The organism is Paenirhodobacter populi (genome assembly GCF_004022215.1).
In the GTDB taxonomy this organism is placed as follows: Bacteria; Pseudomonadota; Alphaproteobacteria; order Rhodobacterales; family Rhodobacteraceae; genus Rhodobacter; species Rhodobacter populi.
Map to the genome: position 1 here is coordinate 1 of NZ_SAUZ01000014.1, position 56105 is coordinate 56105.

A 56105-nucleotide genomic window follows, 5' to 3' on the forward strand; every position below is an offset into this window, starting at 1 on the left:
GTAGGCCTTGAATTCGCCGAAATACTTCGTGATCGCAGCCGTCAGCGTCGTCTTGCCGTGGTCAACGTGGCCGATCGTGCCGATGTTGACGTGCGGTTTCGTCCGTTCAAACTTTGCCTTTGCCATTATGGCCTCCTGGTGTTCCTGAAACGTGCCGGGCGGCGCCGGGTTGCCCCGGCGCCGTCACGATCACGCGTATTTCTTCTGGATCTCGTCCGAGATGTTCTGCGGCACGGCTTCGTAGTGATCAAAGATCATGGTGAAGACCGCACGGCCCGAGGACATCGAACGCAGGTTGTTGATATAGCCGAACATGTTCGCGAGCGGCACGAAGGCGTTGATCACGTTCGCGTTGCCGCGCGTGTCCTGCCCCTGCACCATGCCCCGGCGCGAGGTCAGGTCGCCGATGATGCCGCCGGTGTATTCCTCCGGGGTCACCACTTCGACCTTCATGATCGGTTCGAGCAGCTTCGCGCCGGCCTTCTTCAGGCCTTCACGCATCGCCGCACGGGTCGCGATTTCGAACGCCAGCACCGAGGAGTCGACGTCGTGGAACGCACCGTCAACCAGCGCGACCTTGAAGTCGATCACCGGGAAGCCCGCCAGCGGACCGGAGTCCATGACCGACTTGATGCCCTTTTCGACACCCGGGATGTATTCCTTCGGAACCGCGCCACCGACGATCTTCGATTCGAACGAATAGCCTTCGCCCGGCTCGGTCGGCGTGATGATCAGCTTGATCCGGGCGAACTGGCCCGTGCCGCCGGTCTGCTTCTTGTGCGTGTAGTCGATTTCGGCTTCGCGCGAGATCGTTTCGCGATAGGCCACCTGCGGAGCACCGATATTCGCCTCGACCTTGAACTCGCGACGCATACGGTCGACGAGGATGTCGAGGTGAAGTTCGCCCATGCCCTTCATGATGGTCTGACCGGATTCGAAGTTGGTCTCGACGCGGAAGGACGGGTCTTCGGCCGCCAGACGCGCCAGCGCGAGGCCCATCTTTTCCTGGTCGGCCTTCGACTTCGGTTCCACGGCGATCTCGATCACCGGCTCCGGGAAGGTCATGGTTTCCAGAACCACCGGCTTCGAGGCGTCGCAGAGCGTGTCGCCCGTGGTGGTTTCCTTCAGACCCGCCAGCGCGATGATGTCGCCCGCGAAGGCTTCTTCGATTTCCTCGCGGTTGATGGCGTGCATCATCATCATGCGGCCGATGCGCTCTTTCTTGCCCTTGGTCGCGTTGAGGATCGAATCGCCCTTCTTCAGCTGGCCCGAGTAGACACGGGTGAAGGTCAGCGAACCGACGAAGGGGTCGTTCATGATCTTGAACGCGAGGGCCGAGAAGGGCTCGGTATCCGACGGATGCCGCTCGATGTTGCGGGTTTCCGTTTCGTCGCCCGGAGCGAAGCCGACATAGGCCGGCACGTCGAGCGGGCTCGGCAGATAGTCGATGACCGAGTTCAGGACCGGCTGCACGCCCTTGTTCTTGAACGCCGAACCGGCGGTGACCGGAACGAAGGCCATGGACAGGGTGCCCTTGCGGATCAGCTTGCGCAGTTCCGCGGCTTCCGGCTCGGTGCCTTCGAGATAGGCTTCCATCGCCGCGTCGTCCTGCTCGACCGCAAGTTCGACCAGCTTGGAACGCCATTCGTCGGCTTCGGCCTTCAGGCTGTCACGGATCTCGCGGATTTCCCACGAGGCGCCCAGATCTTCGCCCTGATAGACCCATTCCTTCATCGTCACGAGGTCGATGATGCCTTCCAGCTGATCCTCGGCGCCGATCGGCAGGGCGATCGGGGCGGGGGTCGCGCCGGTGCGGTCCTTGATCATCTGGACGCATTTGAAGAAATCGGCACCGATCTTGTCCATCTTGTTGACGAACACGATGCGCGGAACCTTGTAGCGGTCCGCCTGACGCCAGACGGTTTCCGTCTGCGGTTCGACACCGGCGTTGGCGTCGAGCAGGCAGACAGCACCATCGAGCACCGCCAGCGAACGTTCGACTTCGATGGTGAAGTCGACGTGGCCGGGGGTGTCGATGATGTTGAAGCGGTATTTGGGACCCTCATGGGTACCGTCTTCGGTGCGCTGCCACATGGTGGTGGTCGCAGCCGAGGTGATGGTGATCCCGCGCTCCTGTTCCTGTTCCATCCAGTCCATCGTCGCGGCGCCGTCGTGGACTTCGCCGATCTTGTGGGACTTCCCGGTGTAGTACAGGATCCGCTCCGTCGTGGTGGTCTTGCCCGCGTCGATGTGGGCCATGATCCCGAAGTTGCGGTAGAGATCGAGGGGATATTCGCGTGCCATGAGGGCTTCCTCTCTTACCAGCGGTAGTGGCTGAACGCCTTGTTCGCGTCGGCCATCTTGTGGGTGTCTTCGCGCTTCTTGACGGCCGAACCACGTGCGTTCATCGCGTCGAGCAGTTCACCCGCCAGACGTTCTTCCATCGTGTGTTCGTTGCGGTTCTTCGCAGCGTTGATCAGCCAGCGGATCGCCAGGGCTTCGCGGCGCGTCGGACGCACTTCGACCGGGACCTGGTAGGTGGCACCACCAACCCGGCGCGAACGGACTTCGACGGCCGGTTTGACGTTGTCGAGCGCTTCGTGGAACACTTCCACCGGCTCGCGCTTCGCCTTGGCCTCGATGCGGTCAAGAGCGTTGTAGACGATACGTTCGGCGACAGATTTCTTGCCGTCGATCATCAGGTTGTTCATGAACTTGGTCAGAACCCGGTCACCATACTTGGCGTCGGGCAGGACTTCGCGCTTCTCAGCGGCGTGACGACGAGACATGTTCTACACTCCTCACTTCGGCCGCTTCGCGCCGTATTTCGAACGGCGTTGACGACGGTCCTTGACGCCCTGGGTATCCAGCACACCGCGCAGGATGTGGTAACGGACACCCGGAAGGTCCTTCACACGGCCGCCGCGGATCAGAACAACCGAGTGTTCCTGCAGGTTGTGCTTTTCGCCCGGGATGTAGGAGATGACCTCGAAGCCGTTCGTCAGGCGCACCTTGGCGACCTTACGCATAGCCGAGTTCGGTTTCTTCGGCGTCGTGGTGTAGACGCGCGTGCAGACGCCGCGTTTTTGCGGGCACTGCTGAAGGTGCTGCGACTTGGATCGCACCACCTTGGGCTGCCGCGGCTTGCGGATCAGCTGCTGGATGGTAGGCATTCGGTTCCCCGTTTTGCTCTGTCAATACTCGCATCAGGACCCGGTTGCCCACGTTCCGATGCGCCACTTCTCGACGACATTCCATGCGGATCATGAAACGCCAAATTGCACCGCCTGCCCGAGGGCCGACGAATGCGCCGAAATCCCAGAGGATCTGGGCTTTCGGCCCGGACCGTACCAGAAATGTCCGCGACGGGCAGACTGCACCCGTCATCAGGTGTCGGGGCTATAGGCGGAGTCGGGGGGCTTGTCAACTGCGCCCCTCTCCCCCGCGCCGCCACGGCCGTTGGCCCGAGAACAGCGCATAGAGCGCCCATGCCGCCGTCAGGGTCAGCAGCGCCCCGAACACCGCGTCCGAGGCGAAATGCCGCCCCGCCGAAATCCGCTGCAGGGTGACGAAAACCGGGATCAGCACCGCGACGACGCGGATATAGCTGCGCTGCCAGCCTTCGAGCCCGCGCCACATCGTGGACGCCAGCCACAACGTGACCGAGAGCGCCACGGCCGAGGATACCTCGCCCGAGACGAAGGAACAGTTGCGCTGGCACTGGTCGGTGATCTCGCCCGCGCGGGTAAAGAGGCTGTCGCCGCCGAACTCGACGATATTCGCAGGACGCGCCCGGCCGGAATAGGCCTTGAGCACGCCATTCGCCATCAGCACCGGGGCGATCAGGAACACCGACCAGATATAGGCCCAGGCCCGCGCCGGCATCCCCAGAACCGGCCTGCGCCGCGCCAGAGACCGCAGACAGGCCACCAGCGCGATCACGAAAACCACGATCTCGATGTCCCACAGCAGGTTGCGCAGGAGATCCCACAGCTCGCGGTTACCCAGCGGAAAGCCGGTTCCGCTCCGCCAGAACGCCGCGCTGATCCACAGGTCGATCGAGGGCACGCCCACGAACAGCGCCACCGATGCGATCCACGCCGCCAGCAGCCAGCGCCCCGTCCGCTCGAAATCAAGGCCGGGCAGCAAGGCACCCTCCGTCCACCACATAGGGGATGATCTGCCGGTCGGACCAGACGCCCGAGGTGGCAAGGATCCCGGCGGGCGGTATCGCCCCCGCGCCGCAATCCAGAGGCTCGCGGCGGAGCACCAGAATGCGGCCGTCGAACCCCTCGGGCAGCGGGAAGGTCTGTTCGTAATAGTTGCGCGGGCGTCCCTCGTTCCGCGGAGCATAGATCGTCACACCGGAATCGCGCCCGGTGTAGAACAGATCGGCCAGAATATCGCGGTCGTCGGCATAGACCGGCACGCCGTCGGCCTGTGCCAACGCGAGGATGCGGGTGCTCAGCTCCTCCCGTCCCAGATAGCGGTTCAGGAGCGGCTTGCCGTTCACCACCGGCCAAGGCGCCAGCACCGTCAGCACAGGGATCGTCACCGTGACGATCAGGTTGAACGCGAGCGCCAGCCACCGCCCCCACCGCGGCAACACCAGCACCGCCAGCACCGTCCCGGCGAAGTAGGCGGCCACCGCCCAGTTGGCATAGGCCTTGCCAAGGGCCGCCTGCACCGTCACCGCGATCAGTGGCGGCACCGACAGCAGCGCCAGCGCCCGGGCATCCGCGCCCTTGCGGAAATAGCCCACCAGCAGCGCGACCATCGCCACCGGGCCGAAGACGCCGAACTGGCTGCCGAAAAATTCCGCCATCCGGCCGAAATTCAGCCCCGCGCCGCCGCGCACCCAGCCCACATTGTCCATCGTATGTTCAACGGTGGCCAGCTTGTGCGTCAGGTTCCACACCACATTGGGCGAGATGACGACCGCGAAGGCCAGCACCATCAGCGCCGCATTGCCCCATCCGATCCGCCGCCCGGGCACGGCGATCATCGCCAGCCCCGCCCCGATCAGGAAATAGATCGCCGCATATTTCGCCATGAAGGCCGCGCCGATCGCCGCCCCGGCGGCAAGGGCAAAGACCGGTCGACGATCCTCGCCGCAGCGCCAGAAGAACAGGAGGGCGAGCGCGAAGAACGGCGCCATGATCGTGTCGGTCGAGATCATCACCGTGCCGACGCCGACGAAAGGCAGCGTCACATAGAGCGCCGCCGTCCAGATCGCCGCCGAACGCCCCGCGATCCGCGCCGCCAGCGCCGCAAGGATCAGCGCGGTCGCCGCATGGAACAGCGTCCCCGGCATCCGCACCCAGAACGGCGCATCCGACGCCAGCCGGGTCACCAGACCGATCACCCAGCCGATCAGCGGCGGCTTGGAATAATAGCCGAAATCGAGCCGCTGCCCCCAGAGCCAGTATTGCGTCTCGTCGACGAACAGATCCGTCCGGTCGAACGCCAGCATCACCAGCCGGAAGACGGTGACCGCCAGCACGACGAGCAGCGCTGGCCTCAGCCAGCCGGTGTCACTTGCGTCGTTTCGCATGGATCAGCCAAAGGTTACGCATGTAGATGATCACCCCAAGCCCCTGCCCAAGGATAAAGACCGGATCGGCGCGATAGATCGCATAGCTCAGCAGCATCACCCCGCCCGCGAGCGAGAAATACCAGAAGGCCACCGGCATCACCGAATCCCGCGCCCGTTCCGAGGCGATCCATTGCACCAGAAACCGCGCGGTGAACATCAGTTGCGCCGCCAGCCCGAAAAGGACCCACATCAGCTCGCCCGCCGAGTTGACGTGGAGAACGCGCTCAAGCCATTCGGTCATTTCGTCACCTCGGTCGGGCGGGATTTCTTGCGCCGCCGGATCAGCCACGCAACGCCCATCAGGTCGCTGATGCTGACAAGCCCGCGTTGCAGGTTGGAATAATGCGACCGGCCGCCGCCCCGCGCCCGGTGGCTGACATCGACATGCGCCACCTGCCAGCCGTCGCGCGCGAACAGCGCCGGCAGATAGCGGTGCATATGGTCGAAATAGGGAAGCGCCAGAAACGGTTCGCGCCGGAACGCCTTCAGCCCGCAGCCGGTATCGCGGGTGCCGTCATGCAACACGCGCGCCCGTATCCAGTTGGCGAATTTCGAGGCGAGCTTCTTCGACAGCGTGTCCTGCCGCCCGACCCGCTGCCCCGCGACCAGAGCCACCGCCTCGGATCCCGGCGCGAACAGCGGCGCCACCAGCTTCGGCAGTTCCTCGGGCGGGTTCTGCCCGTCGCCATCGAGCGTCGCGCAGATCGGCGACCGCGCCGCCTGCACCCCCGAATGGACCGCCGCCGACTGCCCGCCGGACCGGTCGTTGCGCAGCACCCGCAGCCGCGGTGCCCGCGCAAGCCGCGCCTTGAGGATCGCCTCCATCCCGTCGTCCGAGGCGTCATCGACCACGATCACCTCGTAATTGAACGACGGCGCAAGCGCCGCGTCGATGCCGTCGAGCAAGGCTTCTATGTTCTCCGCCTCGTTCTTGGCAGGGATCACGATGGAAAGATCGGTCATCAGGAAAGGCCCTTTCGCCCGGGGTCGCGAGCGGCCTTCTCTTACCCGCTGTCCGGTTCAATGTAAACGCGGCTGTCCGGGTTCCACAGGAACGTCATCCGGCTGACATAACCCCCCGGAAGAGCAGGGTTCAAAGCCCCCGCCGCGGACCGGAAAGACGGTGTTTCCGGCCCTGAGACGCATATGAAAAAGCCCCGCGCGATCGCTCGCACGGGGCCGATGTCAGGGAATCCGCAGGGATCAGAGATGGCTTTCCGGCGTATCGACCGGGCCCTGATCCACATCCGTCTCGATCGGCGCGGCAAGCGCAGCGGCAGCGGCGGCCTCGGCGCGACGCGCCTCGATCACCACGTTGTCGCGGTCGCTTGCGATCTTGCGCACGCGGGTGGTCGCGCCACCCGTGCCCGCCGGGATCAGACGGCCGACGATGACGTTTTCCTTCAGCCCGACAAGCTTGTCGCGCTTGCCCTGGGTCGAGGCTTCGGTCAGCACGCGGGTCGTTTCCTGGAACGAGGCCGCCGAGATGAAGGAACGGGTCTGGAGCGAGGCCTTGGTGATACCGAGCAGGACGGGTTCCCCCTGCGCCGGACGACCACCGCGGTTCTCGACCTTCTTGTTCTCTTCCTCGAACTCCTGCTTGTCGACGTTCTCGCCCTTCAGCAGCGTCGTATCGCCCGAGTCGGTGATCTCGATCTTCTGCAGCATCTGGCGAACGATCACCTCGATGTGCTTGTCGTTGATCTTCACACCTTGCAGCCGGTAGACGTCCTGCACCTCGTTGATGAGGTATTCGGCCAGAGCCTCGATCCCCATGATGCGCAGGATGTCGTGCGGCGCCGGGTTGCCGTCCATGATGTAGTCACCCTTCTGCACGAAGTCACCTTCCTGCACCGGGATGTGCTTGCCTTTCGGCACCATGTACTCGACGGGATCCAGCCCCTCTTGCGTCGGCTCGATCGAGATGCGGCGCTTGTTCTTGTAGTCCTTGCCGAAGTGCACGTAGCCGTCGACTTCCGCGATGATCGCGTGGTCTTTCGGGCGACGGGCCTCGAAGAGTTCGGCCACACGCGGCAGACCGCCGGTGATGTCCTTCGTCTTCGCACCTTCGCGCGGAATACGGGCAACCGTTTCGCCGGCCTTCACGTCCTGCCCGTCCTCGATCGACAGAATCGCGTCGACCGACATCGGATAGGTGATCGGGTGGCCCGCATCGTTGCGCATGGGTTCGCCATCCGCCCCGACGAGGATCAGTTCCGGCTTCAGATCGCTGCCCTTCGGCGCCGAACGCCAGTCGGTCACGATCTTCTGGGTCATGCCCGTGGCCTCGTCGGTCTCTTCGCGCACCGAGATGCCCGAGACGAGGTCGACGAACTTCATGTGACCGGCCTTTTCCGCGATGATCGGCAGGGTATAGGGGTCCCATTCGAACAGCTTGGTGCCGCGCTTGACCGTGTCGCCTTCGTTCACATGCAGCTTCGAGCCGTAGGTGAGCTTGTAGGCCACCCGCTCGACGCCGTGATCGTCCACGATGGCGATCTGCATCGAACGACCCATCACGATCTGGTCGCCGTTGTCGGCTACCAGCAGCGAGGGGTTGCGGAACTCGATCTTGCCCTCTTGCGAGGCTTCCTGGAACGACTGCGAGCCGCCCTGTGCGATGCCGCCGATGTGGAAGGTCCGCATCGTCAGCTGCGTGCCGGGTTCACCGATCGACTGGGCGGCGATGATGCCGACCGCTTCGCCGATATTCACCAGCGTGCCGCGCGCAAGGTCACGACCGTAGCAGAGCGCGCAGACGCCCTCTTCGGCCTCGCAGGTCAGCGCCGAACGGATCCGGATCGACTGCACGGCGGCCTGTTCGATCAGGTCGGCCTTGCGTTCGTCGATCAGTTCGTTCTTGCGCACGATCACGTCGTCGGTGCCCGGAACCAGCACGTCCTCGGCCGCGACACGTCCCAGAACCCGCTCGGACAGCGGCGCGACCACCTCACCGTCATTGACCGCCGCGGTCGCGGTGATCGAATGTTCGGTGCCGCAGTCGTGCGAACGCACGATGCAGTCCTGCGCCACGTCGACCAGACGACGGGTCAGGTACCCCGAGTTAGCGGTCTTCAGCGCGGTATCGGCCAGACCCTTGCGGGCGCCGTGGGTCGAGTTGAAGTATTCAAGAACGGTCAGACCTTCCTTGAAGTTCGAGATGATCGGCGTCTCGATGATCTCGCCCGAGGGCTTGGCCATCAGACCGCGCATCCCGCCCAACTGCTTCATCTGCGCAGGCGAACCACGAGCCCCCGAGTGGGACATCATGTAGACCGAGTTCGGTTCCATCTCGGCCCCCGCGTCATCGACGCGAACGGCGGAGATTTCCTTCATCATCTCGGCCGCGACGGCATCCGAGCACTTCGACCAGGCATCGACAACCTTGTTGTACTTTTCGCCCTGGGTAATCAGGCCGTCCATGTACTGCTGTTCGAATTCCTTCACCTGATCGCGGGTCTTGTTCACGATGTCCCACTTGGTATGCGGAACCACCATGTCGTCCTTGCCGAAGGACACGCCGGCCTTGAACGCCTCGCGGAAGCCCATGCCCATGATCTGGTCGCAGAAGATCACCGATTCCTTCTGGCCGCAGTAGCGGTAGACGGTGTCGATGACGTTCTGGACGTCCTTCTTGCGCAGCAGGCGGTTCACCAGATCGAAGGGCGCCTTGGCGTTCAGCGGCAGAAGCGCGCCAAGCCGCAGACGGCCGGGCGTGGTTTCAAAGCGCTTGTAGACCTCGTTGCCTTCTTCATCGATCTGCTTCACGCGCGACACGATTTTCGAGTGCAGATGCACCACGCCGTTATACAGCGCGTGTTCCACTTCCTCGTTCGAGGCGAAGATCATGCCTTCGCCCGGCATGCCTTCACGTTCCATCGTCGTGTAGTAGAGGCCCAGAATCATGTCCTGCGACGGAACGATGATCGGCGAGCCGTTGGCGGGCGACAGGACGTTGTTCGTCGACATCATCAGGACGCGCGCTTCCAGCTGCGCTTCCAGCGACAGCGGAACGTGAACGGCCATCTGGTCGCCGTCGAAGTCGGCGTTGAAGGCCGAGCAGACCAGCGGGTGAAGCTGGATCGCCTTGCCCTCGATCAGCGTCGGCTCGAACGCCTGGAAGCCCAGACGGTGCAGCGTCGGCGCCCGGTTCAGGAACACCGGATGTTCGCGGATCACCTCGTCGAGGATGTCCCAGACCTCGGGACGTTCCTTTTCGACAAGCTTCTTCGCCTGCTTCACGGTGCTGGACAGGCCCTTGGCCTCAAGCCGCGAATAGATGAACGGCTTGAACAGTTCGAGCGCCATCTTCTTCGGCAGGCCGCACTGGTGCAGCTTCAGCTCCGGCCCGGTCACGATGACCGAACGGCCCGAGAAGTCGACGCGCTTGCCGAGCAGGTTCTGACGGAACCGGCCCTGCTTGCCCTTGAGCATGTCGGACAGTGACTTCAGCGGGCGCTTGTTGGTGCCCGTGATGACGCGGCCGCGACGGCCGTTGTCGAACAGCGCATCGACCGACTCCTGCAGCATCCGCTTTTCGTTGCGGACGATGATGTCGGGGGCGCGCAGCTCGATCAGCCGCTTCAGACGGTTGTTCCGGTTGATGACCCGGCGATACAGGTCGTTCAGGTCCGAGGTCGCGAACCGGCCACCGTCGAGCGGCACCAGCGGGCGCAGCTCCGGCGGGATGACCGGCAGCACGGTCAGGATCATCCATTCCGGACGGTTGCCCGATTCCAGGAACGATTCCACGATCTTCAGCCGCTTGATGATCTTCTTCGGCTTCAGTTCGCCCGTGGCTTCCTTCAGCTCCTCGCGGAGCTGTTCGGCCGTGGCTTCAAGGTCGATCGCCGACAGCATTTCGCGGATCGCCTCGGCGCCGATATTGGCGGTGAAGGCGTCCGAACCATACTGGTCCTGCGCGTCGAGATATTCATCCTCGGTCAGCAGCTGGCCATAGGTCAGGTCGGTCAGACCCGGCTCGATCACGACGTAGTTTTCAAAGTAGAGGATGCGTTCCAGATCGCGCAGCGTCATGTCCAGCATCAGGCCGATGCGCGAGGGCAGCGACTTGAGGAACCAGATATGCGCGACGGGCGAGGCCAGCTCGATATGGCCCATCCGTTCGCGGCGCACCTTTTGCAAGGTGACTTCCACGCCGCACTTTTCGCAGACGACGCCGCGATACTTCATGCGCTTGTATTTGCCGCACAGGCATTCGTAGTCCTTGATCGGCCCGAAGATGCGCGCGCAGAACAGGCCATCACGCTCCGGCTTGAAGGTCCGGTAGTTGATGGTCTCGGGTTTCTTGATCTCCCCATACGACCACGACAGGATGCGCTCAGGGCTCGCAAGCGAGATCTTGATCTCGTCGAACTGCTTGGGCTGCGCCAGCGGGTTGAAGGGGTTCTGGGTCAGTTCCTGGTTCATCAGCTAATTCCTTGAATGAGGAGGGAAAGGGGGATGAGCGCCGCGGCGCTCACTCCTCATCCTCCGAGTCCAGGAGTTCCATGTTGAGGCCGAGGCCCCGGACCTCTTTGACGAGAACGTTGAACGATTCCGGCACGCCGGCCTCGAAGTTGTCCTCGCCCTTGACGATGCTTTCGTAGACCTTGGTCCGGCCCGCGACGTCGTCCGACTTCACCGTCAGCATTTCCTGAAGGGTATAGGCGGCACCATAGGCTTCCAGAGCCCAGACCTCCATTTCCCCCAGACGCTGACCGCCGAACTGCGCCTTGCCGCCCAGAGGCTGCTGCGTGACGAGCGAGTAAGGCCCGGTCGAGCGCGCGTGCATCTTGTCGTCGACAAGGTGGTGCAGCTTCAGGAAGTACTTGACGCCGACGGTGACCTTGCGGGCGAACTTCTCGCCGGTGCGGCCATCGTAGACATCCGACTGGCCCGAGGTGTCGAACCCGGCGCGGGTCAGCGCGTCGTTGATGTCGGCTTCCTTCGCCCCGTCGAAGACCGGAGTGGCGATCGGAACCCCGCGGCGGACGTTCTCGGCACATTCGAGGAAGTGATCCTCGTCCATGTCCGAGAAGGCATCCTCGTAGGTCTCGTCGCCATAGGCATAGCGCATGGCTTCCTGGACCCCCGCGAGTTCATGCGTCTGGCGATAGGCCTTCAGCGCCTCGTCGATCTTCAGCCCCAGACCGCGCGCGGCCCAGCCCATGTGGGTTTCGAGGATCTGACCGACGTTCATCCGCGACGGCACGCCGAGCGGGTTCAGCACCAGATCGACGGGCGTGCCATCCGCAAGGAACGGCATGTCCTCCATCGGGCAGATCCGCGACACGACGCCCTTGTTGCCGTGACGGCCGGCCATCTTGTCGCCCGCCTGCACCTTGCGCTTCTGGGCGACGAAGACCTTGACCATCTTCATCACGCCCGGAGGCAGGTCGTCGCCGGCGCGGACCTTTTCCACCTTGTCCTCGAACCGCAGGTCGAGCGCGCGCTTCTGCGCGTCGAACTGGTCGTTCAGGGCCTCGACTTCCTTGGCATCGCCCTCGTTTTCCAGCGCGAGCTGCCACCACTGGCCGCGCGACAGCGAGGCCAGCAGATCCTCGGTGATTTCCGAACCGGCCTTGATGCCCTTCGGACCCTTCACCGCGGTCTTGCCAAGGATGATCTGCTTCAGACGCGCGTAGAAGTTGCGTTCGAGGATCGCCAGCTCGTCGTCCCGGTCACGGGCCAGACGTTCGACTTCCTCACGCTCGATCTGCAGCGCGCGTTCGTCCTTTTCGACACCGTGCCGGTTGAACACCCGCACCTCGACGATCGTGCCATAGGCTCCCGGCGGCAGGCGCAGCGAGGTATCGCGCACGTCCGACGCCTTTTCGCCGAAGATGGCGCGCAGAAGCTTTTCTTCCGGCGTCATCGGGCTTTCGCCCTTCGGAGTGATCTTGCCCACGAGGATGTCGCCCGGCCCCACTTCGGCGCCGATATAGACGATCCCGGCTTCGTCGAGGTTGCGCAGGGCTTCCTCGCCGACGTTCGGGATGTCGCGGGTGATCTCTTCCGGGCCGAGCTTGGTGTCACGGGCCGCGACTTCGTATTCCTCGATGTGGATCGAGGTGAACACGTCATCGTGGTGGATCCGCTCGGACACGAGGATCGAGTCTTCGTAGTTGTAGCCGTTCCACGGCATGAACGCGACGACCACGTTCCGGCCAAGCCCCAGTTCGCCCAGTTCGGTCGAGGGACCATCGGCGACGACCTGCCCCTTGGTCACCTGCTCGCCGACCTTCACGATCGGACGCTGGTTGATCGTCGAGGACTGGTTCGAGCGCTTGAACTTGCGCAGACGGTAGATATCCACGCCCGCGTCGCCCATGCCCAGATCTTCGGTCGCGCGGATAACGATACGCTGCGCGTCGACCTGGTCGACGATGCCGCCGCGCTTCGCCATGATCGCGGCGCCCGAGTCGCGCGCCACGATCGCTTCCATGCCGGTGCCGACGAAGGGCGCCTCGGCGCGGATCAGCGGAACCGCCTGACGCTGCATGTTCGCCCCCATCAGGGCGCGGTTGGCGTCGTCGTTTTCAAGGAAGGGGATCAGCGCCGCGCCGACCGAAACGAGCTGCTTCGGCGACACGTCGATCAGGTCCACCGCCTCGACCGGGTTCAGCATGAACTCGCCCGACTGACGGGTCGAGATCAGGTCGCTGGTGAAGCGCCCCTCGCTGTCCAGATCGGCGTTGGCCTGCGCGATCGTGTGACGCATTTCCTCGGTCGCCGACATGTAGACCACATCGTCGGTCACATGACCGTCCACCACCTTGCGGTAGGGGGTCTCGATGAAGCCATACTTGTTCACCCGCGCGAAAGTGGCGAGCGAGTTGATCAGACCGATGTTCTGGCCTTCCGGCGTTTCGATCGGGCACATCCGGCCATAGTGGGTCGGGTGAACGTCGCGGACCTCGAAGCCCGCGCGTTCGCGCGTCAGACCGCCCGGCCCGAGCGCCGAGAGACGCCGCTTGTGCGTGACCTCGGACAGCGGGTTGGTCTGGTCCATGAACTGCGAAAGCTGCGACGAGCCAAAGAACTCGCGCACCGCCGCCGCCGCCGGTTTGGCGTTGATCAGGTCCTGCGGCATCACCGTGTCGATCTCGACCGAGGACATGCGTTCCTTGATCGCGCGCTCCATGCGGAGCAGCCCGACGCGATACTGGTTTTCCATCAGCTCGCCGACCGAGCGCACCCGGCGGTTGCCGAGGTGGTCGATGTCGTCGATCTCGCCGCGGCCATCGCGCAGTTCCACCAGCCCCTTGATGCAGGCAATGATGTCTTCCTTGCGCAGCGTGCGTTGGGTGTCGGGCGCGTCCAGATCCAGACGCATGTTCATCTTCACCCGGCCCACGGCCGACAGGTCATACCGCTCGCTGTCGAAGAACAGCGTGTCGAACATGTTCGAGGCGGCTTCCACGGTCGGCGGCTCGCCCGGACGCATGACGCGATAGATGTCCATCAGCGCCGTTTCGCGGTTCCAGTTCTTGTCCGCCGCCATCGTGTTGCGGATGTAGGGGCCGACGGTGACGTTGTCGATGTCCAGCACCGGAATCTCGGTGATGCCGTTGTCGATCAGCGTCTTGATCGAGCCGCCGACAAGCTGGCCTTCCTTGTCGTATTCGGCGGTCAGCTCATCGCCCGCTTCGATATAGATGAAGCCGGTCTGTTCGTTGATGATGTCCTTGGCGCAATAACGGCCGAGGATATGCTCGAACGGCACCAGCAGATCGCTGATCGAGGCGTCGTCGCTCCACTTCTTCACCATCCGCGGCGTGGCCTTTTCGCCGGCCGACAGGATCACTTCGCCGGTGGCGGCGTCGATCAGGTCATAGGTCGGACGGGTGCCGCGCACACGTTCGGGGAAGAACTTGGTGATCCAGCCGCGCTTGCCCTCGGCGCGGAAGACGACCGTGTTGTAATAGGCATCCATGATGCCTTCCTGATCCAGCCCGAGCGCATAGAGGAGCGTCGTCACCGGGAGTTTCCGGCGACGGTCGATCCGCGCGAAGACGAGATCCTTGGCGTCGAATTCGAAATCGAGCCACGAGCCGCGATAGGGAATGATGCGGCAGGCGAACAGCAGCTTGCCCGAGGAATGGGTCTTGCCGCGGTCATGGTCGAAGAACACGCCCGGGGAGCGGTGCATCTGGCTCACGATGACGCGCTCGGTCCCGTTCACGATGAACGTGCCGTTCGAGGTCATGAGCGGCATGTCCCCCATGAACACGTCCTGCTCCTTGATGTCCTTCACCGAACGCGCGCCGGTGTTTTCGTCGACATCGAACACGATCAGGCGCAGCGTCACCTTCAGCGGCGCGGCATAGGTCAGGTCGCGCTGCATGCATTCTTCGACGTCGAACTTCGGCTTTTCCAGCTCGTATTTGACGAATTCGAGAAGGGCGTTGTCGTTGAAGTCCTTGATCGGGAAGACGGACTGGAACACGCCCTGGATGCCTTCGCCATCCAGCGGCTTGTCTGCGTCGCCCGAACGCAGGAACAGATCGTAGGAGGCTTTCTGAACCTCGATGAGGTTCGGCATTTCCAGGACTTCGCGGATTTTACCGTAATAGCGGCGGATACGCTTCTGACCAACGTAAGCTTGAGCCATGCTCGTCGTGACCTTTCGTCTCTTCGCGGGTGCGCATCGTCGGGGCCCGGTGCGCGCCGCAGGCGAATGAAGGGGGGTGCGGTTCCATACCTGCCCCCCGTCCCACCGGAAGGCTCCCGAACCGCGTCGCCGCCTTGGAGAAGGCTCTGGGGCGAAAGCCCTCTCCGAGACAGCTAAAGCCGGGCCCGGGAAACCCGGACCCAGCTCTTTTCAGTGAAGAGGATGCGGACGCATCCTGCCCGATTACTTGAGCTCGACCTTGGCGCCAGCAGCTTCAAGCTTCGTCTTGATCTCTTCGGCTTCGGCCTTCGCCGCGCCTTCCTTGACCTTGCCGCCAGCTTCGACCAGATCCTTGGCTTCTTTCAGGCCAAGACCGGTGATCGCGCGAACTTCCTTGATCACGTTGATCTTGTTCGCACCGGCTTCGACGAGAACGACGTCGAATTCGGTCTTTTCTTCAGCGGCTTCGGCAGCAGCAGCCGGGCCGGCAACCATGACGGCGCCACCGGCAGCCGGCTCGATGCCGTATTCGTCCTTCAGGATCGTCTTCAGTTCTTGGGCTTCAAGCAGCGTCAGGTTGACGATTTGCTCAGCAAGGGCTTTAAGATCGGCCATTTTTCCGTTCCATTCCGATATAGGGTTTTTCCAACGTCGCGTTCAGTGCGACGCCGGCAATTGATTGCTTCAGGCGGCTTCCCGCTCCTCAAGAGTCTTGAGGATACCCGCGATGTTGGAAGCAGGCGCGCCGATGGCGCCGGCGATGTTCGAGGCGGGCGCACCGATGCAGCCGACGATCGAAGCGATAAGCTCCTCACGCGACGGCATCTGGGCGACGACCTTGACACCGGCCGGATCCAGAGCCGTGTCACCCATCGCCCCGCCGAGGATCACGAACTTGTCGTTCGCCTTGGCATAGGCATCCGCGACCTTGGCAGCAGCCACCGGGTCTTCGGAATAGGTGAGAACGGTCATACCCGTCAGAAGTTGGCCCATGCTTGCGCAGGGTTTGCCTTCCAGGGCGATCTTGGCGAGCGTGTTCTTGGCAACGCGCACAGAACCCCCGACTTCGCGCATTTTCGCGCGGAGGTCCTGCATCTGAGCAACCGTCATGCCGGCGTAGTGGGCAACCACCACGACGCCAGAGCTTTCGAAGATCTGGCCGAGTTCCTCGACCACTTTCTCTTTCTGGGCTCTATCCACGGTTACACTCCAAGTTTGGGGGTTTCCCCCCGGCTCTCATTTTCCCTGGGCGAATGCCCGGGGTCGGGTCCGATGAAGGTCCCGAGAAGATCGCCCGAGGCGAACCCCGGATTATTCTCAGTTCCCATCTCAGGCAGGAAATTAAGCCCCGAAAGGCACCCACCGTCTCGGACGACGCGCGCGCACCCCCGAATCGGAGATGACACACGAGCGGCTCATATAGGCTTTGTTTACGGGCTTGCCAAGTCCAAACCTGTCGGGGCGTCAATGCCCGCCCGACAGTTTCATCAGCACGATCCCCGAAACGATCAGCCCCGCGGCCAGCAGACGCAGGGGCGAAACCGCCTCGCCCAGCACCACGATCCCGACGACGAAGGCGCCCGCCGCGCCGATCCCCGTCCAGATCGAATAGGCCGTGCCGAGCGGCAGCGACCGCATCGCGAAGGCCAGCAGGCCAAAGCTCGCGCCCATGCCGGCAAGCGTGATGACGGAGGGAATCAGCAGCGTGAAGCCCTCCGACCGCTTCATGAAATAGGCCCAGAGGATTTCGAGGATGCCGGCGGCCACCAGACAGATCCATGCCATGACGTCAATCCATTGCAAGCCGGGTCGTCCCGGATTGTCGCCAGAATGGAGAGGCCGTCCTCCGCGCCCTATCTGGGGTCGCCCGCCGCCCGCCGCAAGACCTCCCTGCCTTCATCTTTCCTCAAATATCCCGGGGTGAATTGGCCAAGGGCCAAGAGGGGCAGCGCCCCTTCCGCCCCCGCCACCCGCGCCGCGATGCGGTCCTGAACCGCCCCCGCCCGTCTCAGGACCCCCAACGCAAAAGGGCGCGCCATCGGCGCGCCCTTCGCATTCATGCGATCGTCGATCAGTTCGCCGTCGTCGTCAGGTCGAGCGTGACGCCCGGACCCATCGTCGAGGACAGCGAGACCTTCTTCACATAGGTGCCCTTGGCGCCGGTCGGCTTCGCCTTCGACACTGCCTCGACGAAGGCGCGGACGTTCTGCGCCAGCGCTTCCTCGGTGAACGAGACCTTGCCGATGCCGCCGTGGATCACGCCGGCCTTTTCGACCTTGAACTGCACTTCACCGCCCTTCGCGGCCTTGACCGCGTTGGCGACATCCATGGTCACCGTGCCGACCTTCGGGTTCGGCATCAGGTTGCGCGGCCCGAGGATCTTGCCCAGACGGCCGACCAGCGGCATCATGTCCGGCGTCGCGATGCAGCGATCGAACTCGATCTTGCCCGACTGGATGGTTTCCATCAGGTCTTCCGCACCGACGATATCCGCACCGGCTTCCTTGGCTTCGTCAGCCTTGGCGCCACGCGCGAACACGGCGACGCGGACGGTCTTGCCCGTGCCGTTCGGCAGCTGCACCACGCCGCGGACCATCTGGTCGGCGTAACGCGGGTCGACCCCGAGGTTCATGGCGATTTCCAGCGTCTCGTCGAACTTGGCCGAGGCGGAGGTCTTGATCAGCTTGACAGCCTCTTCAACCGAGAGGTTGGTCTTGCCGTCGAAAGCGGCGCGCGCGGCGACCGTGCGTTTACCCAGCTTTGCCATGACTTACCCCTTCACCTCGATACCGGCCGACTTGGCCGAACCCAGAATGATCTGCATCGCGGCTTCGATGTCGTTCGCGTTCAGATCCTTCATCTTGGCTTCGGCGATCTCGCGGATCTGCGCCACGGTCACCGTCCCGGCGGTTTCGTGGCCCGGCTTGACCGACCCTTTCGGACGGTTGCGCTTGCCGACCGGCTTCAGACCGGCGGCCTTCTTCAGCATGAAGGAGGCGGGCGAGGTCTTCGTCTCGAAGGTGAACGACTTGTCGGCGTAATAGGTGATCACGACCGGAGTGGGCGTGCCCTGCTCCAGCTCCTGCGTGCGCGCGTTGAACGCCTTGCAGAATTCCATGATGTTGATCCCGCGCTGACCGAGCGCCGGGCCGACGGGCGGGGAGGGATTGGCTTGCCCCGCCTTGATTTGCAGCTTGAGCTGCCCGATTACTTTCTTGGCCATCTGGCCTTCTCCTTATCACTGCCGCCCGGATGCGGGCGAAGTTTAGCGGTCCGGCCCCGGTTTCCCGGGCACCTCCCGCGGCTCCTCACGTCAGGCGACTTTCGACACCTGGGTGAATTCCAGCTCGACCGGCGTCGGACGGCCGAAGATCGACACGGTGACCTTCAGGCGGCCCGCGGCCTCGTCGACCTCCTCGACCATGCCCGAGAAGCCCTCGAACGGGCCGTCGGTCACGCTCACATTCTCGCCGACCTCGTAACGGATCAGGTTGCGCGGGGCCGCGGCCTCGCCCGTTTCCGTGGTCCGGTTCAGCATCTGGTTCACTTCCGCGTCGCGCATCGGCGTCGGACGCCCCTGCGGGCCGAGGAACCCGGTGACCCGGTTGGTGGAGGTGATCAGGTGATACCCACGGTCGGTCATTTCCATCCGCACGAGCACATAGCCCGGCATGAAACGGCGCTCCGAGGTAACCTTCTTGCCACGCCGGATCTCGATCACTTCCTCGGTCGGGACCAGAACCTCCTCGATTTCATCCTCGAGGCCCTTCTCGTGCACGGACTGCCTGATCTGCTCGGCCACCTTCTTCTCGAAGTTCGAGAGAACGCTCACCGAATACCAACGCTTCGCCATGTCCTAGCCTCTTCCGTCCGGCCCGAGTGCCGAAGAATTTCAAGATTGCGCAAAGCAAACGACACCGTCACGCGAATCGACGCACGTGCCTTGCGAAAAAGTTTCGTCCCCTTAGCCTTCGCGGCCTGCCAATGCAAGCCCGCCGATGCAGGCTTCGGGGCCTCAGCCGATCAGCACGCCCACGCCCATGCGGATGATCCAGTCGACGATCGAGAAGAAGATCGCCGCCAGAGTCGCCATGACGAAGACCATCGCCGTGGTCAGCAGCACCTCGCGCCGCGTCGGCCAGGTGATCTTGCCGACTTCGGAGCGCACCTGCTGCAGGAACTGAACGGGGTTCGTCATCCTCTGATCCTCTTTCCCGAGATTGGCCCCAGATACGCGGTGCCCCGCCGCGTTTCAAGCACCAAAGGCCGTTTTCCGCACCGGCCCGGCACCGGATAGGCCCCTGCAAAGGCGATTTTCGCGCGGGGCCGGAGGCGGACACCCCCCGGCGGACGCGCAGGATGCGCGAAAACGGCTTTAGGCCCTTGACGCCCCACGGCGCATCGCATAGTGAGCCGCCAGCGTGGCTAGGTAGCTCAGCAGGTTAGAGCACGTGACTCATAATCACGGGGTCGGGGGTTCGAGTCCCCCCCTCGCCACCAATTCTCCTCAATGACTTAAGAGTAGTTTTTGAAGACGGGCTTTCACCCGCTTACAGGATGCGTTCCGCGTTCGTGCTTTCCCGGACGATTCGAGAACGGGATTCGCCTCTCATCCAATGGCTCACCGCACCATGGGCAGACGCGCAGGATCCGCAACGTCCTTTCGCGATGCGGTCGCTGCCGCTCGGCACGGCCTATTCGATCTGGACGGGGATCGGCGCGGCGGGCGCCTTCGTCGTCGGGATCGTGGTGCTGGGCGAGGCGGTTTACCGACCAGCCCCGCGTCGATCTGTCCCGACTTCTGTTTCGCCAACCCCAAAGGTCATGAACCCGGATTCGTCAGATCGGGAGCGTGCGGCCAGACGGGATCTCGAACCTGAAAGCGAAGTCCCTGACGACACGGCTGCAATCCGCGTCGCGGAGTTGCCCATAGAAAAGGCCAGGAATGACGCTCTGGCATCGAACCATGAGCAGCCCCCATCCTTGCTGCAATCATCAATGATCGACATCCGCGCGGCGCAATAGCCCCGGCATAGGCCTGCACGCCGCCTAGGAGGGAACGGCACGAACTCCCCTCGTCGCCAAGACTGCGCCGTTCCGATTCGACGACCGCCCCGAAGGGTGGCACCGGACGGTCCGATTCCCGAATGAGGCGTCAGTAGACGGTGACTTCGGTTCCGATCGGCACCGCATTGAACAGCGCGATCACATGATCGTTCACCATCCGCACACAGCCGTTCGAGACCGCATGCCCGATCGAGGCCGGTTCCGTCGTGCCGTGAATGCGAATCGCCGTGTCGCGGCCGTTCTGATACAGATACAGCGCCCGCGCGCCCAAGGGGTTGGTGGGACCGCCCGGCATGCCGTCTTCGTATTTCTTGTAGGCGGCCGGGTTGCGCTCGATCATCTCGGGCGTGGGGCGCCAGCTCGGCCATTCGACCTTGCGCCCGACCACGGCCTTGCCACGGAATTTCAGCTCGTTCTTGCCGACGGCGACGCCGTAACGCATCGCCTTTCCGGGCGCGATGATGTGATAGAGAAAGAATTTCTCGGACACGATGATGATCGAGCCGACCCGAAGATCGGGCCGCACGTTCACTTCCGTCGGATAGTAGCGCCGGGCGATCGGCCATTCCTGCGGCGCGGGGGCCAGCGCGACCGGCGTGGCGGCGGGTCTGGCCGCGGTTTCCGACAATGCCAGTGCGGGGGATGCTCCGCAGGCCAGTGCTGCAAGAGCGGTCATCATGGTGCGACGGTTCATCGCGGTCTCCGATATCCTGTTCGGGGAAGGCTAACAAAGCGCATCCCGGGTCTCAATCGCCGAACGCCATGGTCCGGCAGAAATCTTAATGTTTTCCCGGCCAAAGCCCGGATTTCGCCCGTTCCGTCAGCGGCGGGCCGCATCCGGACGGGGCAGACCGGCAACCCCCGACCCCGGGCACGGGTTCCCGCAGCGCCCCCGCCGGGATCCGCGCCGCCGCCCCGAGCGGCGCGGACCTGTGCTCATCAGCCCGGCGAGCCGGAAGAAGCCCGTCTTGCCGGACCCGCCACCGCCTGACCGGCCAGTTCCGCCACCACGAAATCCCCGACCGCCGCCCGCGCCGCGACATCCAGATGCAGGCCGGTCTTGGTGCGCCGCCACAGCACGTCCTCGCCGCTGCGCGCCCATTCCCGGTCGATCTGCCAGCGGATCTCGGCCGCCGTCAGCGTCGCGCCGAAATCCTGCCCGAGGTCGGCGGCCCGCGCCGCATCGCCCAGCCAGAGGCGCGCCTCGGTCCCGTAGGTGCGGATCAGCCGCGCGGCCCATGCGGGCGTCAGGAACGGATAGTCGCGTGTCAGACCCTGCGCCAGATCCGCCCCGCCGCCCACCGGGAATGCCCCGCCCGGCAGGGCGACATCCGCCGTCCACGCCGCCGTCGCCTGCGGAAAGAACCGCCCCAGCTTTTCCAGCGCATGTTCCGCCAGCCGCCGGTAGGTGGTGATCTTGCCGCCGAAGATGTTCAGCAGCGGCGCCCCGCCGTCATCCAGCCGCAGCACATAGTCCCGCGTCGCCGCCGTGGCCGAACGCGCCCCGTCATCATAGAGCGGCCTGACCCCGGAATAGGTCCAGACCACATCGGCGGGCGTCACCGGCCGGGCGAAATAGCGCGACACGAAATCGCACAGATAGCGCTGCTCCTCGGGTGTGCAGGCGACGGCGGCGGGATCGCCGTGGTAATCGTTGTCGGTGGTGCCGATCAGGGTGAAGTCCTGCTCATAGGGAATGGCAAAGCAGATCCGCCCGTCCGGCCCCTGAAAGAAATAGGCGCGGTCATGATCGAACAGGCGCCGCGTGACGATGTGGGAGCCGCGCACCAGCCGCACGCCTTCCTTCGAGGGCACATGGATCGTGTCATGGATGACCTCGCCGACCCAGGGGCCCGCCGCGTTGACAAGCGCCCGCGCCCGGAAGGTGCCGGCCGTGGTCTCGATCCGCCACAGGCCATCCTCGCGATGCGCGGCGTTCACCTGCGTCCGGGTCATGATCCGCGCGCCCCGCGCCGCCGCGTCGCGGGCGTTCAGCACGACAAGCCGCGCGTCATCCACCCAGCCGTCGGAATATTCATAGGCGAGCCGCAGATCCCCGCGCAGCGCCGCCCCCGCCGGATCGCGCCGCAGGTCCAGCCTCCGCGTTCCGGGCAGCAGCTTCCGCCCGCCCAGATGGTCGTAAAGGAACAGCCCCGCCCGGATCACCGCCGCCGGACGCCGCCCCTTGAGAAAGGGCAGCATCCGCCCGACGGGCGTGTTCGTCGGAAACCGCATGGACGGGTCCATCGGCAGCACAAACCGCATCGGACGGCTGATATGCGGATTGGCGCGTAGCAGGATTTCGCGCTCTTCCAGCGCCTCGCGCACCAGCCGGATTTCCAGATATTCCAGATAGCGCAACCCGCCGTGGAACAGCTTGGTCGAGGCCGAAGAGGTCGCCTGCGCCAGATCCCCCTTTTCGCACAGCAGGACCGACAGCCCCCGGCCCGCCGCATCGCGGGCGATGCCGCAGCCGTTGATGCCGCCGCCGATGATGAAAAGATCCGCGGGATGTTCCGCCGTGCCCGCCTGCGACGCCTGTGTATCTGCCATGTCCGGTCTCCTGTCCCGGCGAGTGGTGCGCGCCGCGCATCACTTGTCAAACGAAGTTTCGCGGCGCCCTTCCGCCGCCCTGTCGGCGAGTCTCCGCCGACAGGAAAAGCACGGACTTTGCCCATCGGATCACCGCCTGTATGCCTTTGCGCCAAAGGGACAGTGGAGAAAACTCCAGGATGATGCACCGACGCAGCCTGCTGCTTGCCGTTCCGGCGATTCTCGCGCTTTCCGCCTGCGGGGTGTCGCCGCGGGCGTCGTCGAAGTCGATGTCGCCCGATGCGCTGCCGCTGCAACCCGGCGAAACGCAGCAGCTCCGCCAGCTCATCAACAAATACGCCGATCACTATGAAGTTCCCCGAACGCTGGTGCATCGCGTGGTGCAGCGTGAAAGCGGCTACAATCCGACGGCCAGCAACGGTCGCTATATGGGGCTGATGCAGATCGACCCGCGCACGGCCTCTTCGATGGGGCACAGCGGTTCGGCGCGCGAGCTGCTCGATGCGGAAACCAACCTGAAATATGCAGTCAAATACCTGCGCGGGGCGTGGCTCGTCTCCGACGGCAGCGAGGAAAAGGCCGTCGGCTGGTATGCGCGGGGCTATTACTACGAAGCCAAGCGGCGCGGCGTGCTGCACAAGGTCAACGGCTGATCTTGCTGGAATCCGGAATCGCGGGCGGATGGGGCGCAGGGGGCGCTGCCCCCTCGCCCGTTCCGGGCTCACCCCCGGGATATTTTGGGAAAGATGAAGAACAGAAGGGGTGCGCGGGGATTTTGACCCGCGCCCCTATTCCGGCGCGCGCAGGACCCGCGCCGGACGCAGCGCCAGCGGGCGCAGCGCGAAGGCCGCGCCCGCCAGAACCGTGACCGCCACCCCGCCGCAGACCACCGCCAGCGCGGGCGCCGGGGCGAAGCTGTAGCCCATCTCCATCACGAAGCGCAGCGCGGCCCAGGCGGACAGCGCGCCGAGCGCCACCGCGATCGCGCCCGCCGCCGCGCCCATCAGCAGCGACCGTAGCGCGAAGGACCACAGCACCATCCCCCGCGTCGCCCCGAGCGTGCGCAGGAGGGCCGCTTCGCGCGCGCGGGCGGCTTCGCCCGAGGCGGCGGTACCGATCAGCACCACCAGCCCGGTCAGCAGCGTGACCGAGGCCGCCACCGCCACGGCGCGGGCGATGCCCGTCAGTGCCTCGGTCAGCCGGGCGATGGCGTCGCTCACACGGATCGCCGTGACGTTCGGAAAGGCCCGGGCGGTTTCGCGCAGGATCGTCGCCTCGGCTTCCGGCGGCGCATAGACCGTGGCGATTTCCGTATAGGGCGCGCCGTCCAGCGCGGCGGGGTTCAGCGTCAGCACGAAGCCGATCCCGGCGGTCGAGAAATTCACCTCGCGGAAGGAGCTGATTGTCGCGGTGATGTCGCGCCCGAGGATGTTGACGGTGATCCGGTCGCCGAGCTTCAGCCCCAGCTCCGCCGCCTCTTTCGCCCCCATGCTGACCAGAGGCGGGCCGGAATAGTCGCGGGGCCACCATTCGCCCTCGGTCAGCCGTTCGCGCGGCGCATCGGCGAAGGTCACGCCGCGATCGCCGCGCAGCACCCAGTGGTCGCCGCCCACCTCGCGCGCCGGGCGCCCGTTGATCTGGGTCACGACACCGCGCAGCATCGGCGCGGTGTCGATGCGGCTGACGCCCGGCACCGCCTCGACCTGCGCCAGAAGCGGCTGCAACTGGTCGGGCTGGATGTCGATGATGAAGAAGGCCGGCGCCTGTTTCGGCAGATCGCCCGAGATGGCGTTGCGCAGGTTCGACTCGATCTGCCCGATCGCCGCCAGAACCGACAGCCCGAGGCCAAGCGACAGCACCACCGCCACCACCTCGGACCTTGGCCCCGAGATCGCCGCCAGCGCCGCGTGCAGCGCCGGACGCCCCCGCGCCAACGGACGCACCCGCCCCGCCAGCCACCGCAGGCCGAGCGCCGCCAGCGCCAGCACCAGAAGCGCCCCGGCCACGCCGCCCAGCACCGAAACCGTCACCCCCGGCATGCCCGACAGTAGCGCCGCGAAACCCACCAGCGCCGCCGCCAGACCGCCGATCAGCGCCAGCGCCGGCCAGCGGGGCAGCCGCCTGCCCCGCCGGTCCGAGGCGCGATACAGGGTCGCCGCCCGCAGCGTCTCCATCCGCGACAGGGGCCAGAGCGCGAAGACCGCCGCCGTCAGCGCGCCGTAGACGGCGGCCTCGGCCAGCGGGCGCCATGCCAGACCCACCTCGATCGGGATCGGCATCAGCCGCGTGATCGGCCCCGCCGCAAGCAGCACGCCAAGGCTTGCCAGCGCGATCCCCGCCGCGATGCCGCCCAGACCCAGTAGCGCAAGCTGTATCAGGAACGCCGCCCGGATCGTCCCCGCCGTGGCGCCAAGCGCGCGCAGCGTGGCGATGGTGCCGGCCTTGCGCTCGATCCACGCCGAGGTGGTGGACGAGATACCGACACCGCCCACCGCAAGCCCCGCAAGCCCCACCAGCACAAGGAAAGAGGCCAGCCGGTTGGTGAACCTTTCCGCCCCCGGCGCGGCGCGGCGGCTGTCGGACCAACGCATGCCCGCCCCCTCGAACTGCTGGCGCGCCGCCGCCTGCAGGCCGGGCAGCGTTTCCCCGGGGGGCAGCAGGACGCGATATTCGCTTTCGTAGAGCGATCCGGGGGCGAGCATCGGCGTCGCCTCGATCGCGCGCAGGCTGACGATGCTGCGCGGCCCCATGGTGAAACCGCCGCCCGAGGTATCGGGCTCGCGCGCGATCCGCGCCCTCATCACGAATTCCTGACCGCCGATCAGCACCGGATCGCCGGGCCGCACCTCCAGCCGGTCGGCCAGCGCCGGGTCGAGGAACACGCCCGGCGCGCCCTCGTCCAGCGCGGAAACCGGCATCGGCGGATCGAGCTGCAATTCCCCCACCAGCGGATAGGCCGCATCCACCGCCTTCACCTGCGTCAGCGCGTAATCACCCGCGGGGGTGCCCGCCATCGAGCGAAAATCGATCACCTCGGACACCGCCGCCGCATGATCCGTGATCCAGCCGCGCTCCGCCTCCGTGGCGCGGCGATAGGTGAATTCGTATTGCGCATCGCCGCCCAGAAGCACCGCCCCCTGATCGGCAAGGCCCGAGCGGATCGCCTCGCGCACCAGTCCAACGGCGGCGATGGCCGCGACGCCAAGGATCAGGCACAGCAGAAACACGCGAAAGCCGCGCAGGCCGCCGCGCAATTCGCGGGCCGCGATACGAAAGGCCAGCCTCATGTCAGGCGCCCGTCCGTCATGTGCAGCACCCGGTCGCAGCGCGCGGCCAGTTCCGGCGAATGCGTCACCAGAATCAGCGTCGCCCCGTAATCCGCCTGCAACGCGAACATCAGATCCATGATCTGCGCGCCGTTCTTCGCATCCAGATTGCCCGTGGGTTCATCGGCCAGCAGCAAGGCCGGGCGCGGCGCCAGCGCGCGGGCCAGCGCCACCCGCTGCTGTTCGCCGCCCGACATCTCGGACGGGTAATGGGTCAGCCGGTGGCCAAGGCCCACGGCGGCCAGCTCTGCCTCGGCGCGGGGCCAGGCGTCGGGGGCGCCGGCGATCTCCATCGGCAGGGCGACGTTTTCCACCGCCGTCATCGTCGGGATCAGGTGAAAGGACTGGAACACGATCCCCATCCGCCCGCGCCGGAATTTCGCCAGCGCGTCTTCGTCCATCGCCGACAGATCCTGTCCAAGCGCCGTCACCCGCCCCGAAGTCGCGCGTTCCAGCCCGCCCATCAGCATCAGCAGCGAAGATTTGCCGGATCCCGAAGGCCCCGTCAGCCCGACGCTCTCGCCACGGTTGATGTTTTCGCTGATGCCGCGCAAGATCTCGACGGGGCCGGCATTCCCGTCGAGGGTCAGCCGCACATCATCAAGGGAAAGGATCGTTTCCGCCATGCCATCCCGCTTTTCGCTTGCTCTTCTAACGGGATATGGGGCGCTGAACGCATTTCGCAACCGCAGCATCGGCATTGTTTCCGCACTTGTGCTGATGGCGGGCGCCGGGCTGGCGCAGGCGGAGCCGGTGGAAATCCTCGCGCTTGGCGACAGTCTGACGCAGGGCTACGGGCTCGCGCAGGGCGATGGGCTGGTGCCGCAGCTGCAGGCATGGCTCGACCGGCAGGGGGCGGAGGCCACGCTGATCAACGCCGGCGTGTCCGGGGATACGACATCGGGGGGCCGGGCACGGCTCGGCTGGTCGCTGACGGATACGGTCGATGCGGTGATCGTGGAACTCGGCGGCAACGATCTGCTGCGCGGCATGCCCCCCGCCGCGGCGCGCGAAAACCTTGACGCGATCTTGGCCGAGGTGACGGGGCGCGGCCTGCCCGTCCTCCTGGTGGGCCTGAGCGCGCCGGGGAATTACGGCACCGCCTACAAGGCCGATTTCGACGCGATCTGGCCCGAGCTTTCGGCGAAATACCACACCCTCCTGCTGCCCGACCTGCTGGCCCCCATCGCCGCGCTGACGCCCGAAGAGCGCGCGGCGCAGGGGCTGATGCAGGGGGACAACATCCACCCCTCGGCCGCCGGGGTGAAACTGGTGGTCGAGGCGCTCGGCCCCAAGGTGATGGAACTGATCGAGGAAGCGCAGCGCGACTAGCGCCGCCGCCGGTCCAGCACCAGCAGCGCCCCGGCCCCGATCACCGACAGCGCCGCCCCCGTGGCCGCCGTCAGCCCATAGCCGGACACCGCCACGCCGGCGGCAAAGACCGTGGCGCAGATCGCATCCCCCACCAGCTTTTGCAACGCCATCAGCGAGGCCCCCGCCCCCGGCCTGTCGCCCATCAGGTCCTGCAGATAGGCCATCGGCTGCGTCAGCACGACCGCCCCGCCGATGGCGGCGAAGACCGGCAGCACCCAGACCAGCGCCGTCCCCGCCAGAAACGGCAGCCCCGCAAGGTGAACGGCATAGATCGCCGCGCCCACAAAGATCAGCTTCACCTGCGGCACCCGGCCAAGGATCAGCGGCAGCGCCAGCATGAACGGCACCTCGAGCCCCGCCGTCAGCCCGGCATAAAGCGCGGTATCCGCCGCGCCGCGCCCCGGCACCGCCTCGAACACCAGCCCGATGAGGACAAGATACAGCGTGATCGCCCCGTGGATCGTGCCAAGCGCCAGCACCCGGATCAGGATGGCAGGCGCCCAGATCTCGCGCAGCGACTGGCGGAAGGTCAGGCCGGATTTCGGATCGGGCCAGCGCGTCGCCCCGTCCCGCGGCCACCAGAGCCAGACGCACAGCAGGATCGTCACCGCCAGCACAAGGCACACCGGATAGACCAGCATCACCGGCGCGCCCGCGCGGAACACCAGCGCCCAGACCGGCAGCACCAGCACCCAGGGCAGCGCGAACATCGCCCGCAGCGTCGACAGCACCGCCCGCCGCGTGGGATCGGGATGCAGGCTCGCCGCCAGCCGCGCCAGCGCGAAAAGCTGGCCGAAGAACGACCCCGACAGCGGCAGCAGCAGCGCATGGGCCAGCACGAAGACCGGCGTTCTGGGCGCCAGCGGCACCAGCCCGGTGCCGATGGTCAGGAACACCGCCGTCGCCAGCGCCACGCCCCGGCGGTTGGCGCGCTGATCGGCGATGATGCCGAAGCCGATGGACGACGCCACCGCCACCACCGAGGCCACCATCAGCACCACCGAATAGGCCCCGTCCCCCAGCCCGAAGACCGTCACCGCCAGCGCGGACACATAGGGCGCGAGCGAGGCGACATGCGCCCCGAACAGCACCAGCAGCCCCGCCGCAAGCAACAGCGGCGGGTCGCGCAGGATCGGCAGGAAAGGCGCGGCGAAGGGCATGGTATTCCGGGACGAAACGGATGCCGGACGGATCGCCCGTCCGGCGCGGCGATCTCAGGGCAGGACCTTGCCCGGGTTCAGGATGCCCTTGGGGTCGAGCGCCGCCTTGATCGTCTTCATCACCGCCAGCGCCACCGGGTCCTTGTGCGCGGCCATCGTCGGGCGCTTGGAAATCCCCACCCCATGTTCCGCCGAGAAGGTGCCGCCAAGCTTCACCGCCTCTTCCGCGATCGCGGCCCGGATCGGCGCCGACAGCGCCTCGTCCGTCGGATAGGCGGTGTAGTGGATGTTGCCGTCGCCCAGATGCGCGATGACAAGTTCCCGGGCGCCCGGGTCGATTTCCGCCAGACGGCGGTGCATGGTGGCCAGGTATTCGTCCAGCCGGTCCAGCGGCAGCGCCACATCGGTATCGACCAGCAGAGGCTCAGTGAAGGTGATCTCGGCCGCGGCCTCGCGCATTTCCCACAGCTTGCGGCGCTGCGCCTCGCTGGTGGCAAGGATCGCCTCGGTCACCTCGCCGGCTTCCAGCGCCTCGCCCAGCAGGGCTTCCAGCCGCGCGCCCGGATCGTCGCCGGGGATGGTCGTGGCGATTTCGAGCATGATGTTCACCGGCTCGGGCGGGAAGGGACAGGCCAGATCCGGCCGGTAATGCGCCAGCCGTTCCATATAGGTGCGCGGCATGAACTCGAACGCCTCGACCGCGCCGCCGGTGCCCGCCTGCACCTTGTGCAGCAGTCGCAGCGCGCCGGGCAGGTCCCGCATCCCCAGCAGCGCCGTCGCATGCCCCGTCGCCGCCGGCGCCAGCCGGAAGACGGCGGCGGTGATGACGGCGAGCGTCCCCTCGGACCCGATCAGCAGGTCGCGCAGGTCGTAGCCGGTATTGTCCTTGTGCAGCCCGGTCAGCAGGTTCAGCACCCGGCCATCGGCCAGCACCGCCTCGACCCCCAGACACAGCGCCCGCGTCACGCCGTAGCGCACCACGTTCGAGCCGCCCGCATTGGTCGACAGGAACCCTCCCACCATCGCCGAGCCCTGCGCCCCGAAGGTCAGCGGGAACATCAGGTCATGCTCCGCCGCCAGCTCGCGCAGGGTCTGCAGGATCACGCCCGCCTCGGCGGTGACGGTGCGGGCCTCGGTGTTGAACTCCCGCACCCGGTTCAGACGCGCAAGCGACAGCATCAGCGCCCCTTCGGCGAAGGTGCCGCCGTTCAGCCCGGTGTTGCCGCCCACCGGCACGACCGGCGTGCCCGTCTCGTTGGCGAGCTTCAGCACCTCGGCCACCTCGGCGGTCGAGCCGGGCCGCGCCACGGCCAGCGGCGTCCAGTGGTAATGCCCGGTCCATTCCTTGCCAAAGGCGGCGGTATCCTCCGCCCCGGTCAGGACATGCGCGTCGCCCAGAATGTCGCGCAGACGGTCGATGATGGTCATGGTCGTATCCGTATCATGTGAAACGGGCGGAAACCCCGCCCGGAAAATCTCAACGCCAGTCGAAGAAGCCTTTCGGTGCCTGTGCCAGCAGCCGTCGCGCCAGATCGGCCCCGATGGCCACCCCCTCGGCCAGCGCGCCCCGCGCCTCGCCCGCGATCGCCTCGGATCCGTCGGGGCGCAGGATCTCGCCGCGCAGATGCAGCCGATCACCCTCGATCACCGCAAGCCCGGCGATGGGCGTTTCGCACGACCCGTCCAGCTCCGCCAGAAAGGCCCGTTCGGCGGTCAGCCGCAGCCCCGTCGGCCCGTCGTGGATCGCGGCGAGCATCCGTTCCATCCGCGCGTCGCCCACGCGCCGCTCCACCCCGATGGCACCCTGCGCCACGGCGGGCAGCATGTCCTCGGGCGCGATCGGCTGCGCGATCCCGTCCATCCCCAGCCGGTTCAGCCCCGCCATCGCCAGAAACGTCGCCTCGGCCAGCCCTTCGTCCAGCTTGCGCAGGCGTGTCTGCACATTGCCGCGAAAGCCGGTGATCCGCAGGTCCGGCCGCCGATGGGCAAGCTGCGCCCGCCGCCGCAGGCTGGAGGTGCCGACGACCGCCCCCTCGGGCAGATCGGCAATCCCCCGGTAGCGGCGCGACACGAAGCCGTCGCGCACATCCTCGCGCGGCAGGAAACAATCCAGCACCAGCCCTGCGGGCTGCGCCGTCGGCATGTCCTTCATCGAATGGACGGCGATGTCGATCGCCCCCGTCGTCAGCGCCTCTTCGATCTCGCGGGTGAAGACGCCCTTGCCGCCAACCGCCTTCAGCGCCCGGTCCTTGGCGATCAGCGCCGCGTCGTCGCCCGTGGTGTGGATCACCACCACCTCGAACGCCGCCTCGGGCAGGCCGAAGGCCGCGCACAGGCGGTCGCGCGTCTCATGCGCCTGCGCCAGCGCCAGAGGGCTGCCGCGGGTGCCGATCTTCAACGGGGACTGGGGCGTGGGCTGTTCCATCCGCCCGGCATAGCCGTCCGCCCGCAGCCGTGCAAGGTGGCGGCGCTTGACATTTGCGCCCCCGCCGCGATGAAGGGCGCAAAGGAGAGCCCGATGACCGACAAGACGATCCTGCGCGCCCTGCGCGGCGAGGCGCTGCCCCGCCCCCCGGTCTGGATGATGCGGCAGGCGGGGCGCTACCTGCCCGAATATCGCGCGACGCGGGCACAGGCGGGGGATTTCCTGTCCTTGTGCTACAATCCCGATCTGGCGGCCGAGGTGACGTTGCAGCCGATCCGCCGCTATGGTTTCGACGCGGCGATCCTGTTTGCGGACATCCTGCTGCTGCCGCAGGCGCTTGGCGCCGATCTGTGGTTCGAAACGGGCGAGGGCCCGCGCCTGTCCACCACCACCACGCCCGCGGCGCTGCGCGCGCTGAAGGGCAGGGACGACATCCACGACACCCTCGCCCCGATCTACGAAACTGTGAAAATCCTGCGCCGCGAACTGCCGGGCGAGACCACGCTGATCGGCTTTGCCGGGGCGCCGTGGACGGTGGCGACCTACATGATCGCCGGGCGCGGCACGCCGGATCAGGGCCCGGCCCATGCGCTCAAGGCCGCGGACCGCGCGACGTTTGCGGGTCTCATCGAGCTGCTGACCGAAGCCACGATCGAATATCTCTCGAAACAGGTCGAGGCCGGGGCCGAGGTGGTGAAGCTCTTCGATTCATGGGCGGGCAGCCTGAAGGGCCAGGATTTCGAGGATTTCGCCGTCGCCCCCACCGCCCGGATCATCGCCGCGCTGAAGACGCGCCATCCCGGCCTGCCCGTCATCGCCTTCCCGCGCGAGGCGGGCGCGGGCTACATCGGCTTTGCCCGCAAGACCGGCGCGGATTGCGTGGCGATCGACAATTCCGTCTCCGCCGAATGGGCGGCGGCACATGTGCAGGTCGACGGCTGCGTGCAGGGCAATCTGGACCCGCGCCACATGGTGACGGGCGGCCCCGCGCTGGTCGAGGCGACCCGCGCCGTCATCCGCGCCTTCCGCGGCGGGCCGCATATCTTCAACCTCGGCCACGGCATCACGCCGGATGCGGACCCGGAAAACGTCGCCCTGATGGTCGAAACGATCCGGAACGGCTGAGCCCGCCAGCGTCGGTCTCCAGAAAGAGCGGGAAGGAAGGGGGCCAGCCCCCTCGCCCGTTCCGGGCTCACCCCCGGGATATTTATGGAAACACGAAAGCCATCAAGGCCTCGGTTGAGAGATCGGCCGAGGGTGTGTCGAAACTCGTCTTTATGACAATGCCTTGGAAGAAAACTCTCCAGAGGTGCCGGAGTGAGGCAGATAAGGTGCACTTACGTGGACCTATAGGCTACCGAAGGGAACAACGTTCTCCCCCGCGTCGCCGGAGAGTATAATTCTCAGAAATGGCCTAACAGCAGTCCTACGGTCGAGGCTGTGTCAAAACTCACTTTTATGACAGTGTCTTAGAATGAAATTCCCTTACGAAGCCACCCTTAGGCCATCTGCGCGCGCCGATGTGAACATAGATGCCACTGTGGAGAACCGCATTCTCCGGTGCGGCGCCAGAACCGAGTTTTGACACAGCCTCGGCCAATTCCGGACATTCAGGGAAGGTGAAGAAGGAAGGCCCGGCGCGGCTTCTTCCGGCGTGCCGGGGCCGGGCCTTTTTGTCTTCATTCTTCCATAAATATCCCGGGGGTGAATTCGCTGAAAGCGAAGAGGGGGCTGGCCCCCTTCTTCACTTCGGTCGTTTGTTGCCGCCGGGCTTGCCGAACTTCGCGGCAGGCTTGCCCGCGGGCTTCGCGGCTTTCGCCGCGGCGCCGTGGCCGCCTTCGCGTGCCCAAGGGGCGGCCTTGCGGGCCTTCGGCGCGGCGCCATCCGGCGTCCATTCGGATTTCGGCGGCCCCTTGCGGTGAGGCTTCTTCGGGCCGTCCTCGCGCGGTTTGTCGTAGCTGCGGGCCTTGTAGCCCCCCTCACGCACGGGCTTCGCCGACCAGCGCGCGGGTTTCGGGGCGGGGCGGTCGATGCCCTCGGGCGCGGCTGCCAGCACCTCGACCTTGCCCTTGTCCTCAAGCTGCATCGAGGGCGCCAGCGCCGACAGGAACCGTTGCGCCGCATCCGCATGGATCTGCACGAAGGTATGATCCTCCATCACCCGGATCGCGCCGATGTCGCGCCGGGTCAGGTCGCCCGCGCGGCACAGCATCGGCAGCAGCCATTTCGGATCGACCCAGCCGTCATGCCCGACCGACAGCCGGATCCAGGTGGCGCGGTCGAACTCGGCGCGCTCGCGCGGTTTCGGGCCGTCGCCGGAGACCGGCACCAGATCCTCGGGCGCGGAGCGCGAGGCGCGGAAGTCGCGCAGCACGGCGGCGGCAAGCTGGCGCGGCTCAAAGCTCGCCAGAAGGCGGTCGACATCCTCGGCCTCGTCGGCCTTGGCCGGGGCGGTGAGCTGCGGGATCAGCAGGATGCGTTCGCGGTCCTTCGCCAGGATTTCATCGGGGCCGGGGGCGGAATCCCAATGCGCCGTCACGCCCGCCTCGCGCAGCAGGCGTTCCGCCTTGCCCCGCGCGTTCATCGGCACGACCAGCGCCGAGATGCCCTTGGCCCCCGCCCGGCCGGTGCGGCCCGAGCGGTGCAGCAGCGCCTCCTTGTTGATCGGCAGGTCGGCGTGGATCACAAGTTCCAGCCCCGGCAGGTCGATCCCGCGCGCGGCCACGTCGGTCGCGATGCAGACATGTGCCCGCCCGTCGCGCAGCATCTGCAGCGCGCGGGACCGTTCGTCCTGCGTCAGCTCGCCCGACAGCGCCACGACCGACAGCCCGCGGTTGAGCAGCTTGCCCGTCAGATAGGTCACCGCCACGCGGGTCGAGCAGAAGACGATCGCCCGTTCCGGTTCATGGAAGCGCAGCAGGTTGACCACAGCCTTTTCGCGGTCGGTCTTGTCGACGATCAGCGCGCGATAGTCGATATCGGCATGCTGGCTTTTCGAGGCGATGGTGGAAATCCGTTCGGCATCGCGCTGGAAGGTCTTCGCCAGACGGGCGATTTCCGGCGGCACGGTGGCCGAGAACAGCAGCGTGCGGCGGGTTTCGGGCGCGGCTTCGAGGATGAATTCCAGATCCTCGCGGAAGCCCATGTCGAGCATCTCGTCCGCCTCGTCGAGCACCACGGCCCGGAGTTCGGACAGGTCCAGCGCGCCGCGCCGGATATGGTCGCAGATCCGCCCCGGCGTGCCGACGACGATATGCGCGCCGCGTTCCAGCGCCCGACGCTCGCCCCGCGCATCCATCCCGCCGATGGCGCCGACGATCACCGCGCCCGCCTTGGCATAGAGCCATTCGAGTTCACGCTGCACCTGCTGCGCGAGTTCGCGCGTCGGCGCCACGACCAGCGCGCGCGGCACGTCGGGCGGCGGCAGGCCCGCGTCGGCCAGCAGCTCGGAGGCGATCGCCAGACCGAAAGCCACCGTCTTGCCCGATCCCGTCTGCGCCGAGACCAGCAGGTCGCGCCCTGCCAGCGCGGGGTCCGAAACTGCCTCCTGCACCGGGGTCAGGGCTTCATACCCTTTCTGGGCCAGCGCCTCGGACAGCGCAGCAGGAAGGTTCGGGAAATCGGTCATCGGGGGAGCTTTCAATACGGCGGAAGGAGGCCTTCTAGGGGAAAGCCCTGCCCATGTATAGGGCGAATCGTCGGTCGACGCCACCGGCACATCAGGGCCATCTGGCGAGGGGCGGCAGGCTCATCAGCACGGCATCGGCATTGTGCCCGGTTTCCAGCCCGAATTTGGTGCCGCGATCATAGACGAGATTGTATTCGGCATAAAGCCCGCGATGGATCAGTTGCGTTTCCCGGTCTTCGGGCGTGACGGGGCTGCCCAGACGGCGGCGGGTGACGGGTTCGAAGGCGGGCAGGAAGGCCTCGCCCACCGCGCGGGTGAAGGCGAAATCGGCCTCCCAATCCCCGGTGTTCAGGTCATCGTAGAAGATCCCACCAACACCGCGTGCCCGGCCCCGGTGCGGGATGAAGAAATATTCGTCCGCCCAGTCCTTGAAGCGGGGATAGTAGCCGGGATCATGCGCATCGCAGGCGGCCTTCAGCACGGCGTGGAAATGCACCGTATCCTCGGGATATTCGATGCAGGGGTTCAGGTCGGCGCCGCCGCCGAACCACCAGGCGCCGGGCGTCCAGAACATCCGCGTGTTCATATGCACGGCCGGCGTATGCGGGTTCTGCATATGCGCGACAAGCGACACCCCCGAGGCCCAGAAGCGCGGATCCCCTTCAATCCCCGGCACCCCGCGCGCCGTCATCGCCTGGCTCGCCCGCGGCGCGAGCGTGCCCCAGACGGTCGAGACGTTCACGCCGACCTTCTCGAACACCCTGCCGCCGCGCATCACCGACATCAGCCCGCCGCCCTGATCCTCACCATCCGGGCCTCGGCGCGTGGTGGGCGTGACCTCGAACCGGCCGGGCGGAGCGGCGGCGGGGAAATCATCCTCCAGCGCCTCGAAAGCGGCGGTGATGCGGTCGCGCAGGGTGTGGAACCAGCGCGAGGCCTCTTGCTTGCGGGGGGCGAACGGGTCTTCGGTCATCTCGGTCTCCTTCCTCATGGTGGTAGCAGCGCCGGGGGGCGGGGGGAATTGCGTTTTGCCTGCCGGACACTACATTGAAGGCCCGGCCCCGCCGGAACGGAGGAAGTCATGCGCAAGTTCGCCCTGTTCGCCCTGCTGTCCCTGACAGCGCTTGCCGCCTGCGGCACACCGCAGGAGCGCTGCGTCAACCGCTCCACCAGCGAGGTGCGCGACCTGATGAAGCTGCGCGACGAGGTTGATGGCAATCTGGCGCGCGGCTACGCCTGGCATGTCTATCAGGTTCCGATCAGCCGCTGGGAAGTCTGCGGCTACAACACCTTCCGCGGCCGCGACGGCCGGATCATCGAGCGCCCGCGCATGTGTTTCGTGGACGATTACGTGACCCGCCGCCGGCAGGTGCCGATCGATCCGCAGTCCGAGGCGCGCAAACGCGATGCGCTGGCCGCGCGGATCGAGGCCCTGACACCGCAGATGAACGCCAATGTGCAGGCCTGCCGGGCGGCTTATCCGGAGTGACGCTTCTGCAAGCCGCGCGGGAGGCAGGGGGCCAGCCCCCTCGCGCGTTCCGCGCTCACCCCCGGGATATTTATGGAAAGATGAAGACATAAGCATGCCGGTTTCGTGATGGCGACGCGAAAAATGCCATATGGGGGCGGCTGCCGTTGGCAGGTGGATCCGGTGCCGGGCCCGGAAGCTTTGCAGAGACAGGAAGGGTTCTGCCCGGGGTGTTCGTGCCGCTAAAGCGCCGGGATCTGCACCCGGTCCAGAAGGCCACGCCCGCCATCGACGGTGATCACCTGCCCGGTGACGAAACCCGCGCCGGTCGAGGCCAGATACTGCACCGTCTCGACCAGTTCCGAGGCGGCGGCGATGCGGCCGAGGGGCGTGCCCTCGATCACCGCTTCGCGCCAGTCGTCATTGCCCTTGAGCGCGGCCTGCAGCGACCCGCTCATCACCGAGGCGAAGGCCACGCCGTTCACCCGGATGCGATGCGGGGCGAGCGCCACCGCAAGGCTGCGCGTGGCCTGATCCTGCGCCGCGCAGGCGATGGAATAGGCCAGCAATTCGGGCTGCGTGCGCTGCCCGGCCAGCGCCGAGATATTGACGATGGCGCCGATCTCGCCCTCTTCGCGGTCTTCCTTTTCGGCCTGCGCGATCATCCGCTTGGCTGTCATCTGCGACAGGCGCAGCCCGGCCAGAAGATTGTGCTTCAGCATCTGATCCAGAACCTCCCCCGAAGGGTCGAGCGGGTCCGAGGGGGCGAAGCTGCGCGCGGCATTGACCAGAATGTCGACGCGCCCGAAGGCATCCGCCGTCGCCGACAGCAGGTTCGACTGGGTGAGCTTTTCGCACAGGTTGCCGGCGAAGATCCGGGCCGGTCCCTCGGACCGGGCGGCATCGCCGAATTCGGCGATCAGCTTGTCCTCGTCAAGGTCGGCGCAGACCACCTGCGCGCCGCGATCCAGAAAATGCCGCGCGATGGCCAACCCGATGCCATGTGCGGCCCCGGTGACGATGGCGATCTTGCCGGAGATGGACAGCGACATGGGAAGTCCTTTCAGCGCGGCCGGCGGGCCGAATGCCGGGCGGCGCGACGCGGCGCGACGGGTTCGGGGGCCTTCTGCCGCGACTGCGGGATCGGCCGCTCGGCGCGGACGATGCGGAAGGCGCCGTCGCGTCCGGTGGGGGGCGTGATCTCCTCGACCTCGTGGAAACAGGCGCGCAGGACATCCTCATAGGGCAGGTGCCGGTTCGCCACCATCCACAGCGTGCCCGACAGCGACAGCATCCCCGCCGCGGCCCGGATGAACGCCTGCCCAAGCGCCGGATCGGCATTGCGCGACATATGGAACGGCGGGTTCGTCACCACGGCCGAATAGCGGTTTTCCGGCCGGAAGGTCAGCGCATCGGCCCAGAGCACCCGCGCCCGGGGATCCTGCACGTTCTGTTTCGCGCATTCGCAGGCGGCGTATTCCGCCTCGACCAGATCGAGGCTTTCGACCCCGCGATGCGCCAGCACCTGCGCCGCGAGCCAGCCCCAGCCCGCGCCGATATCGGCCATGCGGGCGGGCAGCGCCTCGGGCAGGCAGGCGGCCAGCAGCGCCGAGCCGCGATCGACCCCATCGGCCGAGAACACCCCCGGCATGGTGACGAAGCCGGGAAGGGCTTCGAGCGGCTGCGCCTCCCACCCCGCCAGACCGCCGGGCGTGGCGAGAAAGCGGAAGATCTTGCCATGCGCCTTGGCGATCGGATCGGACACCGGCAGCCGCCCGCGCAGATCCTTCAGCACCGAATCGACGCCGTCGGTTTTCAGCCCGTCGACCCAGACCGGACCGCCCGGCACGACGGTTTCACAGGCCAGCGCCAGCAGCGCGCGCGCCTCGGCCTTGGACCGGGGCAGAAAGACCACGGCCGCGGCATAGGGGCATTCGGCCTCGGGCGCGGTGTCGATGCCGCGCGCGGTCAGCGCGTCGAAATCCGGGCGGAAGCCCTGCACGGCATGCAATCGGCCTGCGGGCAGATCCGACAGGTCGGTCTGCGCGGTCGGGCGGAACAGCGCGATCCGGCCAGCGGCGGGAAGCGCATCGGGCGCGTCGAGCGCGAGCGAAAGACGGGGGTGTGTCATATGTCGAACGGGCGGCCCTTGCGGCGCAAACCCTATTCCTTTTCCATCGTGCATTGCAGGGGATGCTGATGGCGGCGGGCGAAATCCATCACCTGCACCACCTTGGTTTCCGCCACCTCGAAGCTGAAGACGCCGACGACGGCCAGCCCCTTCTTGTGCACGGTCAGCATGATCTCGAAGGCCTGCGCATGGGTCATCCCGAAGAACCGTTCCAGGATGTGCACCACGAATTCCATCGGCGTGTAATCGTCGTTCAGCAGCAGCACCTTGTACATCGGCGGGCGCTGCGTCTTGGGCTTGGTCTTCAGCGAAATACCAAGATCCTCGCCCGGATCCTCGCCCGCGGCGCGGACCGGACCGGCGGAGATCAGGCTGATACTGTCCATGCGCGGGGCGGAATACATGCTCGGATCGTGAATCGGGAAGGACATCCGCTGAATATAGGGAACTCGCGGCGCAAGAAAAGCCCGCGAAAGGGCGAATTGCACAACTCGCGTCCGCAAGGCAGATTATGCGGGCACGGGAGGCTTGCGGATGACCCTGACGGCAATCGGTTTCGACGCGGATGACACGCTGTGGCACAACGAGCGTTTCTTCCAGCACACGCAGGCGCATTTCGCCGGGCTCCTGCGCGATCACGTCGATGCCGCCGACCTTGAAACCCGCCTGCACGCGGCGGAGGTGCGCAACCTCGGGCTCTACGGTTTCGGGGTGAAGGGCTTCACCCTGTCGATGATCGAAACCGCGATCGAGGTCAGCGACGGCCGCATTTCCGCCCGCGTCATCGCCGAAATCCTCGAAGCCGGGCGCGAGATGCTGCGCCATCCGGTCGAAATCCTGCCCCATGCCCGCGAGACGATCGAGGCGCTGGCGGGCGATTTCCGCATCATCCTCGTGACCAAGGGCGATCTTCTGGATCAGGAACGCAAGCTGGCGGCCTCGGGTCTGGGAGATCTGTTCGACGCGGTGGAGATCGTCTCGGACAAGACGCCCGAGGTGTATCACTCCGTCTTCCGCCGTCACGCCAGCGGCGCGGATCAGGCGATGATGGTGGGCAACTCTTTGAAATCAGACGTCTTGCCGATGATTTCCGCCGGCGGCTGGGGCGTGCATGTGCCGCATGACCTGACCTGGGGGCTGGAACATGCCGACCCGCCGCAGGACTGCCCGCGCTTTGCCGAACTGCCGCATCTGGGCGCGCTGGCCGGGCTGATCGGCGGACTCAGGTAGGCCGCGGCGAAAAGCCGCCGCACGCCACAACCGTGCCTTGTGCGGTCCACGGCCTGCCAGTAGTCCGAAAGGATACGGTAACCAGTATCCGCCATGGTTTCACAAGGTGTGGCGTCACGGCGCCGGTGACCGACAATATCTGGCAGAATCATGAGGTTCGCGCCGAAACCGATTGAAATTAGTAGGTTTTCAGAGCGTTCCAACCATGATAGGCTTCAACGAAAGCACCGCCGCAAGAGCGGGCGCAAGGCAGCAATGAGGGCAGATACCGTGACCACGCTGACGCGATGGGTCCGTCATGGGCTTCTGGCAGTTTTCCTGACCGTTCTTCCGGTCGCCGTTTTCGCCGCGCCTTTCGCCGCCATGGTGATGGACGCCCGCACCGGCGAGGTGCTGTATTCCAAAAACGCGGACACGCGGCTGCATCCGGCCTCGCTGACCAAGATGATGACGCTGTATCTGGCGTTTCAGGCGGTCGAAAGCGGCAAGGTCAGCCTTGATTCGGTGGTCACCGTTTCGCAGAACGCCGCCAGCCAGCCGCCCTCGCGGCTTGGCCTGCGCGCCGGGCAGAAGATCCAGCTCCGTTACCTGATTCGCGCGGCGGCGGTGAAATCGGCCAACGACGCGGCGGCGGCGATCGGCGATTATCTGGGCGGGAACGAGGCGAATTTCGCCACGATGATGAACCGTCAGGCGAAGGCGCTTGGCATGAACAGCACGACGTTCCGGAACGCCAACGGCCTGACGCGGCAGGGGCACCTGTCCACCGCGCGGGACATGTCGATCCTCGGGCGGCATGTGATCTACGATTATCCGCAGTATTACAACATCTTCTCGCGCCGCACGGCGGATGCGGGCATCGCCAAGGTGGCCAGCACCAACCGCCGTTTCCTTGACGCCTATGACGGCGCGGACGGGATCAAGACCGGCTATACCGTGGCGGCGGGGTTCAACCTCGTCGGCTCGGCGCAGCGGGGCAACAAGCGCGTCATCGCCACGGTGTTCGGCGGCACCTCGACCGCGCAGCGCAACGCCAAGGTGGCCGAGCTGCTGGACATCGGCTTTGCCCGCGCGCCGAACAGGGCCAACAGCCCGCAGCCCGTGCTGATGGCCAAGGCGTCGTCGGATCTGGCGGGACCGGAAGTCACCGGCGCGGTCGATACCGGCGACGAGGGCGAGGCCCCGGGCACGATGCAGGTGGCCGCCAATACCGCGAACAAGGTGGCCCCGGCCAGCAGCCTGCGCCCGATGAAGCGTCCCGGCACGGCCGCGGCCCCCGAAGCCCTCATCGCCGACGCCGCGCCGCATCACGATCCCGAGGCCGAATCGCTTGCCGTCCAGCTTGCCGCCAATGCGGTTTCGACCCCGGCCCCCACCGGCCCCCGGCCCCTGCCCCGCTCGCCGCAGATCCAGCAGGCCGGAACCGCACCCGGAACCGTCGAGCCGAGCGCGATCGAGGGCGCCATCGCCTTCGCGCAATCCACCGCGCCGCAGCCCGAAACGCTGGCCTTGGGCGACGAACCTCAGTTCGACCCCGACATGGTGGCCGAGGGTGACGCCGATCCGAAGGATCCGGTCTTCATCCAGACCTCGACCCCGCAGCCCGAAACGCTGCAACTGGCCGAGCAGAAGGCGCCGCGCAATGATACGGTCATTCTGGCCGCGATGACGCCCCCCGCCCCCGCCAAGCAGCAAACGCGCGAGGTGATCGCCCGGGCCTCCACCTCCGGCGGGCGCAACTGGGGCATCAACGTCGGCAAGTTCAACACGCAATATGCGGCGGAACGGATGCTGCTGAAGACGGCGCTGATGGAAAGCGACGCGCTTGGCAGCGCGCTGCGCAAGGTCGCCAAGACCAAGACCGCGTTCGAGGCGAATTTCGTCGGCATGACCAAGGCCGGGGCGGAGCTTGCCTGCGCGCGGCTGACGGCGCGGGCGACGGATTGCAACGTGATCGGACCCTGAGCGAATCAGCGCGTGCGAGACCGGCCTGCGGCGCAGCATTCCCCCGCGTAAGGCAGCCCTCCGGCACGCGCGTTCCCTGCGGGGCTTGATCCTTGTCAAAGCGGCCCCGCCCCCTAGTTGTTACGGTGACGATAGGAAACATGAGCGGAGAACTGGCCATGGCCTATAAAACCCTTCTGACGGTGGTGACCGATCTGGCAGCCGCCAAGGCACAGATCGAAACCGCAATCGCCGTCGCCCGCCGCCGGGATGCCCATCTGGAAATCCTGTGCATGGGCATCGACCGCACGCAGACCGGCTATTACTACGCCGGCGCCGCGGCCTTCGTGCAGCAAGAGGCGCTGGAACGCGCGCAAAACGACGCACGCGCCATCGAAACCGCGATCAAGACGCGGCTCGCGACCGAGGACATCCGCTGGTCGTCCGAGGCGATGGTGGTGCAGATCGGCACCGTGGGCACGGTGGTGGGGATGCGCGCGCGCTTTTCCGACCTCGTCATCATGGGCCGTCCCTACGGCGAGGGCCGCGGCCTTGAAATCGAGGCGGCGCTCGAATCGGCGCTGTTCGAGGGCGATGTCCCCGTGCTGATCGTGCCCGACGGCTACACCGGCGAAGTTCCGGCGCGCCGCGTCATCATCGCGTGGAACCAGTCGAACGAGGCGCTGGACGCCGTGCGCAAGTCGATGCCGATCCTGAAGGCGGCGGAGCTTGTCGACATCACCGTGATCGACCCGCCCGCGCATGGGCCGGAACGGTCGGATCCCGGCGGACAACTGAGCCAATACCTCGTCCGCCATGGCGTGAAATGCGAGGTCTCGGTTCTGGCGAAAACCATGCCGCGGATTTCGGACGTGCTGAACCGCCACCTGCGCGATACCAACGCCGATCTGGTGGTGATGGGCGCCTATGGCCATTCGCGCTTCCGCGAGGCGATTCTGGGCGGTGCCACGCGGCACATGCTGGAACTGGCGGAAACGCCGGTGCTGATGGCCCACTGATTCGGGAGCGGCGCCTTCGGGCGCCCTCCCTCCGGGTCAGCCGACAAGGCCCCCGTCGCTGTCGTCGCCCGCCTCGAACATCAGCCGGTCCATGTCGGGCACAGTGACATGGCGCTTGCCGGCCAGCTCGATCACCCCCTCGCGCTTCAGCGCCGAGATCTGCCGCGACACGGTTTCCAGCGTCAGGCCAAGGTAATCCGCCATCGCCTCGCGCGTCAGCGGCAGGTCAAAGCTCATCCGCCCGATGGACGGCATCATGTTCACCGAGGCATCCCGCCGCGCGATGATCGACAGCAGCGAGGCGATCTTTTCCCGCGCCGTCTTGCGGCCCAGAAGCAGCATCCATTCCCGCGCCGCGTCCAGTTCATCCAGCGTCATCTGCAACAGCCGCTGCGCCAGATGCGGTGTGCGTTCCATCATGTCTTCAAAGGGCTTGCGGCGGAAACAGCACATCAGGATGTCGGTCGTCGCGATGACGTTATAGGCCGCCCGCGCCCGCCCGGGCCGCCCGACGAAATCCGAAGGCAGCAGCAGCCCCACCATCTGCGTGCGCCCGTCTTCCATCGTCTGGGTCAGCGTGGCGATCCCCGACACGACCGAGGCCACGAAATCCATCTGGTCGCCCGCCCAGATCACCGTCTGGCCGGCCTCGAAGCTGCGGTAGTATTTGATCCGCTCCAGCTCGCCCAGTTCCGTCGGTTCGCAGCGGGCGCAGACGGCGCGATGCCGGATCGGACATTCGCCGCAGGTCAGCGTGCCGTGAGGAAGGTCATCATGCGCCATCTGGGTATCGCTTGATATGGGTCAATTTGCGCGCGGCAATGTCGGCGTAAAGGTATACGCATGGAACAGGAATCGCAACTCGCCCGGCTCGGCCTCTTCGATGCGCGGGTTCCCCGCTATACGAGCTATCCGACAGCGCCGCATTTCACCGCGGATGTGGGGGCGGAGGATTACCAACGCTGGATCGAGGCGATTCCCCCCGGCGCGCGTATCTCCCTGTATATGCACGTGCCATTCTGCCGCCATCTGTGCTGGTTCTGCGCCTGCCGCACGCAGGGCACGCAAAGCGAGGATACCGTCCGCGCCTATGCCGATGTGCTGCTGCGGGAACTCGCGCTGCTGAAACCGCATCTTGCACCCGGGGTGACCCTGTCGCGCCTGCATTGGGGCGGCGGCACGCCAACCCTGATGCCGCCCGACCTGATTCGCCGTCTGGCCGAGGCGACCTTCGATGTGGTGCCGATGGGCGAAGGCGGCGAATTTTCGGTCGAGATCGATCCGAACGAGATCGACACCGCGCGGATGGATGCGCTGGCGGCCAGCGGGATGAACCGCGCCTCGATCGGGGTGCAGGATTTCGATCCGCAGATTCAGGGCGTGATCGGCCGCAACCAGAGCTATGAAACCACCCGCGCCGCGGCCGAGATGATTCGCGACCGCGGCGTGGCCAGCCTGAACGCCGACATCCTGTTCGGCCTGCCCTATCAGAGCCCGGAAAAGATCGCGGATTCGGTGCAGAAGCTCCTGTCCCTCGAACCCGACCGGGTGGCGCTTTACGGCTATGCGCATGTGCCATGGATGGCGCGGCGGCAGGTGCTGATCCCCTCGGACCATCTGCCGACGCCGCAGGAACGGCTGGCGCTGTTCCGCACGGCGCGCGACCTGTTTCTGGCGGATGGCTATGATGAAATCGGCATCGACCATTTCGCCCTGCCCTCGGACAAACTGTCGAAAGCGCGGCAGGCGGGCAAGCTGCGACGCAATTTTCAGGGCTATACCGACGATCTGGCCGAGGTCCTGCTGGGCTTCGGCGCCAGTTCCATCTCGCGCTTTCCGCAGGGCTATGCGCAGAACGCCCCGGCGACCTCGGCCCATGTCGCCGCGATCCGGGAGGGGCGCTTTTCCACCGCGCGCGGCCATGCCTTCGCGGGCGAGGACCGGCTCCGCGCCCGGCTGATCGAGGCGCTGATGTGCGATTTCCACGTCTCGACGGCCGAGCTGATCCACGATCACGGCGCCGATCCCGCGCGTTTGCAGGCGTTGTTCCAGAACTGCGCCGATCATTTCGGCGAAATGGTGCAGCTGGGCCCGGACGGGCTGACGATCCCCGCCCCGGGCCGACCGCTGACGCGGATGATCGCGCGGCATTTCGACGGCTACGACCTGTCCGTGGCGGGCCACAGCTCGGCGATCTAGATCAGCCGCAGTCGATGTTGAAGATGTTGCCAAGCTGGTCGAGCCGGAACACCACCCGCTTCGGATTGTATTCCTGCGGCTCGATCCCGCGCCATTCCACCACGCTGATCGGCCCCGAGACACCCAGCGTCGGGATCACCGAGGACGGCTGCCCAAGCACCGAGACATAGTTCCGCGCACCGCACAGATCGGGCTCGCGCTGTTCGAGGGCGCCTTCCTGGCTGACGGGCGGGGTCATGTAGGGAACCGGCACCGGCTCTGCGGGATCGGTGTTCTCGACCGTGCTCTGGCACCCTGCCACCAGCACTACCGCCACGGCAATGGCGGAAAAGCGGAATATCATGTCGCACCCATTCTTGCTTTGCCCGGCACTTTCGCTCAGGTTCTGGCAAGCATCTATACAGCGAGGATTTGCCGATGAGAACCCGTGCCGCCGTGGCTGTTGCCCCCGGCAAACCGCTTGAAATCATGGAAGTGAACCTCGAAGGCCCGAAGGCCGGCGAGGTGCTGGTCGAAATCAAGGCGACGGGGATCTGTCACACCGACGAGTTCACCCTTTCCGGTGCCGACCCCGAGGGGATCTTCCCGGCGATTCTGGGCCATGAGGGCGCGGGCGTGGTGATCGAGGTGGGCGAAGGCGTCACCTCGCTGAAGCCGGGCGATCATGTCATTCCGCTCTATACCCCCGAATGCCGCGAATGCCCGTCCTGCCTCAGCCGCAAGACGAACCTCTGCACGGCGATCCGTTCGACGCAGGGACAGGGGCTGCTGCCCGACGGCACGACGCGGTTTTCCATGCTCGACGGCACGCCGATCCACCACTACATGGGCTGCTCGACCTTTGCGCAGCATACGGTGGTGCCGGAAATCGCGCTGGCGAAGATCCGCGACGACGCGCCCTTCGACAAGATCTGCTATGTCGGCTGCGGCGTGACCACCGGCATCGGCGCCGTCATCAACACCGCCAAGGTGGAAATCGGCGCCAAGGCGGTGGTCTTCGGTCTGGGCGGCATCGGGCTGAACGTCATCCAGGGGCTGAAGCTTGCCGGTGCCGACATGATCATCGGCGTCGATCTGAATGACTCCAAAAAGGAATGGGGCGAGCGTTTCGGCATGACCCATTTCGTCAATCCGTCAAAGATCGAGGGCTCGGTCGTGCAGGCGATCGTCGAGATGACCAAGACCCCCTTCGACCTGATCGGCGGCGCGGATTACAGCTTCGACTGCACCGGGAACGTCAAGGTGATGCGCGACGCGCTGGAATGCACCCACCGCGGCTGGGGCGTGTCGGTCGTCATCGGCGTGGCGCCGGCGGGGGCGGAAATCCAGACCCGTCCGTTCCAGCTCGTCACCGGGCGGGTGTGGAAGGGCACGGCCTTCGGCGGCGCGCGCGGGCGCACCGACGTGCCGGGCATCGTCGACTGGTATATGGACGGCAAGATCGAGATCGACCCGATGATCACCCATACCCTGCCGCTCGAACGCATCAACGAAGGGTTCGAGCTGATGCACAAGGGCGAGTCGATCCGCGCCGTGGTCGTTTACTGAGAGCGCAGCGTGGGGGCTGTCTGCCCCCACACCCCCGAGGATATTTATGGAAGAATGAAAGGCAAAACCTGCCAGCCGTCGTTTTCCATGAGTATTTTGGGGCATGAGGCGGATCAGGCAGCCTTCCAGAGGCAGGATGCCCCGCCGAATGCGGATCAGGCAACCTGCCGGTGGAAGGATGCCCCGCCGGATGTGGATCGGGCGGCCTTCCGACACGAGAATGCACCGCCGAATGCCGCCGGGACGGGCGGGCAGTGTCCCCGCGCCGTCCGCCGGTCAGGCCGGACGCTTGACGCCGTAGAACGGCCCTTCGCCTGCCGCCGCGATCCGGGCGAGACAGGCGGTAATGCCCTCATAGGCGACATTCATCGTATAACCATTCGCATGGATCAACGTATCGGCGTCGCAGGCCATCGCCACATGCCCCTTCCAGAAGAACAGATCGCCGCGCCGGGGCGGCTCTTCGGCGGGCAGGAAATCCCCGAAAGCCGCGCGTTGCAGGTCGCTGTCGCCCGGACATGCGCGGCCGCACAGCGTCAGCGCCATCTGAACCAGCCCCGAACAATCGATCCCGTCGCGGGAATTGCCGCCCCACAGATAGGGCGTGCCCAGCAGCCGTTCCGCCACCGCCACCGGATCGGCATCGTTCCGTGTGATCGGGCGCAGATGCTGGATCGGAATATATCCCTCGGCGATGCGGGCGAATTTCGCGTCCTCCTCCAGCACCGGCAGGCGCGCGCCGAGGCTGAGCCGCATCACCTCCCCCCGCTTGATCGAGGCTTCGCGGTAGACATGCGTGGTAGGCACATGGACCAGATGCGTGGCGGGGGCGGGCGCCGTCAGCGCGCCATCCACGACCCAGCCGCAATAGCCATCCGCCTCGGCGCGCAGGAAGCTCCAGCCGTCCTGCCGGTCGATCACCGTCACCTCGGCGCCGAAGATCACCTGCCGGTCGCGCAACGCGCCGGGCTCGGGGCAGAGGTCGGTGACCGGGGCGGCGACACGGGCGGGCTCGCCCGTGGTCAGCGGCACATTCACCTGTCCCTTCAGCGAGACATGCGCGATGCGGCCGGAATTCGGCGTCAGTCGGCGGTCCGTCACAGGTCCAGAACCTCCGGCCCCAGAATTTCAGGAAGCGCGGCAAGGATCGCCCGCGCCCCCTGACAGGCTCCGCCCTTGGGCCGGCCCGGCTGCGCCGTGGGCTGCCAGCCGTAGATGTCGAAATGCGCGAAACGCCCGGTCTCGGTGACAAACCGGCGCAGGAACAGCGCCGCCGTGATCGACCCGGCCATGCCGCCCGAAGGCGCGTTGTCCAGATCGGCGATGCCCGGCTCGATCATCCCCTCGTATGGTTCCCAGAAAGGCAGCCGCCAGAGCGGATCGGCCGCCCGTCGCGCGCCGGAGGCCAGCGCCCCGGCCAGAGCCTCGTCATCCGTGAAGAACGGCGGCACATCGGGGCCAAGCGCCACCCGCGCCGCCCCCGTCAGCGTCGCCATGCACAGGATCAGATCGGGGCTTTCCTCATCCGCCGCCGCCAGCGCATCGGCCAGCACCAGCCGCCCCTCGGCGTCGGTATTGTTGATCTCGACCGTCAGCCCCTTGCGCGAGGTATAGATGTCCTGCGGTCGGAAGGCCGCGCCGCCCACCGCATTTTCCACCGCCGGGATCAGCACCCGCAGCCGCAGGGGCAGCTTCAGCGCCATGATCATATGCGCAAGGCCAAGGACCGTCGCCGCCCCGCCCATGTCCTTTTTCATCAGCCCCATCGAGGACGGCGGCTTGATGTCGAGCCCGCCGGTATCGAAACAGACCCCCTTGCCGACCAGCGTCAGCTCCGGCCCCGCCGCGCCCCACCGCAGGTCCAGCAGCCGCGGCGCCCGCGGGCTGGCGCGACCGACGGCATGGATCAGCGGATAGCCGCGGGCCAGCAGGTCATCGCCAACCACGGCCGTCACCTCCGCCCCGTGCCGGGCGGCGACGGCGCGGGTGGCGGCTTCCAGCTCCTCCGGCCCCATGTCGTTCGGCGGCGTGTTGATGAGGTCGCGGGTCAGGGCCTCGCCCTCGGCCAGAACCTCGATCCGCGCAGGGTCGAGCCCCTCGGGACAGACCAGCCGGGCCTCGGGCACGGCAAGCGCCGCATAATCGTCGAAGCGGTAGCCTTCCAGCAGCCAGCCGAGCGCCTCGGCCTCCGCCACCTCGGGCGGCAGATCCGCCACGATGCGCCAGTTCCCCGCCGGCAGTTTCGCCGCCACCCCGGCCAGCGCATAGCGCCCGCGCCGCCGCCGCGCCGCCGTGCCATAACCGAACAGCGCCGCCGCGATGCCGCCCTGCGCATCCGGCAAAAGGCAGAGCGCCCCGAGCGCCCCGGCAAAGCCCTGCGCCTGAGCAAAGGCCCGCTGCGCGGGCGTCAGCGCCGCGGGCAGGGGCGCGTCGGGTTCCAGCAGATACAGCGGCAGCGCCTCGGCCCCATCGGGGGCGAAACGCAATGCGGGACGGTTACGGAAAGGGTCGGTCATCACAGGCTCCGGTCACTGGGCGCTTCGCGCCTTCCCCGAACCTAGCGCCGCTGGCGGCGGGCGCAATGCCGTGCGAGGGGCCGGATTGATGCTGCGGATGCAAAATTCACTCGCACCCGCGCCCGCAGCGGCCTATCTACGGAAAACCGATCCACAGGAGACAGCGATGCACGAACATGTTCGGCCCTTGCCATCGTATCTGGTGAACCGCTTCCACGGCTGGCAGGCCACCGCCTATGCCGAGAACAAGGCCTGGTACCGCCGCCTCGCCGAGGAAGGGCAGCGCCCCCGGTCCATGGTGATCTCATGCTGCGATTCGCGGGTTCACGTCACCTCGATCTTCGGCGCGGATTCGGGGGAGTTCTTCATCCACCGCAACATCGCCAACCTCGTGCCGCCCTACAATCCGGACGGCGACCATCACGGCACCTCGGCGGCGGTGGAATATGCGGTCAGCTCGCTCAAGGTCGCGCATCTGATCGTGCTTGGCCATTCGCAATGCGGCGGCGTCGCGGGCTGCCATGCGATGTGCACGGGCCACGCGCCGGAGCTGGAGGAAAAGACCTCCTTCGTCGGCGCCTGGCTCGACCTGCTGCGCCCGGGGTTCGAGCGGGTAAAGGAACAGCCCGAAGAAAAGCAGGTCAACGCGCTGGAACATGAGGCGGTCGTCGTCAGCCTCGAAAACCTGATCACCTTCCCCTTCGTCAAGGCGGCGCTGGATTCCGACAACATGACCCTGCATGGCCTCTGGCACGACATCGGCTCGGGCGCACTGGAACAATACAACCCGGCGCGCGGCGCGTTCGAGCAGGTCTGATCCGCGCCCGAACACGCCGGCATCTGTTGCTTTCATCTTTCCGCAAATATCCCGGGGGTGAATTTGCCGTCAGGCAAAGAGGGGGCTGGCCCCCTCCCTCCCCAACCGCCCGCACCGGACGTTGTGGATCCGCGCCTATTGCAGCACCTGCCCGGCAGGCCAGTTCAACGTGGTTTCAACCGTGATATCCCGGTTCCCGCCCGCCGGAAGATCGAATTCCCAGGCCAGAACGCCACGCTTGTCCTTCCAGTCCGTGGCGGTGGGCGCGGGATCGGCCTTGTAGGTGACCTTCAGATCGTCCTGCTCGGAATAGGGCACGCGGTCCAGCACCCGCAGCGGCCAGTCGCGCGGGGTCAGGTTCTCGACCGTGATCCGCACCGTTTCCACACGCGCATTGGACCGCGAGATCAGCCCGCGGCCGCCCTCGCTCGCGCCGGGGATGACGCGCTTCAGCGTCAGCCCGTCGATCGCGCCGAAGCCCAGCCGGAACTCCGCCCCCGCCGCGATCATCGGCAGATGGGAGGAGCCGACCATCGCTCCGTCAACGAATAGCGCCGCCGGGCCGGGCAGCAGGGGTTCGTCCCCCGCCGTGCCCTCGACCATCCGGTAGGCCGTCGTATCCAGCAGCGGCACCGCCTCGGCGCGCAGGCTGACCGGGCGGTCGATCGTGTCGAGCTTCAGCCGCAGCCCCTCCACCCCATCGCGGATATCCACGGCGGCGGGATAGCGATAGGTCAGCGTCTCACCCTGCATTTCCGGCACGGCGGCATCGGCCATCATGGCTATGTCGGCCTTGCGGAACCCCGTCGCCTCGGCCATCGGGCGCGGCGCATCGGGCGGGCCGAACCGCACCTGCTCGGGCCAGATCTCGGACGGATCGGTGCGGTCCGACGGCCGCGCGGTCGACAGCGTCAGATCCACGCCCAGCCAGTCCTCCCCCGCCGCCTGCCGCACCGAGACGAGCCGGTCGAGCGCCAGTGCCCCCGCCCCGCTGTCGAGCCGCAGGTCATAGGCCGGCGACCAGCCCGCATCCGCGACGAAGGTGGTGATGGTCAGCGTGCCAGCGCCCGACGCCTCGACCAGCAGCGTATCCGAACCCTTCGCCGGATGTTCCAGCGCCGCAAGCGCCTGCCGCGCCTGTTCCAGCGCTTCGCGGTCGGGCTTCAGCGCGGCATCGGCATCGCGGGCCTGCGCCTCGATGGTCAGCGCCTCCTGCTCGGCCGCGCGCACGCCCTCGCCCACGGTGCGGGCAAGGTTTTCCAGCTCGGCCAGCGGCGTGTTCTGGGTCGAGGCGCCGCGCAGGACATCCGCCCGCGCCCGCGCCGCCCCGGCCCCCGCCCGCATCTGCGCGATGGCGTCGGTCTTTTCGGCCAGCGCCTGTTCCAGCGTCTCGACCCGCGCCCGCGCCTCGGCAACGGCCGGGCTGTCAGGCTGCCCCGCCACCGGCTGGCGGTCGTCGATCAGCGTCACCGCCCCAACCGCGACACCATCGCCCGTCACCCGCAGCGTCGAGATATCGGTCCCGTCCGGCAGACCGGGGATCAGCACCTGTCCCCCCTCGACCGTCGCGATGCGCGTCACCTGCGCGCCTTGGGGAAACAAAATCACCGATGTCACCTTCGCCGGCGTCTCGACCGGCGCCGCGAACAGCGCGGCGGGCGCGACGGTCATCAGCAATGAAGCAAGAAACGAACGCATCTGATCCTCCTGGAATTGCCCGGAGGGTCGCCTTGCGGGCGGGGAAAGGCAAGCTCTGTCGCCCCACACCGGCCTCACAGCTGCGTCAGACGGGCACGCGCGCATTCCGCGCGATGACCTTCCACTGGAGGGTCATCTGATCCACCTCATCCCAAGACATTCATGGAAACAAGAAAGCCCGAAAATCCGTTTCCGGCATGCGCTCACGCAACACGCTTCAAAGGCACCTGAACGCCTTTTGGCTTTCATTCTTCCATAAATATCCCGGGGGTGAATTTCCCGGAGGGAAAGAGGGGGCTGGCCCCCTCCTTCTTCAGCCTTTCTTCAGGCAGCGCTTGCCAAGGGTCTCCGCGATCTGCACCGCGTTCAGCGCTGCACCCTTGCGCAGGTTGTCCGACACGCACCACAGGTTCAGACCGTTCTCGACGGTCGAATCCTGACGGATGCGCGAGATGAAGGTGGCGTAATCGCCCACGCATTCCTTCGGCGTGACGTAGCCGCCCGGTTCGCGCTTGTCGATGACCATGACGCCCGGCGCCTCGCGCAGGATGTCGCGGGCCTCGTCCTCGTCGAGGAATTCCTCGAACTCGATGTTCACCGCTTCCGAATGGCCGACGAAAACCGGCACCCGCACGCAGGTCGCGGTCAGTTTGATCGACTTGTCGAGGATCTTCTTCGTCTCCGCCACCATCTTCCATTCTTCCTTGGTCGAGCCATCGTCCAGGAAAACGTCGATATGCGGGATCACGTTGAAGGCGATCTCCTTCGGGAATTTCTTCGGCGGCACGTCCGAGGTCGGGTTGTAGACGGCCTTCGTCTGTTCCCACAGCTCGTCCATGCCTTCCTTGCCCGCGCCCGAGACCGACTGATAGGTCGCGACCACGACGCGCTTGATCTTCGCGCGGTCATGCAAAGGCTTCAGCGCCACCACGAGCTGCGCGGTCGAGCAGTTCGGATTGGCGATGATGTTCTTCTTCGCATAGCCGTCGACGGCGGCGGCATTCACCTCCGGCACGACCAGCGGAACATCCGGATCGTAGCGGTAGAGCGAGGAGTTATCGATCACCACGCAGCCCGCCTTCGCGGCGATCGGCGCATAGACCTTCGTCGCATCCGAGCCGATCGCGAACAGCGCGATATCGTAACCGGTGAAATCGAAGCCCTCGATGTCCTTGGTTTTCAGGGTTTTGTCGCCAAAGCTGACCTCGGTGCCAAGGCTCCGGCGCGAAGCCAGAGCGACAACCTCATCGGCAGGAAACTCGCGCTCGGCGAGAATGTTCAGCATTTCGCGGCCCACATTGCCCGTGGCGCCCGCGACGACGACTTTATAGCCCATCTTGGACCTCCATGCTCAAAGCAGGCCGCGCATAGCGGAAAAGCCGGGATTTGGGAAGGGATTCTCTGTCAATTCACGCGGATGATGCGCGAATCCCGCCCCATCAGGTCAAAGACGTAGCGCGCCTCGGCGGAAAAGTCGTGCGGCACCTGCTCCGCCGTGCGATGCCCGGAGAGCGAAAGCGAGGCGAAGAAGTCGAAACCGAACAGCGTCAGCCCCGCCATGTCCGAGCGCGAAAACAGGTCGATCAGCATCGCCCCGGTGGTCGGCTGCGCCCCGATCCGGGCCTTGAGCGCCCGGTAATCCGCCAGCGGATGCAGATAAAAGCCGGGGCTCGTCGCCGTGTCCCAATCCAGCCGCTTGCGCTTATGGCTCATCCACAGGATACGCGCCGGGTGCAGCCGGGCACGTTCCGCCGCATCGAGCCGCACCGCCAGCGCCAGCCAGTCCGTGCGCAGCCCGTGGCTTTCGGGCGAAGGCATCGGCGCGCGGTTGATCCGCACCACGAGGTCATGGGCGTCGATCTCGGCCCCGTGCATCGTATCGGCCAACGCGCGCGCATTGCCGACCAGCGCCACCCGCCTGCCCGCCAGATCGGCCAGCAGATCGGCCTGCGGCACCGACAGCGCGGCCAAGGGTGCTTCCTGCCGCAGCGTGCGCGCGAGGTAAAAGCCCAGCCGGTTCATCCCAGCAGCCCGCGATAGATGCGCACCAGTGCCGCCGCCTCGTCCTCGATACGGAAATGCGTCTCGACATGGGCGCGGGCGGCGACGGAGGCTTCTTCCAGCCGCGCCGGATTATCAAGGAAGGGCGCACAGGCCGCGGCCAGCGCCGGAACGTCGCCGGGTTCCACCAGCGCGCCCGCCCGCGGCGTCACGATCTCCTCGAAGGCGCCGACGCGGGTCGCCACCACCGGCACGCCGCAGGCCATCGCCTCGATCGGGGTCAGGCCGAAACCCTCCCACCGCTGCGGCGCCACATACAGGTCCAGCACCCGATACCAGTCGGCCATGCGATCGACCGGCACCTCGGGCGGAAAAAGGATGCGGTCCTCCAGCCCCTCGGCCTTCACCTTCGCCTTCAGCCCGTCGAGGAAGGCGCCCTGCCCCTCGGTCGCGCGGCCCATGACCAGCGCGGTGACGCCGGGCCGCGTCCGCAGCAGCTGGATCATCGCGTCGACGAAGGCATCCGTGCCCTTCTGCGCGCGGATGCGGCCATAGCAGCCGACCAGCAGCCCGCCGGGCAGGCCAAGCCGCGCCCGCAGTTCTGCGCGATCGCCGGGCGGGGTGAAGGTCTGCGTGTCGATCCCGTGGTGGATCACCGTCGAGGGCCGGTCGAGATAGGATGCCGTCTTGGCCGAGGTCGACACCACCGCATCCATCCGCGAAATCAGCCATTTGGTATAGCCCGTATGCCGCCGCTGGCTGGCCGAGGTGAACAGCAGTTTCAACGGCATGCCGCTTGCGCGCAGTGCCAGCCCCAGCAGCATTTCCGTATTGCGCCGCGCGTGCCAGACCCGCAACCGGCGCGGCAAGAACCGCAGCCGCCAGACCGGCACATGCGGCAGCTCCGCGGGCAATCCGGGGCCGGTCGTGACGATGCCGATCATCCGCGCCTGCACCGGCACCAGCCGCACGATGGTGGCCGTCACGCCCGACAGGCGGCGCTTCAGGTTGGGGGCGATGACCTCGATGGGATCGGGAAGGTTCTGGCTCATGCCCTCGTGTCTAGCGCGCCGCCGGGCGATTGTCTCGTGCGAAGCGCGGCCCTTGCCCCCGCCGCCGCGCTGCGACAGGATGACCGGCAAGGAGTGACCGATGGACCTGACCCGCACCACATTGAGGCTCTATTTCGGCAAGCTGGTCTTCGGCCCCGGCAAGGCCGACCTGCTCGAGGCGATCGACAGCGAAGGCTCGATCTCCGCCGCCGGGCGCCGCATGGGGATGAGCTACAAGCGCGCCTGGAGCCTTGTCGAGGAAATGAACACCTGTTTCGAAACGCCGCTGGTCGAATCCGCGCGCGGGGGCGCGCATGGCGGCGGCGCCCATCTGACCGATGCCGGGCGCGCCGTGCTGGCCGATTACCGGGCGCTGGTGTCGATCCTGCTGACGGACGGCGCGGCGCGCATCGCCGCCATCGGCGCGCGCGTCGGCGGGGCACAGGCCGGGGGCGCGCAGGTTGAAGGATCACAGGTTGACGACTCTCAGGCCGAAGGCGATGTGGCCCAACAGAAATAGCGCTTGCGACGGCAGGGCGCGGGCGGCTATGTTTCGCCGGACATATCGTTTCGGGAGACCTTGATCCAATGCGTATCGCACCCCTGTCCTTCGGCCTGATGCTGGCCCTGTCCACGCCGGTTCTGGCGGATCCGGTGATCTTCGCCGCCGCCTCGCTGAAGACCGCGCTGGATGAGATCGCCACCGATTTCACCGCCGAAAGCGGGGTGAAGCCGCTGATTTCCTATGACGGCTCGGGCGCACTCGCGAAACAGATCCTGGCCGATGCGCCGGCGGACATGTTCATCTCGGCCGCGACGGACTGGATGGATCAGGTCGAAAAGGCCGAATACATCCTGCCCGGCACGCGCGAGGATTTTCTGGGCAACACGCTCGTGCTGATTTCCGACAAGGCCGATCCGGTCGAAATCGCCGATCTGCCCGAAAAGCTCGGCTCCGAGCATATCGCGATGGGGCTGCTCGATTCCGTGCCCGCCGGCCAGTATGGCAAGGCCGCGCTGACCCATCTGGGCCTGTGGGAGAAGATCGAGCCGCAGGTGGCGCAGGCGCAGAACGTGCGCGCGGCGCTGGCCCTCGTCGCCTCGGGCGAGGCGCCCTACGGCATCGTCTACAAGACCGACGCCGCGGCCGAGCCCAAGGTCCATGTCGTCGCGACCTTCCCGGAAGGCAGCTACCCGGCCATCACCTATCCGATCGCGCTGCTCAAGGCCGGTCCCGATGCCGAAGGCGCCAAGGCCTTCTACGACTATCTGACCACGCCGAAGGCGACCGCCCTTCTGGAACAGCAGGGTTTCGAGATCCTCAAGAAGTAAGCAAGACGGCGTGGACAATATCCTCAGCCCGGATGAATGGACGGCGCTGATGCTGTCGCTCAAGGTCTCCACCATCGCGGTGGGGGCCTCTTTGCCGTTGGGCGTCTGGGTCGCGGCGCTGCTGGCGCGGTCGAACATGCCGGGGCTGTGGATCGTCAATGCGATCGTCCATCTGCCGCTGATCCTGCCGCCCGTCGTCACCGGCTATGCGCTGCTTTTGACCTTCGGGCGCAGGGGCTTCATCGGCCAGTATCTGGATCAATATCTGGGCTTCACCTTCGCCTTCCAATGGACCGGGGCGGCGCTGGCGGCGGCGGTGATGAGCTTCCCGCTCATGGTCCGCGCCATCCGTCTGGCGATCGAGGCGGTGGACCCCAAGCTGGAACACGCGGCCTCGACCCTCGG

Annotated in this window: 50 protein-coding genes, 1 tRNA gene and 1 pseudogene (1 of these 52 running past the window's edge); 15 read left to right on the forward strand and 37 right to left on the reverse strand. The window is 66.3% G+C overall.

Annotated elements, in window-relative coordinates:
• The 17 genes from D2T30_RS12460 to secE form a co-directional block, all read right to left on the reverse strand.
• Positions 1–126: GTP-binding protein (locus tag D2T30_RS12460; RefSeq protein ID WP_231555447.1), on the reverse strand; the 126-nt coding region annotated here is incomplete at its 3' end.
• Between the two features lie 63 nt (positions 127–189).
• Positions 190–2304, reverse strand: a complete 2115-nt coding sequence (fusA, locus tag D2T30_RS12465) for an elongation factor G (RefSeq protein ID WP_128180657.1) — start codon at positions 2302–2304, stop codon at positions 190–192.
• Between the two features lie 14 nt (positions 2305–2318).
• Entirely contained in the window at positions 2319–2789 is a 471-nt protein-coding gene (gene rpsG, locus D2T30_RS12470; RefSeq protein WP_128180655.1) for a 30S ribosomal protein S7, read from the reverse strand.
• A 12-nt stretch (positions 2790–2801) separates the two neighbouring features.
• On the reverse strand, positions 2802–3173 hold the full coding sequence (gene rpsL / locus D2T30_RS12475) for a 30S ribosomal protein S12 (RefSeq protein ID WP_128180653.1): 372 nt from the start codon (positions 3171–3173) through the stop codon (positions 2802–2804).
• Between the two features lie 250 nt (positions 3174–3423).
• Positions 3424–4149, reverse strand: a complete 726-nt coding sequence (locus D2T30_RS12480; RefSeq protein WP_128209137.1) for a phosphatase PAP2 family protein — start codon at positions 4147–4149, stop codon at positions 3424–3426.
• Positions 4133–5554, reverse strand: a complete 1422-nt coding sequence (locus D2T30_RS12485) for an ArnT family glycosyltransferase (RefSeq protein WP_128209138.1) — start codon at positions 5552–5554, stop codon at positions 4133–4135. The genes D2T30_RS12480 and D2T30_RS12485 overlap by 17 nt, the downstream gene beginning before the upstream one ends.
• Complete coding sequence (locus D2T30_RS12490) at positions 5535–5837, reverse strand: lipid-A-disaccharide synthase N-terminal domain-containing protein (protein ID WP_128180647.1); 303 nt, start codon at positions 5835–5837, stop codon at positions 5535–5537. The genes D2T30_RS12485 and D2T30_RS12490 overlap by 20 nt, the downstream gene beginning before the upstream one ends.
• Positions 5834–6559 (reverse strand): glycosyltransferase family 2 protein, encoded by a 726-nt coding sequence (locus D2T30_RS12495; protein WP_128209139.1) that lies wholly within the window; start codon positions 6557–6559, stop codon positions 5834–5836. Before D2T30_RS12495 ends, D2T30_RS12490 begins: the two co-directional genes overlap by 4 nt.
• Before the next feature lie 240 nt (positions 6560–6799).
• Positions 6800–11026 carry a DNA-directed RNA polymerase subunit beta' gene (gene rpoC, locus D2T30_RS12500; protein ID WP_128209140.1) on the reverse strand — a complete coding sequence of 1409 codons (4227 nt, stop codon included), beginning with the start codon at positions 11024–11026 and terminating at the stop codon, positions 6800–6802.
• A 49-nt stretch (positions 11027–11075) separates the two neighbouring features.
• The gene (gene rpoB, locus D2T30_RS12505) at positions 11076–15212 is read right to left on the reverse strand and encodes a DNA-directed RNA polymerase subunit beta (RefSeq protein ID WP_128180641.1); all 4137 of its coding nucleotides are present in this window, start codon (positions 15210–15212) and stop codon (positions 11076–11078) included.
• 243 nt (positions 15213–15455) lie between these two features.
• Positions 15456–15827 (reverse strand): 50S ribosomal protein L7/L12, encoded by a 372-nt coding sequence (gene rplL / locus D2T30_RS12510; RefSeq protein ID WP_128180639.1) that lies wholly within the window; start codon positions 15825–15827, stop codon positions 15456–15458.
• A 69-nt stretch (positions 15828–15896) separates the two neighbouring features.
• The gene (rplJ, locus tag D2T30_RS12515) at positions 15897–16412 is read right to left on the reverse strand and encodes a 50S ribosomal protein L10 (protein ID WP_128180637.1); all 516 of its coding nucleotides are present in this window, start codon (positions 16410–16412) and stop codon (positions 15897–15899) included.
• 264 nt (positions 16413–16676) lie between these two features.
• A complete protein-coding gene (locus D2T30_RS12520; RefSeq protein WP_128180635.1) occupies positions 16677–16997 on the reverse strand; it encodes a DMT family transporter in 321 nt (106 codons plus the stop codon).
• 286 nt (positions 16998–17283) lie between these two features.
• A complete protein-coding gene (rplA, locus tag D2T30_RS12525; protein ID WP_128180633.1) occupies positions 17284–17979 on the reverse strand; it encodes a 50S ribosomal protein L1 in 696 nt (231 codons plus the stop codon).
• A 3-nt stretch (positions 17980–17982) separates the two neighbouring features.
• Entirely contained in the window at positions 17983–18435 is a 453-nt protein-coding gene (rplK, locus tag D2T30_RS12530; protein WP_128180631.1) for a 50S ribosomal protein L11, read from the reverse strand.
• 90 nt (positions 18436–18525) lie between these two features.
• A complete protein-coding gene (gene nusG / locus D2T30_RS12535) occupies positions 18526–19065 on the reverse strand; it encodes a transcription termination/antitermination protein NusG (RefSeq protein ID WP_128180629.1) in 540 nt (179 codons plus the stop codon).
• Positions 19066–19227: 162 nt separating this feature from the next.
• Positions 19228–19410 carry a preprotein translocase subunit SecE gene (gene secE / locus D2T30_RS12540; RefSeq protein WP_128209141.1) on the reverse strand — a complete coding sequence of 61 codons (183 nt, stop codon included), beginning with the start codon at positions 19408–19410 and terminating at the stop codon, positions 19228–19230.
• A gap of 225 nt (positions 19411–19635) precedes the next feature.
• Here secE and D2T30_RS12545 point away from each other — a divergent pair.
• Both D2T30_RS12545 and D2T30_RS24130 read left to right on the forward strand, forming a co-directional pair.
• Positions 19636–19712: transfer RNA gene (locus D2T30_RS12545), tRNA-Met, on the forward strand.
• Between the two features lie 57 nt (positions 19713–19769).
• Positions 19770–19979 (forward strand): annotated as a pseudogene (locus D2T30_RS24130) (DMT family transporter); the annotation flags it as partial.
• A 388-nt stretch (positions 19980–20367) separates the two neighbouring features.
• Here D2T30_RS24130 and D2T30_RS12555 read toward each other — a convergent pair.
• Positions 20368–20973: a L,D-transpeptidase gene (locus D2T30_RS12555; protein WP_128180625.1), complete on the reverse strand. Its 606-nt coding sequence runs from the start codon at positions 20971–20973 to the stop codon at positions 20368–20370.
• 245 nt (positions 20974–21218) lie between these two features.
• Positions 21219–22832, reverse strand: coding sequence for a glycerol-3-phosphate dehydrogenase (gene glpD / locus D2T30_RS12560; protein WP_128209142.1), 1614 nt, complete (start codon positions 22830–22832; stop codon positions 21219–21221).
• Between the two features lie 179 nt (positions 22833–23011).
• Between glpD and D2T30_RS12565 the strand changes: the two genes are divergently transcribed.
• Positions 23012–23485 (forward strand): lytic transglycosylase domain-containing protein, encoded by a 474-nt coding sequence (locus tag D2T30_RS12565; RefSeq protein ID WP_128209143.1) that lies wholly within the window; start codon positions 23012–23014, stop codon positions 23483–23485.
• Between the two features lie 135 nt (positions 23486–23620).
• On the opposite strand, the gene D2T30_RS12570 is transcribed toward D2T30_RS12565, so the two are convergent.
• Together D2T30_RS12570 and D2T30_RS12575 are read right to left on the reverse strand one after the other, a co-directional pair.
• Positions 23621–26119, reverse strand: coding sequence for an ABC transporter permease (locus D2T30_RS12570; RefSeq protein WP_128209144.1), 2499 nt, complete (start codon positions 26117–26119; stop codon positions 23621–23623).
• Complete coding sequence (locus D2T30_RS12575; protein ID WP_128209145.1) at positions 26116–26784, reverse strand: ABC transporter ATP-binding protein; 669 nt, start codon at positions 26782–26784, stop codon at positions 26116–26118. Before D2T30_RS12575 ends, D2T30_RS12570 begins: the two co-directional genes overlap by 4 nt.
• Here D2T30_RS12575 and D2T30_RS12580 point away from each other — a divergent pair.
• Positions 26783–27490 carry an arylesterase gene (locus D2T30_RS12580; protein ID WP_128209146.1) on the forward strand — a complete coding sequence of 236 codons (708 nt, stop codon included), beginning with the start codon at positions 26783–26785 and terminating at the stop codon, positions 27488–27490. The genes D2T30_RS12575 and D2T30_RS12580 overlap by 2 nt on opposite strands.
• Here the strand turns inward: D2T30_RS12580 and D2T30_RS12585 are convergent.
• From D2T30_RS12585 to hemC, 3 genes are read right to left on the reverse strand one after another with little or no spacing between them, the layout of a single operon-like run.
• A complete protein-coding gene (locus D2T30_RS12585) occupies positions 27487–28692 on the reverse strand; it encodes an MFS transporter (protein ID WP_128209147.1) in 1206 nt (401 codons plus the stop codon). The genes D2T30_RS12580 and D2T30_RS12585 overlap by 4 nt on opposite strands.
• 54 nt (positions 28693–28746) lie before the next feature.
• Positions 28747–30120 (reverse strand): FAD-binding oxidoreductase, encoded by a 1374-nt coding sequence (locus D2T30_RS12590; RefSeq protein WP_128209148.1) that lies wholly within the window; start codon positions 30118–30120, stop codon positions 28747–28749.
• Between the two features lie 49 nt (positions 30121–30169).
• Positions 30170–31117, reverse strand: a complete 948-nt coding sequence (hemC, locus tag D2T30_RS12595) for a hydroxymethylbilane synthase (RefSeq protein WP_128209149.1) — start codon at positions 31115–31117, stop codon at positions 30170–30172.
• A 93-nt stretch (positions 31118–31210) separates the two neighbouring features.
• On the opposite strand from hemC, the gene hemE reads away from it, so the two are divergent.
• Positions 31211–32242: a uroporphyrinogen decarboxylase gene (hemE, locus tag D2T30_RS12600; protein ID WP_128209150.1), complete on the forward strand. Its 1032-nt coding sequence runs from the start codon at positions 31211–31213 to the stop codon at positions 32240–32242.
• Between the two features lie 619 nt (positions 32243–32861).
• Here the strand turns inward: hemE and D2T30_RS12605 are convergent.
• Together D2T30_RS12605 and hemF are read right to left on the reverse strand one after the other, a co-directional pair.
• A complete protein-coding gene (locus tag D2T30_RS12605) occupies positions 32862–34745 on the reverse strand; it encodes a DEAD/DEAH box helicase (protein ID WP_128209151.1) in 1884 nt (627 codons plus the stop codon).
• A gap of 91 nt (positions 34746–34836) precedes the next feature.
• Positions 34837–35718: an oxygen-dependent coproporphyrinogen oxidase gene (hemF, locus tag D2T30_RS12610; RefSeq protein ID WP_128209152.1), complete on the reverse strand. Its 882-nt coding sequence runs from the start codon at positions 35716–35718 to the stop codon at positions 34837–34839.
• A gap of 108 nt (positions 35719–35826) precedes the next feature.
• Here hemF and D2T30_RS12615 point away from each other — a divergent pair, with 108 nt between their 5' ends.
• Positions 35827–36234 (forward strand): hypothetical protein, encoded by a 408-nt coding sequence (locus D2T30_RS12615; RefSeq protein WP_128209153.1) that lies wholly within the window; start codon positions 35827–35829, stop codon positions 36232–36234.
• Positions 36235–36455: 221 nt separating this feature from the next.
• Here the strand turns inward: D2T30_RS12615 and D2T30_RS12620 are convergent, their stop codons facing one another.
• From D2T30_RS12620 to clpS, 3 genes are read right to left on the reverse strand one after another with little or no spacing between them, the layout of a single operon-like run.
• Positions 36456–37265: an SDR family NAD(P)-dependent oxidoreductase gene (locus D2T30_RS12620; RefSeq protein WP_128209154.1), complete on the reverse strand. Its 810-nt coding sequence runs from the start codon at positions 37263–37265 to the stop codon at positions 36456–36458.
• Positions 37266–37276: 11 nt separating this feature from the next.
• The gene (locus D2T30_RS12625; RefSeq protein ID WP_128209155.1) at positions 37277–38344 is read right to left on the reverse strand and encodes a class I SAM-dependent methyltransferase; all 1068 of its coding nucleotides are present in this window, start codon (positions 38342–38344) and stop codon (positions 37277–37279) included.
• 32 nt (positions 38345–38376) lie between these two features.
• Positions 38377–38748 carry an ATP-dependent Clp protease adapter ClpS gene (clpS, locus tag D2T30_RS12630; RefSeq protein WP_241560669.1) on the reverse strand — a complete coding sequence of 124 codons (372 nt, stop codon included), beginning with the start codon at positions 38746–38748 and terminating at the stop codon, positions 38377–38379.
• A gap of 130 nt (positions 38749–38878) precedes the next feature.
• On the opposite strand from clpS, the gene D2T30_RS12635 reads away from it, so the two are divergent.
• The 3 genes from D2T30_RS12635 to D2T30_RS12645 all read left to right on the forward strand — a co-directional run bounded on the left by D2T30_RS12635 (position 38879) and on the right by D2T30_RS12645 (position 42537).
• Positions 38879–39574, forward strand: coding sequence for an HAD family hydrolase (locus D2T30_RS12635; protein ID WP_128209156.1), 696 nt, complete (start codon positions 38879–38881; stop codon positions 39572–39574).
• Between the two features lie 255 nt (positions 39575–39829).
• Entirely contained in the window at positions 39830–41539 is a 1710-nt protein-coding gene (locus tag D2T30_RS12640; RefSeq protein WP_128209157.1) for a D-alanyl-D-alanine carboxypeptidase family protein, read from the forward strand.
• 158 nt (positions 41540–41697) lie between these two features.
• Positions 41698–42537 carry a universal stress protein gene (locus D2T30_RS12645; RefSeq protein WP_128180591.1) on the forward strand — a complete coding sequence of 280 codons (840 nt, stop codon included), beginning with the start codon at positions 41698–41700 and terminating at the stop codon, positions 42535–42537.
• Positions 42538–42573: 36 nt separating this feature from the next.
• On the opposite strand, the gene fnrL is transcribed toward D2T30_RS12645, so the two are convergent.
• Positions 42574–43320 carry a transcriptional regulator FnrL gene (fnrL, locus tag D2T30_RS12650; RefSeq protein WP_128180589.1) on the reverse strand — a complete coding sequence of 249 codons (747 nt, stop codon included), beginning with the start codon at positions 43318–43320 and terminating at the stop codon, positions 42574–42576.
• Between the two features lie 60 nt (positions 43321–43380).
• Between fnrL and hemN the strand changes: the two genes are divergently transcribed.
• On the forward strand, positions 43381–44736 hold the full coding sequence (gene hemN / locus D2T30_RS12655; protein ID WP_128209158.1) for an oxygen-independent coproporphyrinogen III oxidase: 1356 nt from the start codon (positions 43381–43383) through the stop codon (positions 44734–44736).
• Between the two features lies 1 nt (position 44737).
• On the opposite strand, the gene D2T30_RS12660 is transcribed toward hemN, so the two are convergent.
• Positions 44738–45079, reverse strand: a complete 342-nt coding sequence (locus D2T30_RS12660) for an I78 family peptidase inhibitor (protein WP_128180585.1) — start codon at positions 45077–45079, stop codon at positions 44738–44740.
• A 74-nt stretch (positions 45080–45153) separates the two neighbouring features.
• Between D2T30_RS12660 and D2T30_RS12665 the strand changes: the two genes are divergently transcribed.
• Positions 45154–46284, forward strand: a complete 1131-nt coding sequence (locus D2T30_RS12665) for an S-(hydroxymethyl)glutathione dehydrogenase/class III alcohol dehydrogenase (protein WP_128209159.1) — start codon at positions 45154–45156, stop codon at positions 46282–46284.
• Between the two features lie 276 nt (positions 46285–46560).
• Here D2T30_RS12665 and D2T30_RS12670 read toward each other — a convergent pair whose 3' ends face one another.
• Entirely contained in the window at positions 46561–47385 is an 825-nt protein-coding gene (locus D2T30_RS12670) for a C40 family peptidase (protein ID WP_128209160.1), read from the reverse strand.
• Entirely contained in the window at positions 47382–48800 is a 1419-nt protein-coding gene (locus D2T30_RS12675) for a leucyl aminopeptidase family protein (RefSeq protein ID WP_128209161.1), read from the reverse strand. The genes D2T30_RS12670 and D2T30_RS12675 overlap by 4 nt, the downstream gene beginning before the upstream one ends.
• A 166-nt stretch (positions 48801–48966) precedes the next feature.
• On the opposite strand from D2T30_RS12675, the gene D2T30_RS12680 reads away from it, so the two are divergent.
• The gene (locus D2T30_RS12680) at positions 48967–49617 is read left to right on the forward strand and encodes a carbonic anhydrase (RefSeq protein ID WP_128180577.1); all 651 of its coding nucleotides are present in this window, start codon (positions 48967–48969) and stop codon (positions 49615–49617) included.
• A 135-nt stretch (positions 49618–49752) separates the two neighbouring features.
• Here D2T30_RS12680 and D2T30_RS12685 read toward each other — a convergent pair whose 3' ends face one another.
• The 4 genes from D2T30_RS12685 to D2T30_RS12700 form a co-directional block, all read right to left on the reverse strand.
• Positions 49753–51315, reverse strand: a complete 1563-nt coding sequence (locus tag D2T30_RS12685; protein ID WP_164884299.1) for a DUF4139 domain-containing protein — start codon at positions 51313–51315, stop codon at positions 49753–49755.
• A 313-nt stretch (positions 51316–51628) separates the two neighbouring features.
• Positions 51629–52651: an aspartate-semialdehyde dehydrogenase gene (locus D2T30_RS12690; RefSeq protein ID WP_128209163.1), complete on the reverse strand. Its 1023-nt coding sequence runs from the start codon at positions 52649–52651 to the stop codon at positions 51629–51631.
• Between the two features lie 68 nt (positions 52652–52719).
• On the reverse strand, positions 52720–53337 hold the full coding sequence (locus tag D2T30_RS12695; RefSeq protein WP_128209164.1) for a glycosyltransferase family 29 protein: 618 nt from the start codon (positions 53335–53337) through the stop codon (positions 52720–52722).
• Complete coding sequence (locus D2T30_RS12700) at positions 53334–54368, reverse strand: glycosyltransferase family 4 protein (protein ID WP_128209165.1); 1035 nt, start codon at positions 54366–54368, stop codon at positions 53334–53336. Before D2T30_RS12700 ends, D2T30_RS12695 begins: the two co-directional genes overlap by 4 nt.
• Before the next feature lie 100 nt (positions 54369–54468).
• On the opposite strand from D2T30_RS12700, the gene D2T30_RS12705 reads away from it, so the two are divergent.
• From D2T30_RS12705 to modB, 3 genes are all read left to right on the forward strand, one after another.
• Complete coding sequence (locus D2T30_RS12705; protein ID WP_128180567.1) at positions 54469–54888, forward strand: winged helix-turn-helix domain-containing protein; 420 nt, start codon at positions 54469–54471, stop codon at positions 54886–54888.
• Between the two features lie 68 nt (positions 54889–54956).
• Complete coding sequence (modA, locus tag D2T30_RS12710; RefSeq protein ID WP_128209166.1) at positions 54957–55700, forward strand: molybdate ABC transporter substrate-binding protein; 744 nt, start codon at positions 54957–54959, stop codon at positions 55698–55700.
• A gap of 10 nt (positions 55701–55710) precedes the next feature.
• Positions 55711–56105 carry the 5' portion of a molybdate ABC transporter permease subunit gene (modB, locus tag D2T30_RS12715; protein ID WP_128180563.1) on the forward strand. Its footprint extends 304 nt past the window's final position, so the window shows 395 of its 699 coding nt (coding positions 1–395); it begins with the start codon at positions 55711–55713; the stop codon falls past the right edge of the window.

What these genes read in the sequence shown, in the direction of transcription:
- D2T30_RS12680 (WP_128180577.1), top strand. Translation starts at nt 48,967, where the DNA reads ATGCACGAACATGTTCGGCCCTTGCCATCGTATCTGGTGAACCGCTTC.
- D2T30_RS12585 (WP_128209147.1), bottom strand. Translation starts at nt 28,692, where the DNA reads ATGCCCTTCGCCGCGCCTTTCCTGCCGATCCTGCGCGACCCGCCGCTG.
- D2T30_RS12665 (WP_128209159.1), top strand. Translation starts at nt 45,154, where the DNA reads ATGAGAACCCGTGCCGCCGTGGCTGTTGCCCCCGGCAAACCGCTTGAA.
- secE (WP_128209141.1), bottom strand. Translation starts at nt 19,410, where the DNA reads ATGACGAACCCCGTTCAGTTCCTGCAGCAGGTGCGCTCCGAAGTCGGC.
- D2T30_RS12490 (WP_128180647.1), bottom strand. Translation starts at nt 5,837, where the DNA reads ATGACCGAATGGCTTGAGCGCGTTCTCCACGTCAACTCGGCGGGCGAG.
- modA (WP_128209166.1), top strand. Translation starts at nt 54,957, where the DNA reads ATGCGTATCGCACCCCTGTCCTTCGGCCTGATGCTGGCCCTGTCCACG.
- rplL (WP_128180639.1), bottom strand. Translation starts at nt 15,827, where the DNA reads ATGGCCGATCTTAAAGCCCTTGCTGAGCAAATCGTCAACCTGACGCTG.
- D2T30_RS12485 (WP_128209138.1), bottom strand. Translation starts at nt 5,554, where the DNA reads ATGCGAAACGACGCAAGTGACACCGGCTGGCTGAGGCCAGCGCTGCTC.
- D2T30_RS12690 (WP_128209163.1), bottom strand. Translation starts at nt 52,651, where the DNA reads ATGGGCTATAAAGTCGTCGTCGCGGGCGCCACGGGCAATGTGGGCCGC.
- D2T30_RS12590 (WP_128209148.1), bottom strand. Translation starts at nt 30,120, where the DNA reads ATGACCATCATCGACCGTCTGCGCGACATTCTGGGCGACGCGCATGTC.
- D2T30_RS12705 (WP_128180567.1), top strand. Translation starts at nt 54,469, where the DNA reads ATGGACCTGACCCGCACCACATTGAGGCTCTATTTCGGCAAGCTGGTC.
- D2T30_RS12700 (WP_128209165.1), bottom strand. Translation starts at nt 54,368, where the DNA reads ATGAGCCAGAACCTTCCCGATCCCATCGAGGTCATCGCCCCCAACCTG.
- D2T30_RS12625 (WP_128209155.1), bottom strand. Translation starts at nt 38,344, where the DNA reads ATGACACACCCCCGTCTTTCGCTCGCGCTCGACGCGCCCGATGCGCTT.
- D2T30_RS12695 (WP_128209164.1), bottom strand. Translation starts at nt 53,337, where the DNA reads ATGAACCGGCTGGGCTTTTACCTCGCGCGCACGCTGCGGCAGGAAGCA.
- D2T30_RS12520 (WP_128180635.1), bottom strand. Translation starts at nt 16,997, where the DNA reads ATGGCATGGATCTGTCTGGTGGCCGCCGGCATCCTCGAAATCCTCTGG.
- nusG (WP_128180629.1), bottom strand. Translation starts at nt 19,065, where the DNA reads ATGGCGAAGCGTTGGTATTCGGTGAGCGTTCTCTCGAACTTCGAGAAG.
- hemF (WP_128209152.1), bottom strand. Translation starts at nt 35,718, where the DNA reads ATGACCGAAGACCCGTTCGCCCCCCGCAAGCAAGAGGCCTCGCGCTGG.
- D2T30_RS12570 (WP_128209144.1), bottom strand. Translation starts at nt 26,119, where the DNA reads ATGAGGCTGGCCTTTCGTATCGCGGCCCGCGAATTGCGCGGCGGCCTG.
- D2T30_RS12635 (WP_128209156.1), top strand. Translation starts at nt 38,879, where the DNA reads ATGACCCTGACGGCAATCGGTTTCGACGCGGATGACACGCTGTGGCAC.
- hemC (WP_128209149.1), bottom strand. Translation starts at nt 31,117, where the DNA reads ATGGAACAGCCCACGCCCCAGTCCCCGTTGAAGATCGGCACCCGCGGC.
- fnrL (WP_128180589.1), bottom strand. Translation starts at nt 43,320, where the DNA reads ATGGCGCATGATGACCTTCCTCACGGCACGCTGACCTGCGGCGAATGT.
- D2T30_RS12615 (WP_128209153.1), top strand. Translation starts at nt 35,827, where the DNA reads ATGCGCAAGTTCGCCCTGTTCGCCCTGCTGTCCCTGACAGCGCTTGCC.
- D2T30_RS12555 (WP_128180625.1), bottom strand. Translation starts at nt 20,973, where the DNA reads ATGAACCGTCGCACCATGATGACCGCTCTTGCAGCACTGGCCTGCGGA.
- D2T30_RS12565 (WP_128209143.1), top strand. Translation starts at nt 23,012, where the DNA reads ATGATGCACCGACGCAGCCTGCTGCTTGCCGTTCCGGCGATTCTCGCG.
- rpoC (WP_128209140.1), bottom strand. Translation starts at nt 11,026, where the DNA reads ATGAACCAGGAACTGACCCAGAACCCCTTCAACCCGCTGGCGCAGCCC.
- fusA (WP_128180657.1), bottom strand. Translation starts at nt 2,304, where the DNA reads ATGGCACGCGAATATCCCCTCGATCTCTACCGCAACTTCGGGATCATG.
- D2T30_RS12605 (WP_128209151.1), bottom strand. Translation starts at nt 34,745, where the DNA reads ATGACCGATTTCCCGAACCTTCCTGCTGCGCTGTCCGAGGCGCTGGCC.
- rplA (WP_128180633.1), bottom strand. Translation starts at nt 17,979, where the DNA reads ATGGCAAAGCTGGGTAAACGCACGGTCGCCGCGCGCGCCGCTTTCGAC.
- D2T30_RS12640 (WP_128209157.1), top strand. Translation starts at nt 39,830, where the DNA reads ATGAGGGCAGATACCGTGACCACGCTGACGCGATGGGTCCGTCATGGG.
- rpsL (WP_128180653.1), bottom strand. Translation starts at nt 3,173, where the DNA reads ATGCCTACCATCCAGCAGCTGATCCGCAAGCCGCGGCAGCCCAAGGTG.
- hemE (WP_128209150.1), top strand. Translation starts at nt 31,211, where the DNA reads ATGACCGACAAGACGATCCTGCGCGCCCTGCGCGGCGAGGCGCTGCCC.
- D2T30_RS12620 (WP_128209154.1), bottom strand. Translation starts at nt 37,265, where the DNA reads ATGTCGCTGTCCATCTCCGGCAAGATCGCCATCGTCACCGGGGCCGCA.
- rpoB (WP_128180641.1), bottom strand. Translation starts at nt 15,212, where the DNA reads ATGGCTCAAGCTTACGTTGGTCAGAAGCGTATCCGCCGCTATTACGGT.
- D2T30_RS12660 (WP_128180585.1), bottom strand. Translation starts at nt 45,079, where the DNA reads ATGATATTCCGCTTTTCCGCCATTGCCGTGGCGGTAGTGCTGGTGGCA.
- D2T30_RS12675 (WP_128209161.1), bottom strand. Translation starts at nt 48,800, where the DNA reads ATGACCGACCCTTTCCGTAACCGTCCCGCATTGCGTTTCGCCCCCGAT.
- D2T30_RS12495 (WP_128209139.1), bottom strand. Translation starts at nt 6,559, where the DNA reads ATGACCGATCTTTCCATCGTGATCCCTGCCAAGAACGAGGCGGAGAAC.
- clpS (WP_241560669.1), bottom strand. Translation starts at nt 38,748, where the DNA reads ATGTATTCCGCCCCGCGCATGGACAGTATCAGCCTGATCTCCGCCGGT.
- glpD (WP_128209142.1), bottom strand. Translation starts at nt 22,832, where the DNA reads ATGGCAGATACACAGGCGTCGCAGGCGGGCACGGCGGAACATCCCGCG.
- hemN (WP_128209158.1), top strand. Translation starts at nt 43,381, where the DNA reads ATGGAACAGGAATCGCAACTCGCCCGGCTCGGCCTCTTCGATGCGCGG.
- rpsG (WP_128180655.1), bottom strand. Translation starts at nt 2,789, where the DNA reads ATGTCTCGTCGTCACGCCGCTGAGAAGCGCGAAGTCCTGCCCGACGCC.
- D2T30_RS12685 (WP_164884299.1), bottom strand. Translation starts at nt 51,315, where the DNA reads ATGCGTTCGTTTCTTGCTTCATTGCTGATGACCGTCGCGCCCGCCGCG.
- D2T30_RS12580 (WP_128209146.1), top strand. Translation starts at nt 26,783, where the DNA reads ATGCCATCCCGCTTTTCGCTTGCTCTTCTAACGGGATATGGGGCGCTG.
- rplK (WP_128180631.1), bottom strand. Translation starts at nt 18,435, where the DNA reads ATGGCCAAGAAAGTAATCGGGCAGCTCAAGCTGCAAATCAAGGCGGGG.
- D2T30_RS12645 (WP_128180591.1), top strand. Translation starts at nt 41,698, where the DNA reads ATGGCCTATAAAACCCTTCTGACGGTGGTGACCGATCTGGCAGCCGCC.
- D2T30_RS12575 (WP_128209145.1), bottom strand. Translation starts at nt 26,784, where the DNA reads ATGGCGGAAACGATCCTTTCCCTTGATGATGTGCGGCTGACCCTCGAC.